Annotated in this window: 59 protein-coding genes and 5 pseudogenes; 28 read left to right on the top strand and 36 right to left on the bottom strand. The window is 45.3% G+C overall.

Features of this window, described 5'->3' with window-relative positions; translation table 11 throughout:
* Positions 1 to 205 precede the first annotated feature (205 nt).
* The 5 genes and pseudogenes from metK to psbZ all read right to left on the bottom strand — a co-directional run bounded on the left by metK (position 206) and on the right by psbZ (position 4761).
* Positions 206 to 1462 carry a methionine adenosyltransferase gene (gene metK, locus PJF56_RS00305; RefSeq protein ID WP_283760628.1) on the bottom strand — a complete coding sequence of 419 codons (1257 nt, stop codon included), beginning with the start codon at positions 1460 to 1462 and terminating at the stop codon, positions 206 to 208.
* Positions 1463 to 1616: 154 nt separating this feature from the next.
* Complete coding sequence (locus PJF56_RS00300) at positions 1617 to 2381, bottom strand: HAD family hydrolase (protein WP_283760627.1); 765 nt, start codon at positions 2379 to 2381, stop codon at positions 1617 to 1619.
* Positions 2382 to 2474: 93 nt separating this feature from the next.
* Positions 2475 to 3659 (bottom strand): 30S ribosomal protein S1, encoded by a 1185-nt coding sequence (locus PJF56_RS00295; RefSeq protein ID WP_283760626.1) that lies wholly within the window; start codon positions 3657 to 3659, stop codon positions 2475 to 2477.
* A 291-nt stretch (positions 3660 to 3950) separates the two neighbouring features.
* Positions 3951 to 4430: pseudogene (gene ribH / locus PJF56_RS00290) on the bottom strand (6,7-dimethyl-8-ribityllumazine synthase); the annotation flags it as partial.
* A 142-nt stretch (positions 4431 to 4572) separates the two neighbouring features.
* On the bottom strand, positions 4573 to 4761 hold the full coding sequence (gene psbZ / locus PJF56_RS00285; protein ID WP_283760624.1) for a photosystem II reaction center protein PsbZ: 189 nt from the start codon (positions 4759 to 4761) through the stop codon (positions 4573 to 4575).
* A 204-nt stretch (positions 4762 to 4965) separates the two neighbouring features.
* Here psbZ and PJF56_RS00280 point away from each other — a divergent pair, with 204 nt between their 5' ends.
* The 7 genes from PJF56_RS00280 (at position 4966) to PJF56_RS00250 (ending at position 10360) form a co-directional block, all read left to right on the top strand.
* Positions 4966 to 5502 (top strand): DUF3172 domain-containing protein, encoded by a 537-nt coding sequence (locus tag PJF56_RS00280; RefSeq protein ID WP_283760623.1) that lies wholly within the window; start codon positions 4966 to 4968, stop codon positions 5500 to 5502.
* A gap of 122 nt (positions 5503 to 5624) precedes the next feature.
* Positions 5625 to 6290: a TIGR00266 family protein gene (locus tag PJF56_RS00275; RefSeq protein ID WP_283760622.1), complete on the top strand. Its 666-nt coding sequence runs from the start codon at positions 5625 to 5627 to the stop codon at positions 6288 to 6290.
* A 5-nt stretch (positions 6291 to 6295) separates the two neighbouring features.
* Positions 6296 to 6976, top strand: a complete 681-nt coding sequence (locus tag PJF56_RS00270; protein WP_283760621.1) for a TIGR00266 family protein — start codon at positions 6296 to 6298, stop codon at positions 6974 to 6976.
* Positions 6977 to 7016: 40 nt separating this feature from the next.
* Positions 7017 to 7715 (top strand): TIGR00266 family protein, encoded by a 699-nt coding sequence (locus PJF56_RS00265; protein WP_283760620.1) that lies wholly within the window; start codon positions 7017 to 7019, stop codon positions 7713 to 7715.
* 12 nt (positions 7716 to 7727) lie between these two features.
* Positions 7728 to 8504, top strand: a complete 777-nt coding sequence (locus PJF56_RS00260; RefSeq protein WP_283760619.1) for a M48 family metallopeptidase — start codon at positions 7728 to 7730, stop codon at positions 8502 to 8504.
* An 81-nt stretch (positions 8505 to 8585) separates the two neighbouring features.
* Positions 8586 to 9575 carry an ABC transporter ATP-binding protein gene (locus PJF56_RS00255; protein WP_283760618.1) on the top strand — a complete coding sequence of 330 codons (990 nt, stop codon included), beginning with the start codon at positions 8586 to 8588 and terminating at the stop codon, positions 9573 to 9575.
* Positions 9572 to 10360: an ABC transporter permease gene (locus PJF56_RS00250; RefSeq protein WP_283760617.1), complete on the top strand. Its 789-nt coding sequence runs from the start codon at positions 9572 to 9574 to the stop codon at positions 10358 to 10360. The genes PJF56_RS00255 and PJF56_RS00250 overlap by 4 nt, the downstream gene beginning before the upstream one ends.
* A gap of 19 nt (positions 10361 to 10379) precedes the next feature.
* On the opposite strand, the gene PJF56_RS00245 is transcribed toward PJF56_RS00250, so the two are convergent.
* Genes PJF56_RS00245 through PJF56_RS00235 form a run of 3 tightly spaced genes read right to left on the bottom strand, consistent with a single transcriptional unit; the run spans position 10380 to position 12731 of the window.
* Positions 10380 to 11261: an ABC transporter permease gene (locus PJF56_RS00245; RefSeq protein ID WP_283760616.1), complete on the bottom strand. Its 882-nt coding sequence runs from the start codon at positions 11259 to 11261 to the stop codon at positions 10380 to 10382.
* Positions 11262 to 11264: 3 nt separating this feature from the next.
* Entirely contained in the window at positions 11265 to 11459 is a 195-nt protein-coding gene (locus tag PJF56_RS00240) for a heavy-metal-associated domain-containing protein (protein ID WP_283760615.1), read from the bottom strand.
* 21 nt (positions 11460 to 11480) lie between these two features.
* Entirely contained in the window at positions 11481 to 12731 is a 1251-nt protein-coding gene (locus PJF56_RS00235) for a DNA cytosine methyltransferase (protein WP_283760614.1), read from the bottom strand.
* A gap of 124 nt (positions 12732 to 12855) precedes the next feature.
* Between PJF56_RS00235 and PJF56_RS00230 the strand changes: the two genes are divergently transcribed.
* Positions 12856 to 13146 (top strand): 7(1) septoil knot domain-containing protein, encoded by a 291-nt coding sequence (locus tag PJF56_RS00230; protein ID WP_283760613.1) that lies wholly within the window; start codon positions 12856 to 12858, stop codon positions 13144 to 13146.
* On the opposite strand, the gene pbpC is transcribed toward PJF56_RS00230, so the two are convergent.
* Genes pbpC through PJF56_RS00215 form a run of 3 tightly spaced genes read right to left on the bottom strand, consistent with a single transcriptional unit; the run spans position 13143 to position 17893 of the window.
* Positions 13143 to 15500 carry a penicillin-binding protein 1C gene (gene pbpC, locus PJF56_RS00225; RefSeq protein WP_283760612.1) on the bottom strand — a complete coding sequence of 786 codons (2358 nt, stop codon included), beginning with the start codon at positions 15498 to 15500 and terminating at the stop codon, positions 13143 to 13145. The two genes, PJF56_RS00230 and pbpC, sit on opposite strands and share 4 nt — an antisense overlap.
* Positions 15497 to 16456, bottom strand: coding sequence for an AvaI/BsoBI family type II restriction endonuclease (locus tag PJF56_RS00220; RefSeq protein WP_283760611.1), 960 nt, complete (start codon positions 16454 to 16456; stop codon positions 15497 to 15499). The genes pbpC and PJF56_RS00220 overlap by 4 nt, the downstream gene beginning before the upstream one ends.
* A gap of 6 nt (positions 16457 to 16462) precedes the next feature.
* Positions 16463 to 17893 carry a hypothetical protein gene (locus PJF56_RS00215; protein WP_283760610.1) on the bottom strand — a complete coding sequence of 477 codons (1431 nt, stop codon included), beginning with the start codon at positions 17891 to 17893 and terminating at the stop codon, positions 16463 to 16465.
* Positions 17894 to 18219: 326 nt separating this feature from the next.
* On the opposite strand from PJF56_RS00215, the gene PJF56_RS00210 reads away from it, so the two are divergent.
* Positions 18220 to 18498, top strand: coding sequence for a hypothetical protein (locus tag PJF56_RS00210; RefSeq protein ID WP_283760609.1), 279 nt, complete (start codon positions 18220 to 18222; stop codon positions 18496 to 18498).
* 164 nt (positions 18499 to 18662) lie between these two features.
* On the opposite strand, the gene PJF56_RS00205 is transcribed toward PJF56_RS00210, so the two are convergent.
* From PJF56_RS00205 to PJF56_RS00175, 7 genes are all read right to left on the bottom strand, one after another.
* Positions 18663 to 18947, bottom strand: a complete 285-nt coding sequence (locus tag PJF56_RS00205; RefSeq protein ID WP_283760608.1) for a GIY-YIG nuclease family protein — start codon at positions 18945 to 18947, stop codon at positions 18663 to 18665.
* Positions 18948 to 19102: 155 nt separating this feature from the next.
* Positions 19103 to 20164, bottom strand: coding sequence for a Fe(3+) ABC transporter substrate-binding protein (locus PJF56_RS00200; protein ID WP_283760607.1), 1062 nt, complete (start codon positions 20162 to 20164; stop codon positions 19103 to 19105).
* Positions 20165 to 20479: 315 nt separating this feature from the next.
* Positions 20480 to 20878: a DNA sulfur modification protein DndE gene (gene dndE / locus PJF56_RS00195; RefSeq protein ID WP_283760606.1), complete on the bottom strand. Its 399-nt coding sequence runs from the start codon at positions 20876 to 20878 to the stop codon at positions 20480 to 20482.
* A gap of 17 nt (positions 20879 to 20895) precedes the next feature.
* Positions 20896 to 21486: a thioredoxin domain-containing protein gene (locus PJF56_RS00190; RefSeq protein ID WP_283760605.1), complete on the bottom strand. Its 591-nt coding sequence runs from the start codon at positions 21484 to 21486 to the stop codon at positions 20896 to 20898.
* 7 nt (positions 21487 to 21493) lie between these two features.
* The gene (locus tag PJF56_RS00185; protein WP_283760604.1) at positions 21494 to 22381 is read right to left on the bottom strand and encodes an isocitrate lyase/PEP mutase family protein; all 888 of its coding nucleotides are present in this window, start codon (positions 22379 to 22381) and stop codon (positions 21494 to 21496) included.
* A gap of 48 nt (positions 22382 to 22429) precedes the next feature.
* Positions 22430 to 22615: a hypothetical protein gene (locus PJF56_RS00180; protein WP_283760603.1), complete on the bottom strand. Its 186-nt coding sequence runs from the start codon at positions 22613 to 22615 to the stop codon at positions 22430 to 22432.
* A 213-nt stretch (positions 22616 to 22828) separates the two neighbouring features.
* Positions 22829 to 23044: a hypothetical protein gene (locus PJF56_RS00175; protein WP_283760602.1), complete on the bottom strand. Its 216-nt coding sequence runs from the start codon at positions 23042 to 23044 to the stop codon at positions 22829 to 22831.
* Between the two features lie 100 nt (positions 23045 to 23144).
* Between PJF56_RS00175 and recF the strand changes: the two genes are divergently transcribed.
* From recF to PJF56_RS22300, 9 genes and pseudogenes are all read left to right on the top strand, one after another.
* Positions 23145 to 24290, top strand: coding sequence for a DNA replication/repair protein RecF (gene recF, locus PJF56_RS00170; RefSeq protein WP_347179389.1), 1146 nt, complete (start codon positions 23145 to 23147; stop codon positions 24288 to 24290).
* Between the two features lie 129 nt (positions 24291 to 24419).
* A complete protein-coding gene (locus PJF56_RS00165; protein ID WP_283760600.1) occupies positions 24420 to 25016 on the top strand; it encodes a hypothetical protein in 597 nt (198 codons plus the stop codon).
* A 38-nt stretch (positions 25017 to 25054) separates the two neighbouring features.
* Positions 25055 to 27469 carry an OmpA family protein gene (locus tag PJF56_RS00160; RefSeq protein ID WP_283760599.1) on the top strand — a complete coding sequence of 805 codons (2415 nt, stop codon included), beginning with the start codon at positions 25055 to 25057 and terminating at the stop codon, positions 27467 to 27469.
* A 1-nt stretch (position 27470) separates the two neighbouring features.
* On the top strand, positions 27471 to 27992 hold the full coding sequence (locus tag PJF56_RS00155) for a Rab family GTPase (protein ID WP_283760598.1): 522 nt from the start codon (positions 27471 to 27473) through the stop codon (positions 27990 to 27992).
* 3 nt (positions 27993 to 27995) lie between these two features.
* Positions 27996 to 29222 carry a PP2C family protein-serine/threonine phosphatase gene (locus PJF56_RS00150; RefSeq protein ID WP_283760597.1) on the top strand — a complete coding sequence of 409 codons (1227 nt, stop codon included), beginning with the start codon at positions 27996 to 27998 and terminating at the stop codon, positions 29220 to 29222.
* A gap of 86 nt (positions 29223 to 29308) precedes the next feature.
* Positions 29309 to 29890: a slr1658 family protein gene (locus tag PJF56_RS00145; protein ID WP_283760596.1), complete on the top strand. Its 582-nt coding sequence runs from the start codon at positions 29309 to 29311 to the stop codon at positions 29888 to 29890.
* A 34-nt stretch (positions 29891 to 29924) separates the two neighbouring features.
* Entirely contained in the window at positions 29925 to 30278 is a 354-nt protein-coding gene (locus PJF56_RS00140; protein ID WP_283760595.1) for a slr1659 superfamily regulator, read from the top strand.
* A 34-nt stretch (positions 30279 to 30312) separates the two neighbouring features.
* Positions 30313 to 31077, top strand: a pseudogene (locus tag PJF56_RS22305) (PAS domain S-box protein); the annotation flags it as partial.
* 54 nt (positions 31078 to 31131) lie between these two features.
* Complete coding sequence (locus tag PJF56_RS22300) at positions 31132 to 32265, top strand: adenylate/guanylate cyclase domain-containing protein (protein ID WP_430540862.1); 1134 nt, start codon at positions 31132 to 31134, stop codon at positions 32263 to 32265.
* A gap of 22 nt (positions 32266 to 32287) precedes the next feature.
* Here PJF56_RS22300 and PJF56_RS00130 read toward each other — a convergent pair whose 3' ends face one another.
* Positions 32288 to 33208, bottom strand: a complete 921-nt coding sequence (locus PJF56_RS00130; protein WP_283760593.1) for an alpha/beta fold hydrolase — start codon at positions 33206 to 33208, stop codon at positions 32288 to 32290.
* A gap of 184 nt (positions 33209 to 33392) precedes the next feature.
* On the opposite strand from PJF56_RS00130, the gene PJF56_RS00125 reads away from it, so the two are divergent.
* From PJF56_RS00125 to PJF56_RS00115, 3 genes are all read left to right on the top strand, one after another.
* Entirely contained in the window at positions 33393 to 33968 is a 576-nt protein-coding gene (locus tag PJF56_RS00125; RefSeq protein WP_283760592.1) for a Uma2 family endonuclease, read from the top strand.
* 172 nt (positions 33969 to 34140) lie between these two features.
* Positions 34141 to 34326, top strand: coding sequence for a hypothetical protein (locus PJF56_RS00120; protein ID WP_283760591.1), 186 nt, complete (start codon positions 34141 to 34143; stop codon positions 34324 to 34326).
* Positions 34327 to 34330: 4 nt separating this feature from the next.
* Positions 34331 to 34687, top strand: coding sequence for a type II toxin-antitoxin system VapC family toxin (locus tag PJF56_RS00115; RefSeq protein WP_283760590.1), 357 nt, complete (start codon positions 34331 to 34333; stop codon positions 34685 to 34687).
* Here the strand turns inward: PJF56_RS00115 and PJF56_RS00110 are convergent.
* Positions 34671 to 34874, bottom strand: a complete 204-nt coding sequence (locus PJF56_RS00110; protein ID WP_283760589.1) for a hypothetical protein — start codon at positions 34872 to 34874, stop codon at positions 34671 to 34673. The two genes, PJF56_RS00115 and PJF56_RS00110, sit on opposite strands and share 17 nt — an antisense overlap.
* A 117-nt stretch (positions 34875 to 34991) precedes the next feature.
* Between PJF56_RS00110 and PJF56_RS00105 the strand changes: the two genes are divergently transcribed.
* Positions 34992 to 35363: a hypothetical protein gene (locus PJF56_RS00105; protein WP_283760588.1), complete on the top strand. Its 372-nt coding sequence runs from the start codon at positions 34992 to 34994 to the stop codon at positions 35361 to 35363.
* A 58-nt stretch (positions 35364 to 35421) separates the two neighbouring features.
* Here PJF56_RS00105 and clpB read toward each other — a convergent pair whose 3' ends face one another.
* Positions 35422 to 38040, bottom strand: coding sequence for an ATP-dependent chaperone ClpB (clpB, locus tag PJF56_RS00100; protein ID WP_347179391.1), 2619 nt, complete (start codon positions 38038 to 38040; stop codon positions 35422 to 35424).
* A gap of 185 nt (positions 38041 to 38225) precedes the next feature.
* On the opposite strand from clpB, the gene PJF56_RS00095 reads away from it, so the two are divergent.
* Together PJF56_RS00095 and PJF56_RS00090 are read left to right on the top strand one after the other, a co-directional pair.
* Positions 38226 to 38801: a Uma2 family endonuclease gene (locus PJF56_RS00095; protein WP_283760586.1), complete on the top strand. Its 576-nt coding sequence runs from the start codon at positions 38226 to 38228 to the stop codon at positions 38799 to 38801.
* A 201-nt stretch (positions 38802 to 39002) separates the two neighbouring features.
* Positions 39003 to 39581: a Uma2 family endonuclease gene (locus PJF56_RS00090; RefSeq protein WP_283760585.1), complete on the top strand. Its 579-nt coding sequence runs from the start codon at positions 39003 to 39005 to the stop codon at positions 39579 to 39581.
* Positions 39582 to 39650: 69 nt separating this feature from the next.
* On the opposite strand, the gene PJF56_RS00085 is transcribed toward PJF56_RS00090, so the two are convergent.
* From PJF56_RS00085 to psbH, 4 genes are all read right to left on the bottom strand, one after another.
* A complete protein-coding gene (locus PJF56_RS00085) occupies positions 39651 to 39914 on the bottom strand; it encodes a DUF3146 family protein (RefSeq protein ID WP_283760584.1) in 264 nt (87 codons plus the stop codon).
* A 55-nt stretch (positions 39915 to 39969) separates the two neighbouring features.
* On the bottom strand, positions 39970 to 40614 hold the full coding sequence (pth, locus tag PJF56_RS00080) for an aminoacyl-tRNA hydrolase (protein ID WP_283760583.1): 645 nt from the start codon (positions 40612 to 40614) through the stop codon (positions 39970 to 39972).
* A 9-nt stretch (positions 40615 to 40623) separates the two neighbouring features.
* Positions 40624 to 40917 carry a TatA/E family twin arginine-targeting protein translocase gene (locus PJF56_RS00075; protein WP_347179390.1) on the bottom strand — a complete coding sequence of 98 codons (294 nt, stop codon included), beginning with the start codon at positions 40915 to 40917 and terminating at the stop codon, positions 40624 to 40626.
* Positions 40918 to 41080: 163 nt separating this feature from the next.
* The gene (psbH, locus tag PJF56_RS00070; RefSeq protein WP_283760581.1) at positions 41081 to 41284 is read right to left on the bottom strand and encodes a photosystem II reaction center phosphoprotein PsbH; all 204 of its coding nucleotides are present in this window, start codon (positions 41282 to 41284) and stop codon (positions 41081 to 41083) included.
* A 155-nt stretch (positions 41285 to 41439) separates the two neighbouring features.
* On the opposite strand from psbH, the gene psbN reads away from it, so the two are divergent.
* A complete protein-coding gene (gene psbN / locus PJF56_RS00065) occupies positions 41440 to 41571 on the top strand; it encodes a photosystem II reaction center protein PsbN (protein WP_283760580.1) in 132 nt (43 codons plus the stop codon).
* Positions 41572 to 41649: 78 nt separating this feature from the next.
* On the opposite strand, the gene PJF56_RS00060 is transcribed toward psbN, so the two are convergent.
* From PJF56_RS00060 to PJF56_RS00050, 3 genes are read right to left on the bottom strand one after another with little or no spacing between them, the layout of a single operon-like run.
* Positions 41650 to 44604 carry an RNaseH domain-containing protein gene (locus PJF56_RS00060; RefSeq protein ID WP_283760579.1) on the bottom strand — a complete coding sequence of 985 codons (2955 nt, stop codon included), beginning with the start codon at positions 44602 to 44604 and terminating at the stop codon, positions 41650 to 41652.
* A gap of 30 nt (positions 44605 to 44634) precedes the next feature.
* Positions 44635 to 48225: a pPIWI_RE_Z domain-containing protein gene (locus tag PJF56_RS00055; RefSeq protein ID WP_283760578.1), complete on the bottom strand. Its 3591-nt coding sequence runs from the start codon at positions 48223 to 48225 to the stop codon at positions 44635 to 44637.
* Positions 48222 to 49391, bottom strand: a complete 1170-nt coding sequence (locus PJF56_RS00050) for a restriction endonuclease-related protein (protein WP_283760577.1) — start codon at positions 49389 to 49391, stop codon at positions 48222 to 48224. The genes PJF56_RS00055 and PJF56_RS00050 overlap by 4 nt, the downstream gene beginning before the upstream one ends.
* A gap of 189 nt (positions 49392 to 49580) precedes the next feature.
* Between PJF56_RS00050 and PJF56_RS00045 the strand changes: the two genes are divergently transcribed.
* Both PJF56_RS00045 and PJF56_RS00040 read left to right on the top strand, forming a co-directional pair.
* Positions 49581 to 49958 (top strand): helix-turn-helix domain-containing protein, encoded by a 378-nt coding sequence (locus tag PJF56_RS00045; protein WP_283760576.1) that lies wholly within the window; start codon positions 49581 to 49583, stop codon positions 49956 to 49958.
* Positions 49959 to 49961: 3 nt separating this feature from the next.
* Positions 49962 to 50507: an ImmA/IrrE family metallo-endopeptidase gene (locus tag PJF56_RS00040; RefSeq protein ID WP_283760575.1), complete on the top strand. Its 546-nt coding sequence runs from the start codon at positions 49962 to 49964 to the stop codon at positions 50505 to 50507.
* 11 nt (positions 50508 to 50518) lie between these two features.
* On the opposite strand, the pseudogene PJF56_RS00035 reads toward PJF56_RS00040, so the two are convergent.
* The 7 genes and pseudogenes from PJF56_RS00035 to PJF56_RS00010 form a co-directional block, all read right to left on the bottom strand.
* Positions 50519 to 50674 (bottom strand): annotated as a pseudogene (locus PJF56_RS00035) (Uma2 family endonuclease); the annotation flags it as partial.
* A gap of 76 nt (positions 50675 to 50750) precedes the next feature.
* Positions 50751 to 51323, bottom strand: coding sequence for a Uma2 family endonuclease (locus tag PJF56_RS00030; protein ID WP_283760573.1), 573 nt, complete (start codon positions 51321 to 51323; stop codon positions 50751 to 50753).
* Between the two features lie 50 nt (positions 51324 to 51373).
* The gene (gshB, locus tag PJF56_RS00025) at positions 51374 to 52348 is read right to left on the bottom strand and encodes a glutathione synthase (protein WP_283760572.1); all 975 of its coding nucleotides are present in this window, start codon (positions 52346 to 52348) and stop codon (positions 51374 to 51376) included.
* Between the two features lie 68 nt (positions 52349 to 52416).
* Positions 52417 to 53130, bottom strand: a complete 714-nt coding sequence (gene plsY, locus PJF56_RS00020; protein ID WP_283760571.1) for a glycerol-3-phosphate 1-O-acyltransferase PlsY — start codon at positions 53128 to 53130, stop codon at positions 52417 to 52419.
* Between the two features lie 140 nt (positions 53131 to 53270).
* On the bottom strand, positions 53271 to 54596 hold the full coding sequence (locus tag PJF56_RS00015; protein ID WP_283760570.1) for a DUF3086 domain-containing protein: 1326 nt from the start codon (positions 54594 to 54596) through the stop codon (positions 53271 to 53273).
* Between the two features lie 32 nt (positions 54597 to 54628).
* Positions 54629 to 54814 (bottom strand): annotated as a pseudogene (locus tag PJF56_RS21940) (RNA-guided endonuclease TnpB family protein); the annotation flags it as partial.
* Positions 54815 to 55219, bottom strand: coding sequence for a DUF3119 family protein (locus PJF56_RS00010; RefSeq protein WP_283760569.1), 405 nt, complete (start codon positions 55217 to 55219; stop codon positions 54815 to 54817).
* Between the two features lie 118 nt (positions 55220 to 55337).
* Here PJF56_RS00010 and PJF56_RS00005 point away from each other — a divergent pair, with 118 nt between their 5' ends.
* Positions 55338 to 55892 (top strand): Uma2 family endonuclease, encoded by a 555-nt coding sequence (locus PJF56_RS00005; RefSeq protein WP_283760568.1) that lies wholly within the window; start codon positions 55338 to 55340, stop codon positions 55890 to 55892.
* Between the two features lie 114 nt (positions 55893 to 56006).
* Here the strand turns inward: PJF56_RS00005 and PJF56_RS21935 are convergent.
* Positions 56007 to 56107, bottom strand: a pseudogene (locus tag PJF56_RS21935) (RNA-guided endonuclease InsQ/TnpB family protein); the annotation flags it as partial.

Here is a 56107-nt window from a genome sequence, read left to right as displayed (position 1 = left end):
TATCATTAGTTGCAGTTGCAGTCAAGCTGATGCCAATTTAGTTTTTCTGATGAGCCTTGCAACTTGGACTTGTCCAAGTCCTCACATCTAGCGGTAATTCCGATATTTGGTAATGGCAATTAGAGCAGAGCATCGTCGCAGCCCGCCTTATATCCCGCCACTGATTCGGAGTACCGAATTCAGTGGGGGACTTACGGCGAATTAGTTAACTTGCGGTAGTTGCTGTGCCTAAAGCTTCCTTGAGTAATTCCACTTTATCAGTTTTTTCCCAAGGGAGATCTAAGTCATTGCGTCCGAAATGACCATAGGCAGCGACTTCCTGATAGAAGCGGCCTCCCCGTTCTTTCGGTAGTGTCCGCAAGCCAAAAGTTTCAATAATTCCAGCCGGACGAAATTCAAAGACTTTCTGAGCTGCTTCTAGCAACTGGTCATCATCCACTTTACCTGTACCAAAGGTTTCAATCATGATGCTCACGGGACGAGCAACCCCAATGGCATACCCCAATTGCACTTCGCATTTTTCTGCCAGTCCTGCCGCCACAATATTTTTGGCTGCATATCGGCAAGCGTAGGCAGCAGAACGGTCTACCTTAGTGGGGTCTTTACCGGAGAATGCGCCACCACCATGACGAGAATAGCCACCATAAGTATCAACAATTATTTTACGTCCAGTTAGACCGGCATCCCCTTGGGGGCCACCAACGACAAATTTACCGGTAGGATTAACAAAATATTTGGTTGCACTGTCGGGTTTTATCTCTAAATCAGTAAATGAGGGAAGCACCACGGCATCCCAGAGATCGGCTTTGATTTTTTTCTGAATTTCCGCGTTGTCAGTCAGCTCGCCAATGCTGGAGGCATGTTGGGTGGAAATCAAGACCGTATCAATGGCAACGGGTTTCCCATCTTCATAGGCAACGGTTACCTGGGTTTTACCATCGGGACGCAGATAGGAGAGTTGCCCGGTTTTGCGGACTGCGGCTAACCGACGAGAGATGCGGTGGGCCAAACTAATGGGCAGGGGCATTAATTCGGGGGTTTCGTTGCAAGCAAACCCAAACATTAAGCCTTGGTCTCCAGCACCTGTGGAGTCAAAGCGCTCTTCAGAGGACATTTCGCGCTGTTCGGCGGCAGCATCAACCCCTTGGGCGATGTCGGGGGATTGGGTATCGAGGGCAACGAGGACGGAGCAACTATTGCTGGTGAAGCCGCCTTCACTATGCACATAGCCAATTTCAGCAATTTTTTTCCGCGCCAAATCGATGTAATTGACGTGGGCTTGGGAGGTGATTTCACCGGTGATCAGGACTAATCCGGTGTTGACGGCGACTTCGGCAGCGACACGGCTGCTGGGGTCTTCGGCTAGAAGAGCATCGATGATAGTATCTGAGATTTGATCGCAGATTTTATCGGGATGTCCTTCAGTTACGGATTCTGAGGTAAATAAATAACGACGAACCAAGGAAAAATCTCCTTTTGTTTAATGAGGGTGAACTCGAATCAAGTGATTCTATCTCTTGTTGTAAGAGAGGCTACAGAAACCAGTTTCTGGTTTCCATAAAGTTGATTCAATTGTGTAGAGTCGGAAAATCCTTAACTCTAGCTAACATTCCAATTTAACTGATTACTTGTATTTCGTCTAATTTGGCGATCGCCACATCCGCTTGTTTAAGGTTGGGCGATCGGCTCCATCCCCAGGCTACACCAATGCTTCCGGCGGCTTGGGCACTGCGAGCCATGGTGAAATCTCCCGGAGAATCTCCCACCATTAGAGTTTGTTGGGGCGACACTCCTAACTGGTCGCAGGCTGACCAAAATACCTGGGGATTGGGCTTGGTTAGGTGGGGTTCTGCCCCTTGGATCGCTTCAATATACTCTCTCAGGTGATAAAAATCGAGAAATTTTTCTATATTCTCACGGATATCGGAGGAAACAACCCCTAATATTAAGCCAGATTGCCTCAAACGGTCGAACACTTGAGCCACTCCAGGCAATACCACGGTTTCCTGGGCCTTATTTTGCATGACCTGGTCAGCTTCCTGGAAGGCTTGAGCCACAATTTCTAAGGCTTCGAGCCAACTGCGCCCGGTTTCGGCCACATAGGCTGCTGCCGCGATTTTATTTTCTTGGCGACTCCCTACGGCGGTTAATCCGGCGGGGTTAAAGCCTTGCTCATCGACCCCAAAAGCCATCAATAGGGGTTCGCCCACTCCAGGGATTTGGGCATCTATTAGGCGCGATCGCCGTTGGGCCATATGGCGTAAATAGGGTTCTGAATGGGCCAGGGTTCCATCCTTATCGAATAGGATGGCCCTAATGTTCTCAAACTGGCGATCGTCACAGACCACACTCACCCCACTTCGACTTTGCTCAGTAACCAAACCGGCAACTTCCCCCTGTCATAATTTTACCAATAAAAAGCTGGGTGGGACTGGCCCACCCACACCAGGGTTTCATATCTCCTCCCTTGGCTTTTATTCAGCAGCAGCCAACTCTTCCTCTGGGGTTTCTTCTGATGAAGTCTCTTCCGTCTCTTCCGTCTCTTCCGTCTCTTCCGGTTCTGCGGAAGATTCGGCTTCTGAGGCTTCTGAGGCTTCTGAGGTTGTGTCCTGGGATTCTGCTGGCGCTTCTTCCACCGCTTCAGCCGGGGCTTCTGATTCCTCTACAGTCTCCGAGGCCTCCGGTTCGGCTGCGGTCTCTTCCGCTACAGGAGCTTCCTCCGTTGCAGTCGCGCCTTCTTCCGGTAGTTCAATCCCTTCAGCCTGAGCGCGGAGTTTCTGACGATAGCGCTCTGCCATTTCTTCGGCTTTATCGTAAACCAAATCAGGATTCTTCACCATGTCGCCCGGTTCCGGCTCCAGTTGCTTGGTAGACAGGGAAATCCGGCCCCGTTCAGCATCCAAGTCAATAATCATCACTTTGATCTCGTCATTGACATTGAACACGCTGTGGGGGGTGTCGATGTGGTCGTGGGAAATTTCGGAAATGTGCAGTAGACCACTGACTCCACCAATATCGATGAAGGCCCCGTAAGGCTTGAGACCGCGTACCATACCCAAGACCACTTCGCCCACTTCGAGGCGGTTCATCTTCCGTTCTACCAGCGCTCTTCTATGGCTGAGAACCAGACGATTGCGGTCTTCATCCACTTCCAAGAATTTTAAGGGCAACTCTTCACCCATTAAATCTTCTTTGGGTTTGCGGGTGCTGATGTGGGAGCCGGGAATAAAGCCCCGTAGCCCTTCAATTCTGACTAAGGCTCCGCCCCGGTTTGTAGCGAATACCTGGGCCCTGACTGTAGCATCTTCTGCTTGCAGTTGCCGCACTCGTTCCCAAGCCCTCATATATTCTATGCGGCGAATGGAGAGGGTTAGTTGTCCATCTTCATTTTCATCGGTGAGGATGAAGAACTCACGGGTTTCGTTGGACTGTAAGACTTCATCGGGGGTATCGATGCGATTAATGGACATTTCCTGAATGGGAATGTACGCTGCGGTTTTCGCGCCGATGTCAATCAGAGCGCCCCTTGGCTCCAGACTGAACACCGTACCTGCTACGGTATCGCCGGGGCTAAAATGATAATCGTACTTATCGAGCAGTGCCGCAAAATCTTCGTGGGTAAAACCAATGTCTGTAGCCGTTAATTCCTGATTGACCATGCGAATGATTTCCTAGTAGTTATCTCCGTATCTTTATGCTGGGGTTTACAGTGGGGACACGCATTTTCGCAGCCTCCAAACCTCTACAGGGTTGTTTTCCAAGTTGGCTTGGAAATTACCCCATCTGCTTATAACACAGACATTCTATAATACCCTATTTTTGTACTTCTATACCAGTCCCCTACTCTAAAAATGAGTTGAGGGGGAGTCTGAGAAAAAGACACGGGGACAGGGGGACACGGGGACGCGGAGATGATCTTGGGAAGACGATCCGGTCTACTAGGAGGGTTGAGAGGAGGGGATTTGACGCATGAGAGTCGCCATTTCTAGGGCATTCATGGCATAATTCCAACCTAGGTTACTTTTAATTCCGGCCCGTTCTAAGGCTTGTTGTAGGGTATCGGTAGTGAGGATACCAAAGATGACCGGGACTCCGGTTTGAAATCCAGCCGCAGCAATGCCTTTGGCGACTTCAGCCGATACATAGTCAAAGTGGGGGGTATCGCCTCGGATCACGGCTCCTAAACAAATGATGGCATCATATTGATTAGCGATCGCCATTTGTCGAGCCATTAGGGGGATCTCAAAACTCCCCGGAACCCAGATATAATCGACTTGAGTCCCATTGGGGTCGATGTCTACCCCATGTCTTTTTAAGCAATCTTGACACCCAGCGAGCAGTTTTCCCGTTACCAGGTCGTTAAACCGACCAATGATAATGGCAAACCGCAGTCCCTCGGTCTGGGTAAATGTTCCCTCAAAAACTGTCATAGTTATAGCGCTTCGCGCGGTAAATCGGCACAAGGGAAAATTTTTTTCCCTTAAAAGTCCCCATTTCTAAGGCTTGTCCTCTACGGTGGGGGGACAATCATTGGTCTTAAAGGTAGCCAAAGATTGCCCCAGACTCAGAACCTTAGACCACAAAAAAATTCAAGATGCCAACCACGATCACCAGAATCGCCCAGAAGCCAGAGCCAACATACAACAAGGGTTTAGATTGTTCCCAGTTTTGGGGCAGAGCATAGGCGACGGGAACAGCCACCACTAAAACGAAGGATAAAAGAACTAAGGCAAATAGGGATAATTGAAATAGAATTGACATGATGTGTTCTCCTAACACGAGCAAGCAAATGGGTTTAGCCAGGTATGGCCTTTGTTTTACTATAGTGCTTCGTGGCACGAAGCAAAAGAGTCTTGGAGGCTCTGGCGATCGCATCGGTAGGCAATCGATTGCCAAACTCGTCATACTAGACTGGAGAGGGGATCAATCTCACTTCTCCCGTTCCTCTGTGCTAACCTAAAATCTATGACTCGAACCAGCTCAAGACGCAAATCAACCGGTAATTTTGGCCCGAAATCTTCTCCCTTTAACTATACGTTGGTGGCTCTGATGGGGGGGATCTTTGTTTTGGGGATCGGGATTGGGATCGCGTTTAGCTCCACCACTACCCTATCGCCAGAAAATGTGGCTTCCCGTGATTTTATCGATCGCAGCGCTCCCGATCCAGAATTGTGTGTCAAATATGGAGCGAGTGCGATGGTGATGGATACTCGGCTCTATGTTACCTTAAACCCGTTTAGTGTCTATGTGTCTCAACCCGCGATGCAACCGGGATGTGTACTGAGGCGCAATAACTGGGTGATTTTAGAACAGCGCAATCTTCTGCCCCGTGATAAGTTTAATGATTGCAAGAATCGTATGAATACCTTTGGTTACACGGGCAGCATTGACGGGAATCCCAAGGTGAACTGTGTGTATCAAAATGATAGTGCGGAAAATTTCTTCCTGACTCAGCCAGGGTTTAATCCTGGAGGGACTGCCCCAGAGAGCGATCGCTTTTAAGGACTCTTTATAATTACGGCGAGCAACGGAAGCTTAAAACAAAGCTAAAAAATCCCATGCAACCCAGAAAACCATGCTACCCCTGTCGGTAACTCAAGATATCCCACAGGGGGTTAAACATTGTGCCCTATGAAATTCGCTATAAACCCGCATTTTCGGCTATTTTTGTCACCCTGAACCCTGGAGAACAAATCATCGCTGAAGCAGGAGCGATGACGAGCATGGATGGGGGGTTATCCATGAAAACCGAGTTTTCTGGGGGCTTTTTCTCGGCTTTAATGAAGAAGTTTTTTGGAGGCGAATCCCTATTTGTGAATCGCTTTCAAAATAACACCCAAAAACCCTTAACGGTAGTCTTCACCCAATCCTTAATTGGCGATATTGAATGTGTTGACTTAAGCGGTAATGCCCTGTGTTTACAACCGGGGGCTTATATTGCCAGCACTGCCAACGTCAAATTAGGGGTACGCTGGGCAGGTTTGGCGAGTTGGTTCGCTGGAGAAGGATTATTTAAACTCAAAGCAAGCGGTAAAGGAAAAGTATTTTTTGGAGCTTATGGTGGTATCAGCCAACAGAGTGTATCTGGAGAATTTATCGTTGATAATAGCCATTTAGTCGCCTATAGTCCCAATATTAAAATGAGTATTGGTTTATCGGGGGGGCTGATTAGCTCGATTACGTCGGGTGAAGGATTTGTCAATCGTCTGAAAGGTAAAGGCGTGATTTATCTACAGTCGAGAAGTGTTAGTGGTTTAGTTGGTTTTTTACGTCCCAAGGTACGCAATTAAAGATTATGGATATTGAACTGCTGAAACAGCCCGATAGTGCGATCGCCAAAGTCACCCTCAACAGTGGCGAAGAAGTCGTTGCACAAGCTGGGGCAATGGTTGCCATGAGTGGCTTTATCAACTCCAGCACCACCCTCCGTCAAGGAAAAGGGGGCGGCATTATGGGAGGACTTAAACGCATGTTAGGGGGGGAATCTCTCTTTTTAAGTGTGTTTCGCTGCCCCACGCCCAACGGGGAAATTTTCCTGGCTCCTCAACTGATGGGAGATGTCATGGTTTACGAGATGACGGGGCAAGAATTAGTGGTACAAGCAGCTTCCTATTTAGCTTGTGCCTCTGATGTGGTTCTTGATTTGGGCTTTGAAGGCTTCAAATCTTTCTTTTCTGGTGAATCAATTTTTTGGCTGAAAATGTCAGGATTTGGCCCTGTCATTCTCACTTCATTTGGTGGTATTTATGAAATTGAGGTTAATGGTGAATATATCGTCGATACCGGGCATATTGTTGCCTTTGAACGCAGTTTGAATTTTGAAATTGATAAGGCTAATTCCAGTTGGTTGGGTGCATTCTTTGGTGGTGAAGGCTTTATTTGTCGATTCAAAGGCAATGGCAAAGTATACTGCCAAACCCATAATCCAGGTAGCTTTGGATTTACCGTTGGCTCTCAACTCCCTGAGCGCCAATAATTGCCAATTCCCCATTACCGATTACCTATTACCCATGATCATGTCACAATTTACTTATCAAATCGATCATTCCCCGGCTTATGCCTCCCTGGTGCTAAATTTACGGCCCCAACAGAAGGTATTAGTGGAAGCGTCCGCCATGGCTGCTATGGATACGAGCATTACCATGCAGTCAAAAATGAAGGGCGGTATGCTCAAGAGTGTGGGTAGAATGTTCGGCGGTGAATCCCTGTTTATTAACGAGTTTACTGCCGAAAAACAAGGCGGATCGTTATATGTTTCTCCGGGAGTGCCAGGGGATATTGAATATTATGCCCTTGATGGTAGCAAGGGATTAATGGTGCAATCTTCTGGGTTTGTAGCTTGCAGTGATACGGTCGATATTGATACGAAATTTCAAGGTGTAAAAGGATTTTTTAGTGGTGAGTCTTTGTTTCTATTACGAGCTAGTGGAACGGGGGATTTTTGGTTTAGTTCCTACGGAGCGATTATCGAAATACCGGTAGAAGGGGATTATGTGGTTGATACGGGTTATGTGGTTGCTTTTGAAGAGACTTTAAACTATAATGTAGAGATGATTGGTGGATTAAGCTTTAAGAGTTTGAAAACGGGAATTTTAGGCGGAGAGGGTCTGGTTTGTCGCTTTAGTGGCCAAGGGCGGTTGTGGATTCAAACTCGTGGAATTTATCCCTTACTCAATTTTTTATATCCGTTCCGTCCTGTTAAAAGTAATGATTAAGAAGAGTTGACGATGAGCGATCGCAATCCTCCCACGAGCAACCGTCAGTTACTGATTCTCGCCGGTTTGTTTGTGCTGGCGATCGCCCTCACCATTTGGGGGGGATTGGCGATCGCCGATTTGGCCATTACCCGCATTCCCGTCAGTGTGGAGCAAAAGCTAGGCGCTCTCATTGTGCCGGTATATGAGCAGCAAGCGGAAGACTCCGTAGAGCAAGAAACCCTGAACCAACTGCTCGATCGCTTAGAAAGCCATTTAGACGACGGCGATCGGGACTATCGGGTATTGTATGTGAATCAACCCACGGTGAATGCGATCGCCATTCCCGGAGATGTCGTCGTGATCTTCCAAGGACTCCTGGAAAACGTCGAATCCGAAAACGAACTGATGATGATTCTCGGCCATGAATTAGGCCATTTTGCCCATCGAGATCACTTAAGACGATTAGGACGCACCTTAGTCGTCCGTTTAGCCATTTCCACCCTATTTGGTAATCTCGATTGGCTCAGTGATGCCAGCACTGTACTCGTCGCCATTAGCAACTCTCGCTATTCCCAATCCCAGGAAACCCAAGCCGATCGATTTGGTCTCACCCTACTCTATCAAACCTATGGTCATGTCGCTGGCGCGATCGACTTTTTCAGCCGTTTGAGCCAAGATTCCAGTCGCAATTGGGATTTTCTCGCCAGCCATCCTGCACCGCAAAAACGAGTCAGAGCCTTACAACAAGAGATTCAACAACAGGGTTATCCTCTCAAAGACAAGCAACCCTTACCCGTAGTATTGTAGATTGCACAACCCCGATTGATTAACGATCGGGCAACAAGTTTAGCTACCATAAGAAATGTTCACTTTTACCAGGCAAGGGAGATGGGTCATCCTCTGATTGGCGTGTATCACCTGAGTAAAACCTATCCCGTCGCCATTAAGGAACCGGGACTTCAGGGCACATTACGGCACTTCTGGAAACGGAAGTACCGCCAAGTCGAAGCAGTTAAAAAGATTTCTTTTGAGATTGAATCGGGTGAAGTGGTGGGATTTTTAGGCGCAAATGGAGCAGGAAAAACCACAACCTTAAAAATGTTAACCGGTTTAGTCCACCCCTCTGGCGGCCAGGTGCAGGTGGGGGGATATGTGCCCTTTAAGCGGCAAACCGAATTTTTACGCAATATTACCTTAGTCATGGGGCAAAAACAACAGTTGTTGTGGGATTTGCCGGCCCTGGATTCTTTGCGAATTAATGCGGCAGTCTATGAGTTGTCAACCTCAGAGTTTCGGGAGCGGTTAGGGGAACTCACAGAAATGCTCTTGTTACAGGAGAAATTAACCCAACCGGTGCGTAAGCTGTCCCTAGGGGAGCGCATGAAGGCGGAACTTTTAGCCGCTTTGTTGCACCGGCCGCAAGTGCTATTTTTAGATGAGCCGACGTTGGGATTAGATGTGAATGCTCAGGAAAATGTGCGGGAGTTCCTGCGCGAATACAATCAGCGCTATGGGGCGACGATTTTGTTAACCAGTCACTATATGGCTGATATTACTGCATTGTGCGATCGCGTCCTCTTAATCCACAAAGGAGGATTGATTTATGATGGTTCCTTGCAAACCCTGCTCGATCGCTTTGCGCCCTATCGAGAGGTGCAAGTAGACTTAGCCCAAGAGTATTCAAGCACAGAATTAGAACCCTATGGAGAAATTGAGGCGATCGCCGGTCACCAAGTCCGCTTTTTAGTCCAACGGGAAGCCTTAACGACCACCATTGCTCGTATTCTCGCTGACTTAGAAATCCTCGATCTCAAAATTACCGACCCTCCCATTGAAGAAATTATTGGCCGAGTCTTTCGCACGGGAATCACAACATGAAATTTTTCCTGAAAAAAACCCAAATCTTTCTCGATACCTATTATGCCCATATGGTTGAATATCGGGCAGAACTCTTTTTATGGGCTATCTCGAATTGCTTACCCTTTATTCTCATGGGCGTTTGGATTGAAGCAGCCGATAATGCTGATTTTGGTTTAAGTTCTCTCGAATTTGGCCGCTATTTTTTAAGCGTCTTTCTCGTGCGTCAATTAGCTCTTGTCTGGGTCATTTGGGAATTTGAAGAGGAAGTCGTCAAAGGTAAACTTTCACCCCGATTATTGCAACCTATCGATCCCGTTTCCCATTACCTCGCGCGTCATCTTGCGGAACGACTCGCGAGAATTCCCTTTAGCATCGGCTTAGTCGTCTTATTTTTTGTTCTCTATCCTCAAGCCTTTTGGATACCGAGCTGGCAGGCGATCGCCCTGTTTCTGCTTATTACTCAAATCGTCTTTTTTGTCCGCTTTAGCATTCAATATACCTTCGCTATTTTTGCCTTTTGGACAGAACGAGCCAGCGCCCTAGAGCAACTCTGGTCTTTATTATATGTCTTTTTATCCGGAATTATTGCCCCTTTACAGATCTTTCCCCCCGTCATCCAAGAAATACTTTGGTGGACTCCCTTTCCCTACCTCGTGAATTTTCCGGCATCAGTTCTGGTGGGTTTACCAGTCAATTGGGGTCGCGCCCTTTGTACGCTGATTGGATGGGGACTAATTTTTTATGCTGCTAATCGTTGGTTATGGCGTAAAGGATTAAAGCATTATTCCGGAATGGGAGCTTAAGCATAATTCAAGTCTTTGATTACGTCTGATTGCGTAACTTCGGGTTTACCCACTCATTCAACCCTTCACCCACCAAGGATAATCCGACAATCATCAATGTCATCGCCATGCCAGGAAAAAGGGCAGTCCACCAAATCCCCGTGGGTAGGACTTCTAGGGCTAATCTGAGATCGTGTCCCCATTCCGGGATTTCTTCCGGTAACCCTAAACCGAGAAACCCTAAACCCCCTAGAGTCATGATGGCATCGGCTCCATTGAGGGTAAATAATACGGGTACACTTTGAATCACATTCAGGAATAAATAGCGGGTGAGAATACGCCAAGTGGAGGCTCCCATGGCTTGGGCGGCTTCCACGTAGAGTTCTGTTTTAACGCTGATCGTGTGGTTGCGAACAACCCGATAATATTGGGGCACATAGGCGATACTAATGGCGATCGCCGCGTTGAAGATCCCTCTGCCCACCACAAATGCCAATGTAATCGACAGCAATAAGCCCGGTAGCGTATAAAGGGTATCCATGGCAAATAAGACGACGCGATCGAATTTCCCGCCCTTATAGCCACTCACCAAGCCCAGGGGAACGCCCACCAGAATACTCAGGAGCGTGGCTAAAATCACCACTTTCCAGGCTACTTGCGCCCCAAACAGGGTACGAGAAAGCACATCATAGCCCAACCGGGTTGTACCCAACCAATATTGGGCAGATGGGGGTGCTTGGGGCGGGTTCATCAGCGCTTCCCTGGGATCTTGCAGCCATCCCCAAGCCTGGAAAACCGGGGCAAATAAGGCGACAATGAGGAAGAATAGGGTAATGGCAATGCCGATCGCCATTAACCGCATCGACAGATTCGGCGATCGCCCCACCAACCGAGAAAACCATCCAGATTTAACTGAAGCCATAATTTAAGCTACCGTATGGCCAGCCGCCGTAATTGCTTGATGGATCTCTTGCTCTGACGATCCCGTTTCCACCGTCACCGCCTTAGTTTCTAGGACAATATTGACTTGGGCGCTACTATCTGCTTTGGCGATCGCCTTCTTCACCGCATCCACACAGCCCTCACACACCATCGACGGCACTTCAAACTCCAACTTCATAACTCAACCCTTACAACATTACTAAACCTTACCACGCAAACCGCTATATCGGGCGGCTGTGGCACTATCCCATACTAATAAATCCGTGCGATCGAGTTGAATCATTTTCCGAGGACGCACGGGAGAATACTCTAAAGCTTTACCAATTTCCGCAGCGACTGCTTTAGCTAAAAATGGCGGTACTGAATTCCCCACTTGTCGAAACCCATGCCATTTGGTGCGGTGAAACCGGAACCAGTCGGGGTAAGAATGGAGCCTGGCTGCTTCCCGAACGGTAATACATCTCGGTTCAAAGGGATGGATGGGACGGGGAGAAGTGTACGCACCGCGATCGCCAGGTGTCCCTGCTCTTAACGTATTACACAGTCCCTGCGGATGAAGTCTCAAAAAACGACTAATGGGTTCCATTTTTCCCGGTTGAGTTGCCTTAAATCTCTGGATCGATTCAGGAGTATGACGAGTTTTAAGACTAGAAGTTAACAGGGTTTTATCATATTGGCGAGGGTAGGAATAATCATCAACTAATTTCAAGATTCCATGTAAAATCTTACCATAGTGACTATGATTTCTAAACGGAGCTTTTACCCAATCTTGGATTTCGAGTTCTGGATATCGATAAATTTTAGGGAGTCCTTCAATGGCATCTTTAACGGTGGGATGGGGATCGAAGTAGGGTTCAGGGTTACTAATCTGAGTTGAGGTAAACTGGCTTAAGGGTTGGGGATACTGGGGAAGGAGCAAATCTTGATGACATCCGAGTAAAAAGAGTCGTTCTCGGTTTTGAGGTACGCCATAATGACGAGCGTTGAGGATTTTGTAATTACGGTCTACTTGATAACCATGGTAAGCAAACTTGTCAATAATTTCTTCAATAAATAAACGATGCTCCCCCATCGCCATTCCTTTAACATTTTCAATCACAAAAAATTTTGGTTTTAGTTCAGAGACTAAGCGAATAAAATGATAAACTAAGCGATTGCGGGGATCGTCTAGAGCGCGTTTGCCGATCACGGAGAACCCTTGACAGGGAGGGCCACCAAAAACGACATCAATAGTTTTCTTGCCAATGGCTGATTTTTTCCGAATTTCTGCTGCTGTAATTTGGGAGATATCGGCGCAAAGAGTCGTCCAATGGGGGAAATTATAGTGATGCACTCCGCAGTGAATGGGGTCAATTTCTACAGAGGCTAAAACATCAAATCCCGCTTGCTCAAAACCTAGGCTCATCCCTCCTGCACCGGCAAATAAGTCTACAGCGATCGGTCTAGACACGGTTTTGAAACACTTCTGGAAATAACGCTATATTATAGCATAATTGGGTGAAATGAAAAGAGGTAAAATCATGGGGCGATCGCTCCCAACAATAAGCATTTTCAGTCTAAGTCTTTTTCTGGCCATGATTTTAGCAGCTCTGCCAGGAAAAACAGAGGATGGAATAAATGCAGATAATTGCAGTTTTAATGGCATCCAGCTTTATGGCAAGGTGCAAGTGGTGGAACAGTTTCCCGATATTCAGGTGCAGGTGGTTGAGTCATTTCCCGATTTAAAGGTCAAATGGGTTGAACAGTTTCCCGATGCTTGTGGAAAATGGAAGCAAGTCGATCATTTTCCGGATTTTAAGATTCAATATGTCAACAGTTTCCCGGATATTAAAATCAAAGTGGTTGATTCTTTTCCGGGAGTCTAATCGGCGATGGAAAAGCCGCGACGGGTTCGTTTTTGCGGCGCTTCTTGGACTTGAAAAATAATCTGACTTTTGGGTTCTCCTCCGGCGGTTTTTACTTCCAGTTCCCAACTGCCTAGTTTCATATTCCAAAATAGGGAATTAGATTGAGTTGTGGCGATTTTTTCACCATTTAACCACCATTCTAGCGGGTCTTCAATTTTACCCGCTAGTTTGAATTCTAGGCGATTTTCCTGTTCTGCTTGGGGCGAGAGCAAGAAATAATCATCATTTTCAGGAAAGACAATTCTCGGTTCTCCTTGCCACTGGTTTTCTGGCTGTTGGGAAAGCCATTCATTATATTCTGGGGGCAGTTCTAGGGGCTGGTTTTGAGTATTGGATTGTTGGATGTCTTGGGGATAGAGGTATTCTAAAACAATGGCAGAAGGACAAGTAGGGGCGGGTTTGAAACCCGCCCCTACACCAGATTCAAATTGAGATTGATCCCCAAGAATTTGTCCGGTAACGGCACAAATGGGGTGCTGAACTAAACCGGATGGAGGCGCAAAATCGGCCGGTTCTCTAGTTTCATGTAACTGTTGCATAATTCGATGCCAGAGGGGAGCTGCTCCCATGACTCCGGAGACTTGCTGCATGGCGGTTCCGTCAAAGTTACCCACCCAGGTGGCAACAGTATAATCTGCGCTAAAGCCGACTGTCCAGGTATCGCGATAGTCGGAGGATGTGCCGGTTTTGACGGCCGCAGGAAAGGGCAAGTTTAATACTGAGTCTACCCCAAAACTGGTAGCACGGGCATGGCGATCGCCAAGCATATCTCGTATCAGTTCCCAAGAAGTCGTCTCTGTGGGCGTTTCTGCTGCTTCTGTTTCTTCCCCAAAATAGGTAACTAAAGGCACGGGTTTACCGTCATGTGCCAATCTCAGATACGCCCTCCCTAACTCCCATAAACTCACCTCGCCACTGCCCAAAGTTAAGCCTAATCCATAGTATTCTGGCTCATGGCTCAGATGGGTAAATCCCAGTTCCCGCAAGTGATTGAGAAACACCGGAACTCCCACTTCTTCTAACACGCGCACGGCGGGCACATTCAGAGAATTAGCCAGAGCCAAACGTACCCGCACCGGCCCTAAAAAGGTTTCGCTATAGTCCACCGGTTTGTATAGTTTCGCGCCAGGAATAGCATAAGTAGTGGGCACGTCCGCCAAGATGGTTTGGGGACGGATAACCTGTTGTTCCAGCGCCAGTTGGTAGAGGAAAGGTTTCAGGGTGGAACCGGGTTGGCGCAAGGCTTGCACCCCATCATTTTGCCCCTGTTGGCTGTCGTTGAAGTAGTTGGGAGAACCAACATAGGCCAAGACTTCCCCGGTATGATTATCGATAACCAGGGCGGCTGCATGGTGGACTTGTTGGGGGGCAAGAGCGTCCACCACTTGCTGCACTTGGGTGGCGACAAACTGCTGGAGGGAGCTATCTAGGGTGGTGCGGATGGTTCCTCCGTCGGGGGTGGGGAGCTGCTGGGCAACCCAGAAGAGGAAATGGGGGGCGGCAAGGATTCCCTGTTGTCGCGATCGCAGATAAACTTGTTCACTATACGCCCGTTCTGCCTCCATAGCCGTAACCATCTTATCCGCCACCATCCGGTCTAAAACATAACGCTGCCGAATTTTCAACGCTTGCCAATGGTGGTAGGGGTCGAGGTCGATAGGGTCATTGGGAAGCGATGCCAGCAACGTCGCTTGAGCCAAATTCAAGTCCGCAGCCGGAAGACCAAAATAAGTACGAGCCGCAGCTTCCACGCCATAAAGATTACTTCCCATAGGTAAGCGGTTAATATATGCAGCTAGGACAGTATCCTTATCCATACCCGCACTTAAGCGCCAGGATGTCCAAATTTCACCCACTTTATTCGGGAGAGTACGGTGAGTCGGATAGAGCATCCGCGCCAGTTGCATCGTAATGGTTGAAGCTCCGCTCACAATTTCTCTAGCTTGAAAAGCCTCTAAAATCGCACGAGAAACCGCAATAAAATCCACCGAACCATGCTCATAATAACGCTTATCTTCCGCCGCAATAATCGCTTGAATAAAATAGGGCGAAATATCATCCAGAGAAACCACCATCGTATGATCTTGGTCGCGGGTGAGCAAGGTTCCCAGGGGCACTCCATGACGGTCTTCAAACGTGATTGCACCGTCCGTTTGCGCGATATCTTGGGCGCGAATGGGGATAAGATAGGGTACAGAGCGAACGATTAAGCCGAGTAAAATCACACCAAATAAGATTCGGAAGGGGAGTTTATATTTTCCATGCCAGAGTTTAAGGAAGTATTGCATAAAGCTTAAGTAGAAGCTCTTCATAGGTTTAATAGCCAATCACATAACGAAACAACTTGCTCTTCATTCGTTAAATTTGCGGCATTGGTTAAACGGCGATCGTTCAGTTGCTGATAGATTTCTTGAGCCATATGATCGGCGATCGCTGCACCAATAAAAAACATTTTAGGATAGCAATTTTGATCTGAGAAAGCTTTTCTGATCCGTCCAAGTGCTGAGTTTGCGGTTTTCCAATGCTCATCTGCTCCTGCTGGATCAATTCCTCCTTTAAGTTCTCCCAGAGCAAGATAGTTTTCCGATTGATAATGTGCTGAATCCTTATTTTTACCCAAAGTAATGTCGTGGGGGGAAGCATTCAATAGGCAAATATCTACATTCTTCTTCACAGTTGGAACAGTTAAGTTATAGATTAAAGTTCGTTCATGATGATCTGATATCCAATGTAAACCTTTAACCTGTTTCTCAATTTCTGGCTCAAAATTGTAAGCCATCCAATGTTGACTTTTGATATCCAGATACTGTAAATTGAGTCCACGGACTGAGCAAGTAGATATAAAAACTCTCGTAAATCCCCACAGACCTAATGCACCCGCTAAATTCCGAATTCTACCCCCAAGAGCATCCCCTCTAGTCAGCAGAAAGCGATACACTAATTCATCAATAAATGAATTGCCTGATGGCTCCAAAAAATTTTCTAGCAAATTTCTAATCGCTTCTTGTTTATCCGATTCTCGTAAGTGATTTTTAGCCTTGCCAGAAATACCGGCTGCTGTAAGTAATGCATCATTTATGTTATTTATCGTTAATAACTCCTTGGGATCTTTAGCTCTTGATGCCAAGACCTTAAGTGCTTTTGCTTCTTCAATAAAAGGGGTGGCTTTTTTATTTTTCTCTAATGCTAAAGAAATGAATCCCGATCGGATCTGATCGTAAGGAGTAATCAAGTCCTCATAAATTCTTAAATGTTTATGAAATGACATTTAAATTTACTTTTCCCAAACATAAATACATTTTCTTAAAGGTTGTCGTCCATGTCTACCCATTTGTTGAGAACTATTCCCTTTTCCTTGAGGAAGAACCATAATATTTTTAATCGTAAAGCCAAGCTCTTCGGCTATTTTTGAGAGGATTAGATCTACTGATATAGATATTCCCGCATATCTAACATTATCATTAACCATAAACATCTTCCCATTTCTTTGTAAAACACGATAGCATTCTTGGATTGTACAAGCCATCTCATAAAAATACCCTTTTACCATACGCACAATTCCTGGATTATTCAACTGCTTGGTCTGTTTTTGATGATCGAGGTCATTAAAAATTTGTTGTAATAACGGCATCTGGTTACAAATATTAATAGCAGTTTTCCATGATTGATTGAAAGTAATTAGATCTTTAAACTTGTTTTCTACCGTACAAGTTAACATAGCCTGGCGCAAACGCACTAATTCAATTTCATTGACTCCCAGCACTGCATGTTCTAAGGCATAAGTTCGTGTATAGTCATAACGGTTGCAGTAAGGGGGGGAAGTCATAATTCCTGAATAATGTTCAGATTTTAATTCAGGTAAAATATCTAAACAAGACCCTTTGAGTAAATTGATCTGTCCTTTATTCAAATCTCCTTGAAGCAATGAGAATAAATCCTGGGGTCGATCGTGATGTATTAAATCTTCCCTAATTTGATTGATCTGCCGATCGATAGCTTCATCGAATGATAATATTTTACCCTTGTTAAATGTATTAGCACTTTGGTTACGATCAGCCCTGTAATCCCATCGCAAATATTGCCCATCTTTTCTGGTATAACTGATCGATTCTAAGATAGATAATAAGGCAAATAATAAGAGTTCTTTAGTCTCTATATCTTCATTCTGAATATCATAAATATAACGTCCTATTTTATTTTGAGTTGTTTGGGGATATGCACCATGGGTAATTCGTAATGTATTCAACTCTTGGCATTTTCCTTCTCTATTCCAAGGTTGTTGAACCAACCAATATTCTAGCCTTGATAAAATCCGGTTTTTGTTCCCCTCCCTAGCAATTAAGTTGGCCTCTATAATTTTTTGCCCCACGGGTAATAGTTCAATCCCATCAGCATCGTAACCTAAAGAGGAGCAGGCAAATAGAGCTGTCCCAGAACCAGCGAAAGGATCGAGAATTTTCCCTTCTAGAACTGGATATTGCTGGAATAAATATTCTACTAAGTCCGCAGAAAAAGCTTCTTTATACTTGTAGAGTCTATAATATGAGCGGTCTTTATTTCCTTGAAAACTAATATGCTTTCTTTTTAGGACTGAGTTAATTATAATTACCGAATAAAAATACTCATATAGTTCTCGATCCAGTAATTCAATTTTGGACAAGCAATCACTAACATTAACTTTGGAATTGAGATTATCTGGAGGCATATGGAAGGGTATATTTAAGTTGCTTGACTTCAGAGGATGATAGCTTATTCTACTGGGTCGGCGATCGAATGTTGTATAATTGACTTATAAATGGTTGACTTTCAGAGGAAGAAAATCATCATGATTAACTATAGAGTGGCAGAGCTAACTGATTTAGAGATCATTTTACAACTTTATCACAGAGTCGGCTATCAACGCTATAATCGTTTTTTTAATGACAAAACAGTTAAATGACTAGATCGGGTGCAGTTCACAATCTAAGCTGTGTTACTCTACGAAGTAGAATTATAGTATAACATTGAAAGCAATCTAGAGGTTAATTATTTATGGCACGACAGGTTGAACAAGCAGTACGCCTAGCGAAAGCTTACTTTGAAAAACTTTTGCCTCAGTTGGGGGAAGAGATTGAAGACTTACGACTTGAAGAAGTTGAGTTTTCTGAAGATAAATGGCTGATTACTTTGGGATATACCCGCCCCACTAAAATCAAGCAAAATCCTCTATTGCCCGTTGCCGATAACCGGCAATATGAACGAGTCTATAAGATATTTACAATCAACTCAAGAACAAATGAAGTTGAGTCGATGAAAATTCGAGAATTATGATAGATGAAATTCAAGATATTTATAAAAAATATCGACACAAAGGAATTTTGATTGATACTAATATTCTAATTCTGTGGGTTGTAGGGACAGTTAACCGCGAACGCATTTCTCAGTTTAACCGCACGAAAACGTTGGGTTGATTTTACCAGTAATAGGTACTGATATTATATTTTTAATTCGATAGTCCTAAATTGACCTGAAAAAAACAGAGGAAGGTTTACTTTTTGGCTACTTTTTCTCGTTGAAAGGTTAATGTCATTGCGATGATGGGTTTTGCCTTTCCAGCGTTTACAGATGTTTTTGGCTTGGCCGATGTACCACACTTTGTGGGATTTATCGAGAACGTAATAGATTCCAGAAGATTCTGGAAGCAGTTCTTTGGTTTGTAGGGGGATATGGGGGAGTTGGAGAAGATGGCGATCGCCTTTCATGGGTCTGTTTTGTATCAATTATAACTCTATTCTCCGATTCTATCAAGTCCGATTAAATACCCTAATTAAAAATCCAGGGAGCAAGATGCTCCCACTCCAGCTATATCAAAGAATTCCAGGAGTGCGGGCATCTTGCCCGCTTTTTAACCCATTAACTGGCTAGAGCTTGTGGCTTATTTCCAACCGGCTCGATCCATAATTTTTAAGGCTTCTGCATTATTTTTACCGAAGACATCTGGGTTGAGCGGATCGGCCTTAAAACTGCCAAAACTTTGCAAAACGGGATCGAGGGGAACACCAGAGACAACGGGATACTCGTTATTGCCTTCAGCGAAAAACTGTTGAGCTTGACGCTCGGCCAGATGTTCTAAAAACTCGATCGCCGCCTGTTTGTTTTTCGCGTGCTTAACGACACCACCCCCACTGATGTTGACATGGGTTCCGCGACCGTTGGGGCCGGTTTGGTTGGGGAAAAAGATGCCTACAGTATTGAATACTTGTTGATCTTCCCGTTGGCTAGATTTACCCAGACGAGCTAGATAGTAGCTATTGGCAATGGCGATATCCCCAACTCCCGCAGCACAAGCTTTAATTTGGGCCGTATCGTTGCCTTCTGGCGATCGCGCAAAATTAGAAACCACCCCTCTAGCCCACGCTAGGGTCTTCTCTGCACCATGGGCCGCTAAGAGGGAACCCAGGAGGGATTGGTTGTAAATATTACTCGAACTTCTAATCAAGATTTTCCCTTTCCATTTGGGATCGGCTAAATCTTCATAGGTGGAGAGTTGGGATTTACTCACCTTATTCTTATTGTACATAATCACCCTGGCCCGCTTGGAGAAGGCAAACCAATGGCCTTGGGGGTCTCGGAGGTTACTGGGGATTTTCTGATTCAGGGTGGAAGAGCTAATCGGTTGTAGGATGCCATCTTGTTTGGCTCGCCACAGGTTACCCCCATCAACGGTTAGTAAAATATCTGCCCTGGTATTGGCTCCTTCACTTTTGACCCGTTCGATCAGTTGTTCGGCATCCCCTTCGATCAGGTTCACTCTCACCCCTGTCGCTCGCGAGAAGCTGTCGTAGAGTTCATCATCGGTGTCGTAGTGACGGGAAGAGTAGAGGTTTACAGCCGTTCGTTGGGCGATCGCCGGCCCCCTACTGATAAGATTCTTGCTGGCAACGGCTACGATTCCTGTTCCCGCAGCCAGAATAAAGTGTCGTCGATTCAATCTCATGGTTGTCCTGTCGTTTTCTTTGAGAAAAGTTACTAAAAATTCATCCACCAGACATTGTACAACTAATGAGAGGAATTCCTAATTAAATTTCATCTTAAGTTTTGTGAATCTTGCTATCTAACCTAGATAGAAAGCCTTATAAACGATCGTCTTTCTTTTGTCAACCTACCTTTAATCAGAATCTTCTTTTAATCTCTGGGACTAGATAACCTAAATTAATCCAGAAGAATTATCAATAAGCTGGCTCAAAAGCCGTTGTACTTTATTGCCTCATTTTTGCAATAGTAAAGCATAGACACCATGACCGATTACCGATTACCGATTACCAGAGACGCGATCGCACAACCGGATTAAAGCCTCAATCTTCTTCAGATTCGGATCGCCTGCCAAATAGCCAATTCCGCGATGGATATGGCGGCGACATTGAAGCGCCAGAGTTTCCGGATCGCTGCCGAGTCCATCATTAACGCAACGTTGCTTGAGGGCGATCGCCAAAACATCCGCCAGCTCCCCCCCAAACACCCGCCAAGACAACTCCACATTACTATCACGAGGAATCGGAACCGGAGAAGGGATTGACGGTTCCGCCAAAGAACGGCAAAACGCCCAACGACAGAGAATATTCCACTGTTCAATTTTCGTATACCGTTTCAACTTCGTCAGTTGATCCTTCGCCGTCTGCGACAGTTGAATTCGTTCTAGAGGTGCATCCATTACTCACAATAGAATTGTTAATTATTAATAATTACCTGGGAGCCGTGGCTGCGGGGATCGGAAACCCTAGGGACTTCGCTGCCTGAACCCGATTCTAGGCTCGATACGTTGCCCATATTGCCAGCATCGGGAATGGGGACACCAGCCACTAGAGCGTCTAATTTATCTTGCAGGATCGGTTTAGGCAGTTCGCCAATAGTTTCGGCGATCGCCTCTCCCTGACGATCCAAAAACACAAAATGGGGAATACCATCCACTCGATAAGTATCCATTTCTGGCAACCACTTAGTATTATCCACATTCAACATCACAAAATTGACCTGTTCCCCATAGCTCTCTCGCAACGCCACCATATCGGGAACCATGGACTGACAGCTTAAACACCAATTGGCATAAAATTCCATAAACGTCGGCTTCTCATTCTCTAGTGCCACCTCTAGCGGTATCGAAGTTTCAGCCAACTCAGACAACGAGGTAGACGGATTTTGGGTTTGCAAGCCTAAAAATAACGCTACACTTAAGGCGATCGCCGCTAACACCACCACCAGATTACGGATGCGCGTCGCCATAGAAGATTGGGTATTCAGATCGGCAGAAGGTTCAGTCATGGGTAATTTAATTTTGAATGGATTGGTCAGGTATTGTAAACTGCTTTTCCAACTGTCGATATCGATCCACCTCAATAATTTGCTCAAATTCCGGGAACGAGAGATCCTCTGGTGTCCTTCCCGTCGTCCCTTCTGCTCTCAACCTCTGGAAACACTCGCGCATCGCCTGAGTTGCCGCAAACAAACCCGACAGGGCATACACTCCAACCTTAAACCCCAACTCCTCCAACTGAGAGCGACTCAAACAAGGCGTTTTACCTCCCTCAATCAAATTAGCAAACAAATAGACTCCCGTCCCCGCAAACGCCTCAGAAATACTCACCAACTCTTGCCAAGACTGGGGCGCTTCAATAAACACAATATCCGCTCCTGCTTCGGCATATAATCGCCCCCGACGAATCGCCTCATCTAAGCCTAACGGCGCTCTCGCATCTGTGCGCCCCACAATCACCAAACCACTCTCCCCCCTCCCATGAACTGCCGCCTTAATTTTCTCCACCTGTTCGGCTGCTGAAATCACCTGTTTTCCTTCAAAATGACCGCACTTTTTCGGCCAAACCTGATCTTCGAGAATAATGCCAGACACCCCCCACCGGAGCGCCTCAGTCACCGTGCGAATCACATTGAGGGGATTGCCATAACCCGTATCGAGATCCGCCACCAGAGGAATAGAAATCGATTGGGCCATTTTTCCCACACTCTGGAGCGTTTCTGTCGCCGTTAGTAACCCATAATCGGGTAATCCCAGAGTAGAGGCAGAAATGCCAAACCCACTGGTAAACACCGCTTCAAAGCCCACTTGGGCGGCCAACTTCGCTCCCAGACAGTCATAGACTCCAGGCAAAATAAGGGTTCCGGGTTGGTCAAGAAGGTGGCGTAACTGATGCCCTGACATAAGACAATCGATGAAGTTTCAATAGGTCTAGCCTACCATTACCAGACCTCAAGAATGCTTTGACAAGAGAGTTTGCAGTTCTAGGGATTGGGGCGGGACGGAAAAGGTCGATTGAGGTACAGAATCTTGAGCTTGCAGAATATGGACGGCTACAAAGAGCAGGATCGGAAAGCTTAACCAGTTAATCCAATTCCAAATTGGGTGGATGTTAGAGGAGTTTTTCTTAGTCTTCATGGGAGTTGCCTCGCACGATCTCGCTAGATTTGAAAGGGGTGATTGTCCTTAGAATGCCACAGATGGGATGAGAAAACAGTGGGGATCAAGGCCAATTTTACAAATGGTTAGGGTAGATGTCGAACAACTGAGGGGATTGAGTGCCAGTTGAGGTCAGTAATTGGAGTGCGGTTGATAAACTGGACTAGGGGCGCTTGAGAGGAGATGCAGGGGTTAATTGGAGATCCAATTGAGGACGATTTGGGGTAAGTTAATGATTTGTTGCCAAAGTTGGTTAGGGTTGATGCCAAAGAGCAGTTGCAGGATGAGGATAATTCCGGCAAGGGTGAGGGCTGTGCCCACGGTGAGTTTAACAATTTTCACGAGCCAGGTAAATATGAGCCAGGAGACGATCAGGGCAGCAATAAGCAGAATCAGGTCTGTGGGCATGGGTTTACAGCGCTTGGTGTTGTTAAGGAATGAGTAACAAATAATAAGGCATAGGTAAGATGTTCAAAATTCAGCTCTAGTGGATTGTCATGTCGTCAGGATGTATTTGAAGCACCTCTATCTTAAGCAATTTCGCAATTATGTGGAGCAGGCGGTGAGTTTTCTAGCTCCAAAGGTTATTTTGGTGGGGGATAATGCCCAGGGGAAGTCGAATTTATTGGAGGCGGTGGAGCTATTGTCTACGTTACGATCGCATCGAGCCAAGAGCGATCGCGATTTAGTTTGGCAATCTCCGGATCGTTCGGCTTCCATGGGGCAAGTGAGCGCCCTAGTGGAACGGCAAACGGGGGAGCTTAACCTCAAAGTGGTGTTGCGCTCTAGTGGTAAGCGGACATTATTGCTCAACCATGAAGCCCAGCGACGACGGCGGGATTTTTTAGGGGCGCTCAATGTGGTACAGTTTTCCAGTTTGGATCTGGATTTGGTGCGCGGATCTCCGGAAAATCGCCGCTTGTGGCTCGATACGCTTCTAACCCAATTGGAACCCGTCTACGATCCGATGTTGCGTCAATATCAGCAGATTTTACGGCAACGTAATGCCCTATTGCGGCAATTTCAAGAGGTTGGGGGGCGGGAAAAGCCTCAACAGTTAGCCCTCTGGGATGCCCAATTGGTGTCGGTGGGAGTGCGTCTGATTCGCCGACGCTCTAGGGTGTTAGAGCTACTTGCCCCCATTGCCCAAGCCTGGCATGACAGTATTAGTGGATCGAGGGAAAAATTAGCGATCGCCTATAATCCCAGTGTGGTTTGGGATGGAGATTCTCGATCGCCGGTAGAAGCCATTGAAGGGGCATTTTTCCAGAAACTAACCGATCGAGCGATCGCCGAATCGGCTCAAGGCACGACTTTGGTCGGCCCCCATCGAGATGAGGTAGACTTTCATATCAATGGGACTCCCGCCCGTCAATATGGCTCCCAAGGACAACAACGAACCCTCGTGTTAGCCTTAAAGTTAGCGGAATTAAAATTAATTTCTGAAGTCGTCGGAGAATCCCCCTTGCTCTTATTGGATGATGTCTTAGCCGAATTGGACTTAACCCGGCAAAATCAGCTTTTAGAAGCGATCGCCGACCGGTTTCAAACCCTGATTACCACAACACACTTAAGTGCCTTCGAGCAAAACTGGTTACACTCCTCCCAGATTCTGCGGGTTCAAGATGGCCACATTTGTTCTCAGGGAGATTAAAATTTGTAGTTTAAGCTTGTATCGGCGAAAAATTCCAGTAAAATCAAGGGGATTTGTTGAAGCAGCAAATTATGAGTTTGAAGCGCTCATAAAGTATCTATTTCACGCGAGTGTGAGAGGAAAACGATAATGAACGATCCAGGACAACAGAAGGATATGCGCGATCGCCTGGGAAATGTCGAGCAGATCCGCGATTTACTCTTTGGAGAACAGCAACGGGAACTCGATACCCGACTTGAAACCCTAGAGAGTATGATCAAGGATCTCAAACAAGAGATGGGCGATCGTCTCAATAAACTCAATGAACAGTTCTCCAATGAACTGCGATCCAATTCCTATGCCCTAGAGAAAAAAATTCAGTATGTGACCGTAACCCATACGGAAGACTTCACCGAATTTAAACAAGACCTAGAACGGACTCAGAAAAACTTTAATGAACAAGTCAAAGGTTTAGATAAAACCTTACATAACCAGACGGAAAGTTTAGAGCAAAACATTCGCCATACCAAAGAATCTTTGCAAAAAGAGCTACATGCTATCACCGGGCAAATCCAAACCGAAGTCGATAAATATGTCAATGGACTCGAAGACAACAAGATTTCCCGTGATGAATTCGCAGAAGTCTTATTTGACCTGTGCATGAAAGTCAAAAAAACGGATTTCGTTCGCGAAATTGAAGGATCGGAAGTAAAGGCGGATTTGTTGTTGCCTGAACAACACTCTTAAGTTAAGTGTGAACGAGAAATCAGCGATCGGGGTGCATCATGGTTTTATCAGATCGACATTCACAAGAAAAGCGTTCTCAATCCTCCTCTGAGCCTAGATTAGAATCGACTCTGGAGGAAGAGAACCTCTTTAATTGGTTGAATCCAGATCGCTCAACCCTAGAAGTGGAACGCCCAAGAAAACCAAGGGCTTCCGTTTCATCTCAACCCCCCGATACCCCCCAGGGGTTGGATCGTACCCTGGATTTATTGTCCGATCTGCTCCTCGATCCGCAACCTGAATCGAGATCTTCGTCTGAAATTTCAGAAGAACATTTACCTCCTTTAGTCTTACAAGCAGAATTGGAGGAAGACAGAGCAACCTCCAATTCTGTAATTTCTGCCGATTCCCCTCAAACGCCAATTTCTCCAAGCCAAGCCACATCTGAACCGGCAGATCGACTAGATCAACCGCAACAAGAAACGGCTCCAGAGCTAGATCGGTCTCTCAATGCTCTGCAAAATTTACTATTGCCCTCAGAAGCTCCAGATTCTAGCTCCTCTTTAACCCAATCTTCCCCCTCGGATCGAGCCTCGAATCTATCACCCTTCAAGAGTTCATCAGATTTGAGTCTGGAAGAGCGCTTAAGCCAACTCGAACAACAAACGGCCCTGATTAATCCCCTCATGCCATTAGTGTCTGAACTGTTAGGATTTGATTTAACCGTTTCTCACGAGCAAAGTATTCGGGTACTCACTCCCATCATTGACAAAATTATTCAAAATCGCGCCCAAGAGGATGCGGAAGCCATGAGTGGGGTATTGGCAGATTTGATACCCGCCGCCATTGCCGAAGAAATCCGGCGATCGCCCCGGAAAATCGCCAAAGCCTTAGCCCCAGAGGTGAGTCTAGCCATTGAAGAGCAAATTCGGATTGACCGCCATGCGATCGCCAAAGCTATCGGCCCGGAAATGGGCCCCGCCATCAAAGAGCAAATCGAATGCGAACGGGACTCCATGGTTGACGCGCTCTATCCCGTCATTGGCAACACCATTGCCAAATACATGAATGATGTCATTCAATCCATCAACCAAAAAGTTGAAAGCACCTTCACCCTAAAAGGCATTCAACGCAAAATCAAAGCCAGAGTCCAGGGCGTTTCCGAGGCCGAGCTGATCTTTCAAGAATCCATGCCCTATAGCGTCCGGGCCATTTTCCTGATTCACAAAGCCTCCGGTCTAGTCATCAGTGAATACCAACCCTCAGAAGTAGACCGCCTAGAATCAGACATGCTGGCCGGAATGCTCACCGCCATCCGCAGTTTCGTCAATGACTGTATCTCCTCCGATCAAGCCGCCTCAGAACTCAATGAAATTGAATATGATGACTGTAAAATTCTTCTCGAAGTAGCCGGTTACTCCTATATGGCCGTCGTCATCAAAGGCGAACCCTCAAAAGCCTTCTTGCAAGAGATCCAAACCACCTACTCCTTCCTCCTACAAAAATTTGGCGAACCCATCAGTGAATTTGATGGCGACTCCGATACCGTCCCCGAACCCATCCCAGAAGCCTTAGAAAAACTCTTTACCGAGAGCGAGAAGAAACACGATGATGAGTTTCCCTGGGCCTTAATCCTCCTCATTCTAGCCGTGATGGGAGCGATCGCTATCCCGTGGATTTGGAGTTCTCATCAATGGCACAAAGAATATCGTCTAGAAGTTCAAACTCGTCAAGCCCTCCTCGCCTCTCCCGAACTCTCCGTTTATGCCATTCGACCGGATGTCGATCGGGAAACCATCCAATTAGAAGGACGAGTACCCAACGAATATTTGCGCTCAAAAGCTGGGGAAATTGTTTCAGAAATCGCCCCGCAATTAACCCTAGATAACGACATTGTAGCGGTAAATTTACCTCCCGATTTAGATGCAGCCGCCACAGAAGTTAATCGGATCGTCAATGTGCTAAACCAACTCGATGGAGTGAACATTAAAGCAACCTATAACCAAGGGAACGTAACGGTTTCCGGAACGGTGGTCGAAGGCGCAGATTTAGCGAAAATATTAGATTCTTTAGAAGGAATTACTGGAGTGAGCAGTGTCTTTAGTCGGATTCAACTTCAATCTTCACCCTTAGAAATGAAGTTTTATTTTGAATCCGGCTCCGATCGACTGCATCCGGCCGATCTGGCTGAAGGGATTCCCAAAATTGCCCAATTTTTAAACCAGTATCCAGAATTTAATTTAATGATTACCGGGCATAGTGATAAAGTAGGAGCCTGGGGTGAAAATCAAAAACTCTCTTGGGAACGAGCAGAAGCGGTGAAAGTAGCCTTACAACAGCAAGGCATTGCGTCCGATCGCCTTAAAATCCGAGGAACCACTGAACCCCCACCAGGGATCAACTCTACGGATGCCCTAGCTTTAAGTCGCTGTGTTCGATTTGAGTTGTTTCGTCCGATTAATGTAGGAAATTAACATGGGTAAAGTTTCTAAGAAAATTTGTATGGTTGGAGACTTCAGCGTAGGTAAAACCAGCCTGATCCGTCGGTTTGTGGATGGTCAGTTTGATGATAAATATTTATCTACGGTGGGGGTAAAAATTTCCCGAAAAGATGTGGCGCTTCCTGAAGGATCGGAGTTACAATTATTGATCTGGGATATTGAAGGACAAACCAAATTTAAGGCGATCGCCCCCAGTTACCTGCAAGGAGCCAAAGGAGCAATCATTGTCGGGGATGTCAGTCGGGAAGAAACCTTAAACAACTTGACCGATCATCTCAATCTGTTCAGTAAAGTGAATCCCAAGGGTAAAATGGTAGTTGCCCTCAACAAAGCAGACTTGGTAGACGACCAAAAGCTAGAGGCACTCTTGAAACACCATCACTATTTAGACTCAGATTACCCCGTCATTAAAACCTATGGTACTTCCGCCAAAAGTGGAGACAACGTTAATCAGCTCTTCCAAGATTTAGCCCAGGAAATTATGGCGATCAAGTAATTCATGTGGCAACTGATTGTCCCCAATCATATTGAATATTTGATTTTAGACCCGGATTTGATCATCCAGGACTATTCTGTGGGGGCACAACGGCTGACGGGAGACGAGATTCCCTTAAAGACAGGGGAAAGGTTAGATCAGTATTTTCCCGAAACATTCGGTCTAGAAGATATCTTAGGGTCTGTCATAATCGGAGAACTCGATAGCTTCGATCTCAAGGCGATCGCCCGTTCTCCGAATCCAGATACCCACTTGTATATCGACCTCTATTTTATCCCCGATCCCGACCCTAGGGAGCCGCAACCCCATCTGATTTTGTTCCTCGAAGACGTGACTTCCCAGATGGAGTTAGAGCAGAGGTTAGTGCAGGCGACCAATGAAAACGCGATCGTCATCCATCGCTTACAAGAGAGAACCAGAGAATTAGCGGCTGCCAACCAAAAAATCGATCGCCTCAATCAACAACTTCAGTCAGAAAACATACGCCTGTCCGCAGAGCTAGAAATTCTCAGGGAAATGCAGCAATTAATTCTTCCCAAACCCGAAGATTTAGCCAAAATTGAAGAACTTGATATTACTGGCTATATGCAACCAGCCGACGAAGTGGGGGGCGATTATTATGATGTCATTTCCATGGATGGAGTGATTACGATTGGTATTGGTGATGTGACCGGTCATGGACTAGAAAGTGGTATTCTAATGCTCATGACTCAAACTGCCGTTCGTACCCTGAAGGAGATCAAAGAACATGACCCCATTCACTTTTTAGACATTCTGAACCGCACCATTTATAAAAATGTAAAAAATATGGGAATAGATAAAAATTTAACTTTATCTATCTTGAATTATGCGGAGGGTCAATTAACGGTCAGCGGCCAACATGAAGAAATCATTGTTGTACGTCAAGGGGGAACAATTGAACGCATTGATACCCTAGATTTAGGCTTACCCATTGGTTTAGATGACAACATTTCCGAGTTTATTAGTTATACTAGAATAGATTTGAATCCAGGTGACGGTGTGGTACTCTATACGGATGGGATTACAGAAGCGAGAAATGGGAGGAACCAGCGCTATGGTATAGAACAATTATGTCAAATCATTAGCCAGAACTGGCAAAAGACTTCTGAGCCAATCAAAAAAGCGATTATAGAGGATTTACAGCAGTTTATCGGCACTGAAAAAATATTGGATGATATCACTTTAGTGGTGTTGAAGCAAAATTATTAACATAAACCCTTACATGAACCTTCCCGTTTATTTTATAGTTATTGATTACACAAAATATAGAACTCTATAATATATTTTATTAGCATATGGAAAAAATTTTAGGCAATTTTATTAAAGAATTTCCTCCGGAACATGACTCCTTGGAGTTGACCTTTACCCCCACGTCACAACCGTTAAAAAAACGCTGGAAAAACAATCGACTATCTGCTTACTTTCTAGCAGAATATTTTTGTAGTTTTTTACCTTTAGATGACGATCATCGTCGAGTAGAAGAAAGTAAGGCATCGGTCAGTTATATTGCTAACGAACTGCTAGAAAATGCGATCAAGTTTCATGATGCATCGGTGAGTGCTAAAGTTGGTTTTGGCATTCATTTTCTACGACAGGAGAATGATAGTATTATTGCTGCTATTTTTGCCACCAATACAGTGATAGCTCAAAAACTGAAGCCTTTGGAAGCGTTTATCGATCAGTTACTCAATGAAGACTTAGAGGATTTATATGTCGATCAAGTGGAAAAGAGTCTAGAAGAGGATAGCAATGCATCTGGATTAGGTTTAATTAGTATGATTAAAGATTATGGAGCTGTTTTAGGGTGGAAAATTGCTGATTCTAAAGCAGGTCGTGATTTTGTTACGATTACAACCATGGCTAAAGTCAAGGTTTGATTGTTGGTTGATTACCCGATGGAGAGAGATAAACATGGATGATCAGAGCATAGAAACAAAAGATTATAAGATTGATTACGATCCCGAATCAACAACGATTCAGTTTACGGGTGAACTCAGTCTTAATGGAGCATCTGAGTACGATCCGATCAAGAAGTTTCTCGATCGCATTGCGGAGTCCGAGCCTTCCCATTTAACTTTAAACTTAAGAGAGTTAAGTTTTTTAAATAGTTCCGGGATTAGCTTAATTACAAAATTTGTAATTGGCTTGCGAAAAAAACCGAATATTCAGTTGACAGTAGAAGGTTCGGTTGATGTGCCTTGGCAAAGTAAATCATTGAAGAACTTAAAAAAGTTTTTGCCGAATTTGGAGTTGATTGTGGAATGAAAGCTAGGATTGATTTGACCCCCAATTTAAGGATATGTCAGACATGATTGTTCCTAAGCATCTTGAATATGTAATCTTAGATCGAGAACTAATGATTTTAGAGTTCTCTGACGATGCAGATCGATTGGTGGGTGGTGAAGAAGCACTCAGAGTTGGGGAGTCATTTCAATTTTATTTTCCGGAAACTTATGGCATAGAAGAGATTTTAGAGTTGATTTTTTTAGGGGAAGAAGAGAGCTTTGATATTAAGGCAATTTCTCGTTCATCTGATGGGAACAGTTCCCTATATGTGGATTTGTATTTTTTGGCTAATCTTGAGGGTTCTGAGTCTGAGAAGCTAATGGTATTTCTGGAAGATGTAACGGAACGGATGAACTTAGAACAAAGTTTAGTCCAAGCCACGAATGAAAATACGATTGCTATTAATGCTTTAGCCAAATCAGAAAATTATATCCAACAACTCATTCACTCGATGGCGGAAGCGCTAATTGTAACGAATCATTTGGGAGAAATTAGGACGATTAATCCGGCAGTTTATGATTTACTGAACTATAGCAAGGAAGAGCTGATTGGTCAACCGATTAGTTTTCTTTTGGGCGATCATCCCTTAAGTCATGAGTGGGTTGCAGATGAAGCTTTTTTGCAGGGAAAAGTTTTAACAGATATTGAGGTTGTTATTGCCAATAAACAGGGAGAAAAACTATCGATCGCCTTTTCTTGTGCCGCCTTAGAGACGGATGTGCCCAGCTTAAAGGATGTGTTGTATGTGGGACGGGATATCACTAAAACGAAACAGGCGCAGAAACAGCTCTATATTCAGTATAGTGTGGCGCGGGTGTTGTCGCGATCGCTGATGCTCGATGAAGCCTTACCCAATATTCTGCGGGTATTGGTGGAAAATTTAGAGTGGGATATGGGGGTTTATTGGATTCCCAAACAGATTAAAGACCACAATGATAACTTGATCTCCACCAATAAACTGTTGCGCCAAACCCTGTGGAAAATGCCTGAAGCTCAATTTCCCAAGGTATCGAAACTCAGAGAAGTGAAGCTCATTCCAGGGGAGGGATGGTTAGGGAAAATTCATCGGGATAATCAACCGAGATGGATTACCCATGTAGAATCGGAGAGAGAAACGCTACAGAAGGAATTAGGGTTAATTGAGAACGTTAGGGCGATCGTGGGTTTTTCGGTGTCTAGTGATGAGGATAAGTTAGGCATGATTACCCTGTTTAGCCAAACTCCCCAACCGATGGATGAAGAGTTGGTACAAATGCTGGCGGGAATTGGGAATCAACTGTGCCAATTTATTAAGCGCAAGAAAATTGAGATTTCCTTGTTTTATCAGAAGAAACAAACGGAAAAGCTGCTGCATAATATTCTGCCCGCGAGAATTGCGGAGCTGCTCAAGCAAACATCGGGGGCGATCGCCGAATATTTTGAGGAAGTGACGGTTCTGTTTGCCGATATTGTGGGCTTTACCAAGCTCTCCGAAGAAAAATCCGCCTCCGAATTAGTCTCCTTACTGAACCTGATTTTCTCTAAATTCGACCAATTGACTGAAGACTATCGCCTAGAGAAAATCAAAACCATTGGCGATGCGTATATGGTAGTGGGGGGACTACCGACACCGCGCCCAGATCATGCGAAGGCGATCGCCAATATGGCCTTAAGTATGCAAGCAACCATGGCCGAACTCAACCAAGAAATGAACACCGACTTCCAGATCCGCATCGGTGTAAATAGCGGCCCCGTCGTCGCTGGAGTAATCGGCAAAAAGAAATTCAGCTACGATCTATGGGGCGATACCGTCAACACCGCCAGTCGCATGGAGTCCCACGGCATTCCCGGCCAAATCCAAGTCACCCAAAGCACTTATGAGAAGCTGAAGTTAAACTACTATTTGCAACATCGCGGCAAGATTACCATTAAAGGCAAAGGAGAAATGAACACTTATATGCTCACCGGAAAGCGAGCGAAACCCTGATGGGGGGATAGGCTGTAACGGTTTAATCGGACATGATATGACTCAACTTTTGGGCAACCACAGAAACAAAAGTTTCTGTAGATTCATAGGGTAAAACATTGCGCCCTGGGATTTTTTTTCCTTCTCCATTGGGAAGATGGCCCAGGTATTTGGTCAGCCATTGATCGGCCTTTTCTTCCTTCCCTTCTTTGCTGATGCTCGACGCTTTTTCACCAACACAAACTAACGTCGGTTGAGTTATTTGGCTAATGGCTTCTTGATAGTCTCTGCGCCAAAACCCGGCGAGAAAAGAAAACACAGCATGACGACTCGCGGGGTCTTGAGCGCCGACTTTCAGGGTGTCTAACCATTCATCATCCACTCGATCGGGTTCACCAAAAAGGTTGCGTATGGAAAAGGATTCTAAAAATTGGCGACGACGGGCATACCGATAAAAGGCATTACCTAGGGGGGAGTCAAATCCATTCCACAGTAGACGGTTCTGCCAGTCAGGAACGGTTTTAGTCATAATTGGCCAAGCGGGTGGCCCGGATAAGACGAGTGCTTTAAGCAATGAGTCACTATTTTGACGTTGGGTTAAGGCGATCGCCACGGGAAATAAAGCCCCCTGAACCACCAAAATCACCGGTTTTTGAATCACCGTCTCGATAAAATAATGGAGTTGATCCGCCCAATCTTCTGGGGTATAGGCAACTCGCGGCATATCGCTTTCACCGCATCCGAGTAAATCGGGATTATAGATGGGTTGGTGATAGCCTTGGGTGCGCCATTCGGTAATAAAGCGATCCCAGAACCTCCGGGATAATCCCACACCAATCGGATGGAGCAGGAGTAGAGGGGTTGCTTGGGGATCGGACTCTGGTGGGGAACTGACTTCATAGGCGCAGCGATAGGTTTGCCAGGTATAGTATTGAGTTGCTGAAATGCTGTCGTGTTTGATCATTGGCTTGTTCCTCTGTTTCCTCAAAAATAATCATAGACTTCTTGCACAAATCAGACAATAGGTACTCTAGCAATAGGCAAAAGAATACCAGCTTAGAGTATCCTTGAATTCGAGGAATTGTATGAGTTATCATTTAAGGGTAATTTAGAATATTTTTCTTAAGAGCGCAAAGCGCTGTAACACCATGCTCACAACTCACCCTCGCTTTCAAACTTTTGAAGACTACCTAAACTACAACGATAACTCAGAAAAACTCTATGAACTCTTTAACGGTGAACTAATAGAAATTCCTCCTGAATCCGGTCTTAATTTTCAAATTGCTAATCGCCTTTTTTTCTCCTTTGCCTCCATCCTAGGAACTGACCGAGTTCGAGGAAATGGCTTAGAACTCGAAGTCAGAGGTGAACCCAAAAACCGCTATCCTGACCTCACCATTATTCGCCAAGAACACATTGAACAACTCTCGAAACGAAATACCCTACGACTTTCCATGTCTCCCCCCCTGTTAGTCATCGAAGTTGTCAGTCCTGGAGAAATTCAAAGAGAACGAGACTACATTGCTAAACGAACTCAATATCAAGACTGTGGCATTCCCGAATACTGGATTGTTGACCCCCAAACCGAAACCATTCTCATTTTAGAATTAATCAACAATACTTACACGGAAGTCGGAACATTTCGCCAAAACGATTTACTCCCCTCTGCCAACTGCCCCGAACTTAAACTAACCGTTAGTCAAATCCTCAATCCTACCCCATAGTGGACTGTTTAAGATGATTTCAGGCGATCCGCAATTAATCGATATGCAGATACGCCGTTTTTGGAGAATTGGTTAAAAATAAACTATGATAGAATCGTAGAATGACGTAAACCAGTTGAGAAAATTTATGATCGTTAGAGCGAAAGGAATTAAGCGAGGACAAACTATTATTTTGACTGAAGCGCTTTCTCTCCCGGATCAAGAAGTTGAAATCATGGTCATGCCTATTTCCAAGCCACAGAGTGAAACCCGCAAAAAAAGTACACTAGCTGATTTTGTGGGAGTCCTAAAAGATTCACCCAATTTTCAAGATGATCCGGTGGTAATTCAGCGTCAGATGCGTGATGATTGGGATTAAGTTCTTGTTAGATACTAATGTCGCGATCGGCCTTCTCAAGGCCTATCCATCAGCCCTGGCATTGCTGACAACTGAGCAGTTGGACTTCAATAACTTTGCCATTAGCCAAATCACCCGTATGGAATTACTCAGTTATCCTAACTTAGAGGCAGAAGAGGAGCAGAAGATTCAGAATTTATTAGCAAATTCATTAGTTTTAAACTTAGATGAAAAAATTGAACAGGAGGCGATCTCCTTTCGACGCAACCATAATGTGAAGTTACCCGATGCGATTATTGGGGCAACTGCTAAGGTTTATGGGTTACGCTTGCTAACGCTGGATCGGCAATTAGAAGCTAAGTTTATCACCTATCTAAACTGATCGTTAACAAGATGAATAAATGTAACAGATTGCCGTAGGGTGAGAGTTGGGGCTGATAAGAGTAGAGAGAATTTCTGGAGTCAGTCAGATGAGTAGGAGCGATCGCCGTCGGTGAACTTGGGGTTTGATTGTGCGCTATGGTATAGTGGCGATCGCCATTACAACCACCGGAACTGTTTCCGCTCATACTGTTTAGTCTCGGTATCCTCCAATTCTGGCATTTAGTTCAACAGATTGAACGCTCAACTTCTCCCTAAGATTGATACAATACAGGTACTGCTTAAATCAAACCCAATCAGGGAGAATGACTCAATCCCCACTTTGTAAATACCTCTCTCAATGGGCGAAACTCGAACCCCAACGGTGTCGCCAACGCAACAGCCGCAGTTTTGAAGTCATTTACCAAGGAGATTGGTACTCAGTTGCCGATTATCCCGGTAGTCATGGCATGATCATTGCGGCGGTTTTAGATAGTTGTCAACAACGACAAATTTCTTGTTCCTTTGAATATGTGCCCAAACCTTTAGATACACCGGATCAACTGCAAATCGCCTGTCAACCCAACCAGGTTTTGCAACATGAAGATCATTATCTAGTTACTCAGATTCCGGCCTTTTTCCTGGAACAGTATTTACTTGCCTTGGAAAAAAATCAGACGGTTGCCCAATGTTCATAAGCTACGCCAGAAACCCGGTTTTTTCAAAAAACCGGGTTTCTTGACCTCTTGAGAGAATTTAAGTTTTCACTAAACTAGCGGGCAAGCGCTTTAAGGTTAGGCGCTCATTTTCTTCATCCACAAAGATGGTATCCCCTTCGCTAAAGTCACTCCGCAAAATTCCTTTAGCAATGGTAGTTTCTAACTCCCGTTGAATCGCTCGTTTTAAGGGCCGTGCCCCATAAACCGGATCGTAACCCACGGCAGCGAGGAAATCTAGGGCCGCATCGGATAACTTGAGGGCGATTTTGCGATCGGCTAACCGAGATTCTAACTGTAGGGTTTGCAGTTGCACAATTTTTCTCAGTTCCTCTTTTTTCAAGGAGTGGAAAATAATCGTTTCGTCAATCCGGTTGAGAAATTCTGGACGGAAGGTGGAGCGCAAAGCCTCCATAACTCTAGTTTGCATCTCTTCATAATTATCATCATTGCCAGCGAGATCTAAGATGTATTGGGAACCGATATTAGAGGTCATAATAATGATCGTATTTTTGAAGTCTACGGTATGACCTTGGGAGTCGGTAACCCTGCCATCATCAAGGATTTGCAGCATAATGTTGAAGACATCCACATGGGCTTTTTCAATCTCATCAAAGAGAATGACAGAGTAAGGACGGCGGCGAATGGCTTCCGTTAATTGTCCCCCTTCATCGTAGCCGACATAACCGGGAGGCGCACCAATTAAGCGGGAAACGGCATGTTTTTCCATATATTCGGACATATCAATCCGAACTAAGGCTTCTTCAGTATCAAATAGGTAAGCAGCGAGGGCTTTAGCCAGTTCGGTTTTGCCGACTCCTGTGGGGCCGAGAAAGATAAAACTGGCAACGGGTCGATTGGGGTCAGATAGACCCGCGCGAGACCGTTGAATGGCATCAGAAACGGCGGTTACGGCTTCATTTTGACCGACGACGCGCTGGTGTAATTCGTCCTCTAAATTGAGGAGTTTTTGCATTTCGGATTCTACGAGTTTACTGATGGGAATGCCTGTCCATTTGGAGATGATTTCGGCGATGTCTGATTCGGTAACTTCTTCGCGCAATAGGGATTTACCGGTGGTTTGGGATTCAGTCAGATGGGTTTCTGCTTCGGTGAGTCGCTTTTGCAGGGTGGTGAGTTTGCCATATTTTAATTCAGCCGCGCGGTTGAGGTCGTAATTGCGTTCGGCTTGCTGAATTTCAATGTTGACGCGATCGATTTCTTCTTTGATTTCCTGAAGATTGTCAATCATGTCTTTTTCTAATTGCCATTGGGAATTGAGAGCATGTTGCTGTTCTTTTAGGTTGGCGAGGTCTTTTTCTAGGCGCTCTAGTCGTTCTAAAGATAGGGGATCGTTTTCTTTTTGTAAGGAGAGACGCTCCATTTCGAGTTGCAAAATTTTGCGGTCAATTTCGTCGAGTTCTTCGGGTTTGGAGGTGATTTCCATTTTTAACCGGGCGGCGGCTTCATCGACTAAATCAATGGCTTTATCGGGAAGGAAGCGATCGCTAATATACCGAGTCGATAAGGTAGCGGCTGCAACTAGGGCACTATCGGAAATCTTCACCCCATGATGGACTTCATAGCGTTCTTTAAGTCCCCGTAAAATCGATACCGTATCCTCAACGCTGGGTTGATCCACATACACCTGTTGAAAACGGCGCTCTAGGGCGGCATCCTTTTCAATATACTTGCGATATTCATCTAGCGTGGTTGCCCCAATACAGCGCAATTCTCCCCGCGCTAACATGGGTTTGAGCAGGTTACCGGCATCCATGGCTCCCTGGGTTGCCCCTGCACCGACGACGGTATGAATCTCATCAATAAAGAGAATAATATGACCTTGGGAGTCCGTAACTTCTTTGAGTACAGCTTTGAGTCGTTCTTCAAATTCGCCCCGATATTTGGCTCCGGCAATGAGTGCGCCTAAGTCCAGAGCGATTAAGGCGCGGTCTTTGAGGGACTGGGGCACATCTCCCGCAACGATGCGCTGTGCTAACCCTTCGGCGATCGCCGTTTTGCCCACTCCCGGTTCCCCAATTAACACCGGATTATTTTTGGTGCGTCGGGAGAGAATTTGAATGGTGCGGCGAATCTCGTCATCCCGACCAATCACGGGGTCTAGTTTACCTTGCCGGGCTGCCTCGGTCAAATCTCGCCCATATTTCTCTAGGGCTTCATATTTACCTTCAGGATTTTGATCGGTCACTTTGTGGGTTCCTCGAATGTCGCGAATGGTTTGCTGGAGTTTGGCTTCATCTAGTTTAAAATCTTTGCACAAACGTTTACCAAAGCGGTCATCCTGGAGGAAAGCCAGTAGGAGGTGTTCGATGGAAATGTAACTATCTTCATACTGATTTTGATAGGTTTGGGCGCGATCGAGCAAGGTATCTAAGGAACGACCCAGATATATCGATCCACCCCCTCCCTGCACTTTCGGTTGTTTCTGGAGAAAGGCTTCGGTTTGCTCCCGAAAGGCAGGTAGATTCACCTGGCTTTTAGATAAGATATTAGTCGCTAACCCCTCCTGTTCCAGGAGCGCTTTCATCAGATGTTCGCTTTCGAGTTGCTGGTGCTGATAGCTTTTGGCAATATCGGGAGTTTGGGCGATCGCCTGCCATGCTTTTTCTGTAAATTGATTCGGATTATTCGGTTGCATAGTCTCTTCAGATACTAAATTTAACGCTTTGAGACTATTGTAGAAAAGACTGGAGTGGCTAGAGATTCGGAATTTACGGCGTTTCAGATAGGTATTTCCCACCCCTGTTGCCACAGGACAATAAGTTGAGTCAATCTAGACTAGGATGTATTCTACTACTCACAATCCTTTATACCCATAACTTCATGCTAACCACCCACCCTCGCTTTCAAACATTTGAAGACTACCTAAACTACAACGACAACTCCGAAAAACTCTATGAACTCTTCAACGGTGAACTTATAGAAATGCCTCCCGAATCCGGTTTTAATTTTGAAATTGCCACCTTTCTGCTGATTCAATTTGCTTCATTAGTCGGACATCGTAGAGTTCGAGGAAATGGCTTAGAACTCGAAGTCAGAGGAGAACCCAAAAACCGCTACCCTGACCTCACTATTATTCGCCAAGAACACATCGAACAACTCTCAAAACGAAATACCCTGCGCCTTTCCATGTCTCCCCCAATATTAGTCATCGAAGTCGTCAGTCCTGGAGAAATTCAAAGAGAACGAGACTACATCGCCAAACGCACTCAATATCAAGACTGTGGCATTCCCGAATACTGGATCGTTGATCCCCAAACCCAAACCATTTTAATCTTAGAATTAACTAACCAAACCTATACAGAAATTGGCACATTTAGGAATAATGACTTCCTTCCCTCTCCCAACTTCCCCCAACTCAATCTAACCGTCAATCAAATCCTCAATCCTACCCCGTAGTGCATTGACACAGCTTCAGACGATCTTGCTCGATCTTGTTCCGTCTTTGAGCGCTCGTAATCTGCAACCATTAAGGTATTGCGGTTAACAAATCGTGCAATCCCATCCATAGCAACCGATGATGTAGATCATTGTATAGCCTAGGGTGCGATCGCTTTGAACAATGTTATAATTCATAACTACTCTATATCTCTATAACTTATGATTGCAGCTAAAGACAATTCCCCCCATCTAACTCCTGAAGAGTATTTCGCTTGGGAAGAAACCCAACTCGAAAAATATGAATATATAGAGGGTCATGTGTATGCCATGGGCGGCGGTAGCGTCAATCATGGGCGCATTGCTATCCGGTTAACAGCTCTGTTTGAGGCTCATTTAGAGGGGAGTGGCTGCATTCCCGGTAACTCTGATATTAAAATTAATATGCTTGAAACCGAGAATTATACTTATCCGGATGCTAGTGTTACCTGCGACGATCGCGACAAAAATACCCCCAACTTTTTTACCTATCCCTGCTTAATTGTAGAAGTTTTATCTAAAAGTACGGAAGCCTACGATCGCGGCGGCAAGTTTAGAATCTATCGCCAAAATCCCGCCTTAATCGACTATTTACTGGTTAGCTCGACTCAGATAGCCATGGATTTGTATCACAAAAATGATGCTGGAGAATGGATAATCATCAACTATCAGGAAGGGGATACCATAGAACTCAAAAGTATTAACCTCAGTTTCCCGATTGAACAAGTTTATCGCGGTCTGAATTTAACGCCAGAAGATTGAGCGATCTGGTAAACCCAATGCCTTAAAAGACATATTAAAATGGGCAGAAGGATAATGGGTAAATTCAAGTTAAAATTGGGCGCGGACGGTAAAGGTGTAATCACCGCCGGGTTCTAGTTGATAATCCCGTTGTTCTAGAAACCGGCCTAGGGGTTCTTGAATGAGAGCGCGTCCTAGGGAGGGTTTGACGAGCAGTTGTCCATGGCGAAAGAGCCATTGAAATTCCCATTGATATTCGTCGGCTAAGACTTCTCCTTCAAGTTTTCCCTGTTGCCAAGAGTGGCGCAATACGCGGACGTAAACGGTAGTTTCGGGTAGGCGCTGAGAACTCATATCAATGAACAATTAACAATGAACAATTAAAAATTTGAGATCGCGATCGCCGTTCCTATGCTGCAAAGAGTCGGTTGTTGTACAGGTTCATGGCTTTTTCTACCCCTTGTTTGAGGCTGATTTCCACCGCATCGGTTGCCCCTGGAAGTACATCATTGATGATTTGGGCTTCCGATGGGGAAAATTTGCCTAAAACATGGGATACGGTGTCTTTGCTGCCGGTATCTGGCGATTTGGAGGAGCCGATACCCACTCGCAGACGGGGGAAGTCTTGGGTTCCTAAGTGGGCGATCGCACTTTTCATGCCATTATGACCTCCAGCCGAACCCGATAAGCGCAGGCGTATTCGTCCCACGGGTAGATCCATATCATCATAGATAATCAGGACAGAATTTGGCGGCAGTTTATACCAATCAAGAACAGCGCGAATCGATTGCCCGGAGCGGTTCATATAGGTGGATGGTTTGAGTAGGCGCAGTTTCTGCCCATTGACAAAGGGCGCTTCGGCAAACCATCCGTGAAATTTTTTGTTGGCACTTCCGGACGCATTCCAGCGCCGGGCAAGTTCATCAACAATATCAAAGCCGATGTTATGGCGAGTGCCCTCATATTGACTGCCAGGGTTACCTAAACCGACAATCAGTTGGGGGATGACAAGAGCGGGTTGCTCTTTGGGATTCGGCGATCGCTCGCTATTCATGGTTATGCGTTAGCTGGTAGGAGTCGAATTGTTACTTGTGGTTTGGGTTTCTTGGGGTTCGCTTTCGGGGGGTTTGCTAACTTCAACACTTGGTTGAATCGTAGGTTGCTCTTTGACCGAGGCTTCGAGTTGAGACGCTTCTCGCTTAAATTCCTGTTCAAATTCTTTCGAGGCTTGTTGGAAACTACGGATAGTTTTGGCGATCGCCTTGCCCATCTCCGGTAATTTCTTCGGCCCAAAGATCAACAGAGCCACAATCATGATCACAGCCATCTCCGGTAAACCAATGCCAAAAATATTCATGCTCTTCTGTTCTCCTAAATCAACTAGGGTGAAAAATGGTTGTCCCATTACCCATTACCTATTACCCTTCTGCCGCGCGGAGCGCTGTAAAAAAACCCGGTTTATCGACTAAACCGAGTTTTCAGGAATCACTAAACGTTTTCAGTAATCTGATTGCCGTATCCTACCGACCGAGAGTCGTCCAGTCTACGTCTAATCCTTCCAGCAGGAGGGAGGAGTTGTAGATTTGGAGAATAATCAGCAGGAAGACTAAGAACAGTAGCATAAACACTCCCATTAAGGGGGTGGTTCCCCAACCGGGGGCTACCTTACCATATTCCGAGTTCAGGGGTCTGAGGATGTCTCCTAAACGGGTACGTTGTGCCATGGGTCTCCTATATTCCGTTTCAATTTTCTGATTTTACACTGGTCTGGCTCTGGCAGAACTGCGAATCCTGAAGGAATCGGGATTACCAGATCGCCCCCAAATGTAAATTTTTGTAATACTATATTTAAGGATAGTATATCTTAGTTCAAAAACCTATGGAAACTGCAACGGTTCTTAATATCGGCATTGTGGCGATCGTCCTGGCTTTAACTGGGGTATCTTTATATACCTCCTTTGGCCCCCCCTCGGAAGTCCTTGACGATCCCTTTGAAGATCATGAAGATTAGAACAATTATAGTCATTTGACATAAAGATGAGACCTGATGTAGGGGCTTTCTGGCATTCGCCCCTACATTTTTTCAAAACTACTCCGTAACTCCAAGAATACACAGTCGATCTTGAATTAATTGTTCCCCTAAGTGCATGGGATAAGGTAAGACAATATTACCCATTGTCCATGCAGGAGAGAAGCGTAAATAATGGGGAACACGGCAAAGTGTCTTGAGATTTTCTTCCGTTTGAAAATCTGGACGAACGAAGAAAGGGAGCATTTCAATTGCTTGTGAATGTTTAAAAGGAACTCCACCCGCATCTTCAATTTTGTAAGGGTCTTCGCGACCTTTAATGTGTTGATATCCTTTAATCGTGCTTGGAAGTCTTCCAATCGAGAAGTAATGAAAAACTTCATTATCCGATCGCTCAACAAACCCAGAAAGTTCGTATAAATCGCGAGAGAGGCGATCGCCATCTTTCTGCCATGTTTCTCGATTGGTAATATATTGGGGAGTTTCATCCCCAGTCCGAAGTCGAACCACTGCAAGAAGATTATTCAGCTCAGAATCATCTCGTTTGTATACTTCCCGCAGTTCCAGTCGATCTAAGGCTTGAGATAATCGATCATTTTTCAATTGTTCCCACGCGCCTTGATTGCGCCAGTTTTCTGCTTCAATAATTGCAATCGTTGGACGCTCTAACTTCTGAATCAATGTATCTTCAACAAATTTGACCAGCGTATTAGATTTTAGACTAACGGGACTTTCGTTTCGCATCTTCCCATTGTTAAAATACGGTCTGGCATCAGCAAATATCTGTCCTAATTTATATCCCGCTTCAGGATAAGGCATCCATTCTGTTTTTTCCGGGAGTAAGACATCAACTTCTCCAGATGCTCGCAGACGAACGGCTAGTGCGTATGTAACGCCAATTTGTTTTTTAATTAAAGCAAAAGCAACTACATCTAGTTCTCGTGCCTGTTGTTCTGGAATCCCGATTTGTTGATAAATTGTATTCGGGGGATCGTATAATACACCGAGTTGACGAATAATTAGGTCTTGCACCGCATTGTGAGTGCGACCTTTATCGGCTGGTCTTAAGATTCGTTCTTTATCTTTAGTCTCTTCATCTGTTTTCCATTGTACACCGCGTATCATTTGAGAGAGGATACCTTCGCGATCGCAGGCTTCCCGAATGCTTTTTTTAATTCCTTGATCTTCATGAAACTCTTCCCTAGAAGTGGGTTCTTCCGATCGCTCAATAAAAGCTACACAACAAGAGTCTTGTATAATCTTCTCTTCAATTTTAATTGTTTGCAAGAAACCTCGCCAAGCGTCTCTTTTTTCACGATGTCCTTTCTGAATTGCCTTATGCCATTGATCGTCAAAACCATCAGGTCTAGATGAGGGAGATTTATATCGAAAGGCCGGATTGAGGTCTCCAACATCTAAATGCTGACAAAGTTGAAGATCGAGGATTGGTTTTCTGATAATGGTAATCCGATCGGGAAAAGAATCTTCCTCATTTAACAAAAATGTTTCTCGCAACTGTTGGTAAATTGCATCACAAGTATCCTGTTCTTGATAAATGATCAAAATCGTTAGCGACTTTCCTCGTAATACTCTTTCTACAGCTTTCGCAGGAATACATTGCTGTTGTCGCCTCTTTTGATGAGTTTCGCGATCGCGCACTTCATAGCGTTGCTCGTTTGTCAATCCTTGTTTTTTAGCCTTTTGTGCGTTCATTAAGGGTGGACTTTCAGAAAGATTCTCAAATGTCCATAGAGCAGGAGGAAGAGACTTTAGAGAACGATCGGGTTCAAAAGGGCGATCGGGTTCCAAAACACCTTGGAGCAGATCGCAACAAGTGCGATCGATGACTTCACTCTGTTCCGCTAAACCAAAACCTGTTTGTACTTTATGCGTACTGCGACCATATTTATATCCTTCTGTATGAATAACATAATATTCATCATCCAAATTCTTATTCTTCCAAAAATTTTGAGGATTTGCGTAAATTTCAACAGGAGAAACCAGAGAACGCGCTCCAAACTCTTCTAGTAAAACAGGAAGTTGCTCTAACCAGTCTCCTTGAGTGATAGAGCGTTTTGCTTTCAAGCGCACTAAAGTTGAATCAATTTCCCATCCATCCATTCTTTGCCGATTCATTCCCAGCAAAATCGTAATATCGTTCCATCTTTGATTGTGCGTTAATTTTTTCTCTGCATAGCGCTGACAATGTAGAAAAGCATAAATCCAAGGTTTATCGCGTCCCGCTTGTGTTTGAACTTGGAACTCTAGTTTATAAGAAAAGAAGCCTTCTTCTGCTGATTCCTTAAAACCGCTCTTTCGCATAAAAGATATGGGGAGAGGCTGGCTCACTACGCAAAGTCTATTCGAGCTATTTTGTGCCTTACGCCACTTCACTTCTCTATCGGCGATTGTGAAGGTTTTATCGTGTAGTAAAGTTGATAATAAACTGGGAACTGCATTAAAAGCTAAACCTTTCTCTGCATAAAGATCGTTAAGAAAAGTTGTTGGGCTAATCTTATACCACTGGGTTTGAGGCTTATCCTCTAAACCTGTTAACAACTCATCCCAAATCATTTTTCCTTTTCCTGTAATGATTTTTTTCAGCCACTTTTGTTGTCCCCAGATTTGAACCCAAATTAGAATAAGTTCGGTGATTTGCTGCTCACTAGGATATTGTAATGATGAACCAATCACTTGTCCTCGATCGTCACGAATAATTTTGCCAATCGCTAACATTCGGCGAATTGGATCTTTCTTCGAGCCATATTTTTCAAACCCATGTACGACAGTTGGAGAACAGGCAACGATAGCATGATTCAACAATCGATAAGGTGGATATTTCCACCACTCTAATCTTTTTTTATTTAATAAACCTTTAAGTTGGTGTGTAAAACGATCGATCGCATCCTGAAAGGGAAAATCAAAAACAGCAATCTCTAGATCGTCAAATGCGTTTTCAGTTAAACTCATGCGAGCAGGTAAAACTACCGGTAAAGGCTTGGATCGTCCAGGCATTTTTTCTGTCTCCTAAATTTCAAAAATGAGTTACCAATTTAACTCCATATTTTCCAATGCATCAATTAATGGTTTATACAGTGCAGAACCGACTGTATTTTCGTCGCAAGCATAGTCGTCTAAGCAAAGAATCATGGCAACGAGCAAACTTGTTTTCTCCGTATCTGGTTTTTCGGAATCTGGATTGGCGTTATTGGGGGCCCATGCAGAATCGACAAAATAAGCATGAAAAGGAACTCCTCCTCTAAGTAATCGCCCGACGGCTTGAATGATGTATCCGGCTGTTGTTGCGGCTAAATCTCGGCGAGGACGAGCGCGTAATTTTTGATCGTCGCGTAATGTACTATAGTACGATCTTTGCTCGACCGATCGCCAATACTCAGCAGCCAGTTTTCTCACTTCTCGGGCCCTTTGCAATATCCCGTCACCTTGCAGCCAGGCGATAAAATCGGGATCGTTTGCCCAGTCTAGCGCACGACGGTTGATTTCTTGGGCGATCGCCTGCGTATCGTGGGGATGGGGATAGGGACGAGTGAGAAAATACACTGCACCAAAAGCCGCTTTTCCTCGATCATTGAGAATATTAAACCCCCGTCCTATGGCGTGCATGGGAGCAACGAGAATTTTTCCTCCAGTTTGAGCAAAGGTTTCGATATCGGCTCGCGCTAACCCACCCGCCTCATCTCTTTCCTTAAAATAAGAACCCAGTTCGCTATCATCGGTAACGCCACCGCGTCGGAGATGATAAATTGGAGTTTGGTCACCCTCACTTGGCCATTTTTGGCGAATTTGTTCGGCGACCCATTTTGATTGCTCGTAGGAGTTGACTAAAATGAGCAAGCGATCGCGATCCTTCCATTTTTCATCGTTTTCTCCAAGAGCCTTTAACTCCTCAATCTCTTCACTCAATAATCCCGTTCCTCGATTGCCAGCCAGTTTTTTAGCAAGTTGCTTAAACGCACTCATTTTTTTATGTTCTGGCACTCCAGAAATACGGATCGGCTTACCATCAGGATCGTACTGAGGGAGAAAAGAAAAACGACTTTCTGCGATCGCATTTCGTGCCGTTTCCTCTGGCATTAATACTCCTTGAGGATCGCCAACGTGAAACTTGGTTGAATCTGGCAAATAGGATGTTCCTGAAAGTGCCAGAACATTCGGGCCGCGCCGACCATCTAGATCGGTTAGCAAGCGGTGGAAATTCAACACATAGCAGCGACCGATATTGGTGTAGGCAAATATCGATAAATTCTGGTTGCGACTGTTGTCATTATCCTCATTTTTTCGCGAATAGTATGTCCCAAATTGCCTTCCCGTAGGAGGTAAGGGAAGAATATTCAACATTGCACTTGGCATCCTGCGGTGAGGTTGTTCTCCTTCGATGGAATTTGGACGACTGTACCATTCATAAAAAACAATATGAGTATGGCGATCTAACAATGCCACAGTTAGAGCAAATTGCAATCGACGCGCTAAAGTTTCTAGGGTGTCTGCGCGATCGCCATCCTCATTATTTTTGCGTTTGCGTCCTCTCTTTTTGGGTTGTTGAGCGTTACGTGCATCGATCGCCTTTTGCAAACGTGCTAATTTTTGTTCGATATCAGGGAAAAACTCCAGAATCCATGCTTGACAATTGTCCAAAATATCGTCATCCAAAGCACTCTCTCCCATACTATTAATCTCTTGCATTAGTAGAGCGAGTCGATAGGTACAATAGTCAGCATCATCGGGTCGTCGGGGAGTTTGGGGTCGCAGAGGATCGCTTCTTAAGAGGCGATCGAAAACTCCTACAGTCTCTGTGGTTAAGCGATCGTTTTCTTTACAAGACTCTTCGGGAGTATCGTCAGGATCGAACTCTTCTAACCCAGAAAGGCGACGAGATAGCTTGTAAAACAAAGTATTGGGTGTAAAATAACTTCTCCTAACCCATTGTTGGAGAATTTCATTTTCTGACAATAACGTTAACGTTACTGTGATAGCTTGTTGCGCTGCTCGTTGCGCTCCCACCCATCGTTGCGTTATTTGTTGATTGGGAGTTCGATCCTGTATCATGTGGCGTTCTGTAGCCAAGCCAACGGTATCAAAAACCCCATCTTTTCCATTGGTTAGTAATACCTCTTCGGCATAGACATCATCAAACCACTTCACAATCGTATCGGCTTCATCGAAAATTACGATATTGGATTGTTCGTAAACCAATTCACCGACTCTAATGGATCGAGATTCAAGCTGACGGGGTATTCTTCCCATTGCCATTGCACCAGGAGTTGTAATCCAGATTTGTGCTTCGGGTAAATCTCGATAGAGTTGATGAGACGGACAAATATGAAACAAAGGACAGAGATAAGAATAACTGCGAGCATTTTGTTGGGATTGGGATGGAACTTGTTTGAGAGAGTGACAAGGTTCTTTTCCGGGAATAATGGGTTTATTGCTTAACTGTTGACCCATATCGGGAATTAAAGCTTGCACCGGGCATTCAACGCGCAACCAACGTTCTCCCCAGTGAGTTTGTCCGCGTTCTTGATGTTCTAAATAATCGCGAGAGCCGTGAAATTCTCGCAGGTGGCGATCGCGCCGACTGTGACCCAATAAGGGGACGGCAACGGGGTTATCGCATTCTGGATCGTCACAAAACCACCAGTTAATCAAATTGGTTAATTTGAGAGCAGATTGTACGTCACCTACGACCAAAGTTATGCGGCGATCGCTCTCTTCTTTGACTAAATAAGCTGCAAGGAGAAGGGATAAGGTCGATTTTCCCGAAGCCACCATCCCAGCAATATGGGTAAAACCATCAAGTTCTAATTCAGGTGCATCATCGGCACTTAATTGACCCTTTACGACTGGGTGAAAGTGAATTTTTTGATAACGCTTGAGCCAATTTCCTTTCTGCTCGTTTTGCCAATTATATTGAAGGGCGAGGCAATTTTCGCGATCGTCAATAAATTGGGCAATTTCCTCCAATTCGATAAGATTCAGAGAGAAAGGAGTACGATTCCGAGCGCGATCGAACCAGTCACGGCGAAACTGCGAGCCGATCTCTAGATGTTCGTTCTCAAATTTTACTTGTACATTGACAATTTCATCGACAGTATGAGCATCAAACTGATACGATTGATCGGGTTCTTCACTTGGTTCTATGTTTCTTTGCTGGATCTCTCGAAAACGCAATGTTTCACCCAAGCAGGTTCTGCATAAATGCTGATGATTTTGATGTCGAATCTCTTTTCGTTTGCAAGCATCGATAATGATTTCATCGAAATTCACTGGATTTTTTACAGTATAATTTCGCTCGTGTTCGGGAATGTCTCGAAAGTAAACTCGCAAGGCATTTTCCCAAGCCGAACGACTGGATAAGGGAATAATTTGACGAGCATTGGCGATCGCCCTTAGTTGCTCTGAAGTCAAGCTTTTTAAGGTAGGATAGCGCAAAGGCATCCCGCTTAAAATTGCCCAAACTGCCGTCACGGGTTCATCATCAAGGTTTAAGAATTCCATCAAGGCAAAACCGAGTTCGACGTTAAGTAATATGGCCGCATTCTCGTTCAATCTTTCTCTGAGTGCTGACAGACGCTCTTGATAGGATTGAGGTGGAGCGAATAAACTACTATGTCTCATTTCCTTTTCTCCTTGGTTAAAGATTGAATTTTTTCTTCGATACGTTCCTGAAAGCTGGGAATACTCAGAAGATGGGTTTCTTGAGATAAATTTGTGGCGCGATCGCGAACGATTTGGATATAATTTTCTCGCCATTTCAAGCGACGACTGGGGAAAACATAGAAGGCTTCTGTATAACGTAAATCTTCAGTGATTCCCTGAATAGTTGTCAGTTTTTTACCCAATCGATGAGGATTGCGATAGTCTTTCACATCCACAGCCCAAACTGAATTATCGCTAAAACGAAGTTGCATATCGTAGCTATCGAGTCCCGGCCACAAATGAGTGGAAACGAGTTGTTTGGGATATTTTTCTTGCAATTTTTGCAGCGATCGCCAAAGATTCATTTCTGGAATTCCGGGCAAACAAACGCGGCTGTGAATACCAGGCTTGAGATAGCGCAAGTCCTGTTCCCAGGGGATTTCTCGAACGTAATCGAGTTCTTGACGATGATCTCGGCAAGCTTCGGGTTTAATCCCTTGCAGTCGTCCATGTTTCTCAAATAAAGGCCCGCAGCGATCGCAATTCCAGTACGTGCGTCCTCGATCGCAATCCTCGTACAGATCGCCTACTTCTTTGTTAGAAATACAGCGAGTTCCTGTGAATTCTTTCCGTAACTCCGTGGCTGTCGTGTAAGGGCGATCGATGAGGAATGAACGCAATTTAATGTATTCTTCTTGAGCGCGATCGCTATCTCCACTGATATATTCTTCGTTTAACCGTAGAAATAAATCCCGAAACTGTTTATTTTCGACAATAATTTGGATATTTACTGAATTGGGAATCTTGTCTACATCAAATTCTCCCTCAAACAGGGTATAAAGATAATCAAAGGTTTCTTCGCTTGGTTTGCCATCATACAATAAGCCGGAACTGCGATCGAAATCTTCAGGGATCTTCAACCCATCCGGCCACCAATTTTCGACCGGTTGCTCGAATAATTTTAAAAGACCTGTTTGAGTGCGTGGATAGGTTCCGTAGGGCATTTTTAGAGCCAATTCATTGCAGGCAATGCGAAACATATCTGGATAAGGATATTTGGACTTCTGTTTACCAGGTTTTTGCTCTTTTTGGCAAAATTCATGCAAACTGATGATCAGATAACTAAAGGTTTCAAGCTTCGGCATAGTTCCCCCTCTAACTTCTAAATTACTGAAGTCAACATCGCCCGAACTGTTCTGCTGTGTTCGACATGAGATACAATTGATTTATTGATAAAACTATAGCGCACTTTTTTGAATCGTGTCAAGTGAGAAACGATTTTTTCTTGTGAGCAACACTGGCACAGTGAATCTGTCGAGGTAGAGGAAACAGTTATGGGTAGCTCTCTGAACATGAGTCGGTTAGCAACGCTTGTGCGGACAAAGCGCGGTAGTAAAGGACTGCGAGAAACGGCTCGCGAAATTGGGAAGGTCAGTCCTTCGACCCTTTCTCGTGTGGAGAACGGCAAAATGCCCGATATGGAGACCTTTTTGTTATTGTGTGATTGGCTGCAAGTACCGCCAGCCGAACTGATCGAGAATAGTGAAGAACCACAAGCCTCTAGGGATATGGATGCATCCGAGGCGATCGCCATCCAACTTCGAGCTGATAAAAACCTCGATCCGGCAACAGCAAATGCTTTAGCAGCTTTGGTCAAAGCAGCTTATCGAGATCTGGCACAAAGCCATCCCCAAGAAGAGGAGTCTGAATAAAGGATGTCGAGTTTAGAAAGTTTATCGCCTGAATTCCGGCAACGATGTGAAGCGATCGCCACTGAACAGCGCAGTTTATTGGGTTTGCGGGCATTCGAGCCACTTCCTGCACGAACTTTAGCCGATAAATTAGGCGCAACGCTATGGACTCCAGAAACCGTTCCCAATGCCGATCCCGAACAAGTCAGACATCTCTTATCTCAAGGTCAATGGTCGGCTGCTATCATCTGCATCGATCCCTTATGTATTGTTCACAATTCTCAACATTCACCCCCTAGACAAGAATCTGATTTGATGCATGAATGCGCTCATATTCTCCTCAAACATCCGATGGTGTGTTTCAATCCTGAAACGGGTTTGCCCCAACGAGAGCAACAATTTGAAGAAGAAGCCACATATTTAGGCAGTTGTTTACAAATTCCCCGTCGGGGTTTACTGTGGGCGACTCAGAAAAAGATAAATTTGGCTCAAATTGGAGAGCATTTTGTCGCAAGTGAAGACATGGTTCGTTATCGGAGCAACTTAACTGGAGTGGCGATTCGACTATAATATGCAAAGTTTTAAGCTGGCATAATATCGTCAAGTTTGAGTTCTAACTCTGGAAACAGGTAAGAACGAATCGAGTCTCCCAAACGATATGGTTGCTGCTGATAAACGCCGTTGACCAATTGGCAAATCGTCAAAGTCGGTTGTTTGGGATTGCTGATAAATTGGAGTGATAAATTCCTCAAAGCTGAGGAGTTTTGGTTGGGTGTAAGTCATGGGTTTATATTAATAAAAAATTAAAAAAGCTCACCAAATTGACTCCAGATGTAACAGAAATTCCGGTAAAACATCCTCCCCAGACACCCGCTCTGGAGCGTCTAAAACTTCAACTTCTTGATGAGGACGATAAATTTCCACTTTCCGCGACGCAGGAATAATGAGCCATCCTAGACGAGTGCCATTATCCAGATATTCCTGCATTTTCTGTTGTGTCACTTTTAAGCTGTCACTCGGAGAGAGCAATTCGATCGCAAAATCTGGACACAAGGGGAGAAACTTCTGCCGTTCTGCGGCGGTTAATTGCTGCCAACGCTCTAAGGGTATCCATGCAGCATCTGGAGCGCGTTCTGAACCATTGGGTAACTTAAACCCACCACAAGAGTCAAAAACCATACCTAGTTTAGTTTGCTCATTCCAGCCCCAAAGTTGTGCTGTTATTCCTGCATTACGATTACTGGTTTCTCCTCCTGTTGGTGGCATGATAATTAAATCTCCATTGGCATTGCGCTCAAATTGCAAGTTCTTATTGTCCTGACAGAGTTGGAAAAATTGCTCGTCAGTCATTTTAATTGCGTCCAAGTTTACTGTGAAAGCAGTCATAGTGTGTTAGCAATGAGTAATGGGTGAACATTTTTTATCTTTTCTAATCGTTATAAACTAAACTTCACATAATCGCTCAACCAGGCAATCACTTCTTCTCCTAAACGGACATTATTTAAGCGGTCAATTTCTCGAATACCGGTGGGACTGGTGACATTAATTTCAGTCAGATAGCCACCTATGACATCTAAGCCAACAAAATAGAGACCATTATTGCGTAAAATTGGGGCTAAGTGGGCGCAAATTTCCTGTTCTCGGTCAGTAATTTCTGCTTTTTCCACTTCTCCACCAACGGCCATATTGTTGCGAAATTCCTCGGTTCTGGAAACCCGATTCACTGCGCCAATGGCTTCCCCATTGAGGACAATAATTCGTTTATCTCCATCTTTAGCGGCGGGTAAAAATTGCTGTACCATGACGGGGAGTTTGCCATTTTGGGTACTGAGTTCGATTAAAGAATTAAAATTGCGATCGCCAGCCTCCAAGATCAGAATCCCTTCCCCCGCTTTGCCTCCCAAGGGTTTCATGATCGCTTTTCCTTGGCTGTCCACAAACTCCCGAATTACAGTTTTATCCGTCGTTACCCTGGTTTCGGGGATGAATTGGGGAAACTGAAGCGCATACATTTTCTCATTGGCATTGCGTAACCCTTTCGGATTATTCAGCACCAATGTTTTTTGCGGATCAACATAATCCAAAATATAGGTGGCATACAAATAGGAAATGGTCACTGGGGGATCGGTACGCATCAACACTGCGCCCATCTCCTCTAGGGGACGAAACACCGGTTTTTTTACTTCAAACCAAGGATTTGCCGCCACCCAATGGTCTGCTTTTAACTCGACTGGGGTTAAGCGAACGGGGGATAATTTAGCCCAAGCTTTGCCCGATCTGACTTCTAATTCTTGAGTTTCAGCGATCCAAACTTGATGACCCAATTTTTGGGCGGCTTCCATCATGGCTACACTGGTATCATGGCAGGGATCGAGGCGGTGAATGGGGTCGATGATAAAGGCTAAATCCATGGTTTCAATTAACAATTAATAATTAACAATTAACAATTTTCATGTCGGCGACAGTCGAAACAATTGGCTTAGTTGGAGGGTTTGGACATTTTAGGGTCGAGCGGAGCCGAAGTGCCGATTTTGGGTTCGGTTCCGGCGAGGAGGCGTTCAATATTGCTGCGGTGTCGCCAAATGACGTATAAGCCGCCCATGATGCCGAAAATTTCGTAGGCTAGGGGTTGATGGAAAGCTGCCATCAGTGCAGAAACGGCGATCGCCGCCGTCATCGAGCCGAGTGATACAATTCGCGTAATCCCAATGACGCTACCAAACAGAGCAAACGTGAGTAAACCCACGGGCCAATATAGAGCTAACAATACCCCTAAACTGGTTGCGGCTGATTTGCCCCCTTTACTCAAGGATTTTCCTTCCGGTTGATTCCAGATTAACCAAATCGATAAACTATGGCCAAACAGGGCTAAAAATCCGGCTAAAACCACCATCCAATCTTGCAACTGCTCACTGAGCGGAGTCGAAGTGAGCGGAGTCGAAGTGAGCCAATTCCCTTGATAGGCAAAGCGCACCAGAAAAACAGCCGCTACCCCTTTCAGGATATCCACCAAAAGCACCGTTAATGCTGCACCTTTGCCCACCGTCCGCAACACATTAGTTGCCCCTGTCGAACCGGAACCGGATTCGCGAATATCGATCCCTTTCAGGGCTTTGGTTAACCAATATCCAGTCGGAATAGAACCCAACAAATAAGCCCCAATCAACACACCAACAGCGATCGCCCCTTGCATACTTTTACCTCTAAATTCTCAACTATATCAATCCCTCTCCCACGGGAGAGGGATATAGGGAGAGGGCATTCCAAGTTTACATCCCCCCATGCCCCCACTGTTCCCTTCGACTCCGCTCAGGGAACGGGAAACAGGAAACCTTACCAATTATCAATCATCGGCGGTGCTTCTGGATTCGGTGCAAACGCCAACCATAAGGGAAACTGCAACATCGACACACTCACCTTATCCTCAGACTCATCAATAATAATCAGAGGTAGTTGCTTCTGTTGCGTAATCCGGTCTGCTTTCAGGGCTAACGGTTCCGGCGCTTCAAACATGGTAATCCCTCTCTCCGAGCTAAAATCCATGCGCGAGATACCCAAACAATCCTGTAAACCCCGTCGCCATTCCCCTAGGCGCTCTGGAGTATTGACTAAAATCAACGGTCGCAGGCGATCGCCATATAAACTATAGACCACCGAAATCACCGCCGAAGACACCAAAATATTTTGTAGACGAGATCCCATGCTCCGTACTGCACCTCGTCCCCCTTGGCTAAAGAACCACTGGGATACCCGCTCCGCATGGATCGGTTCAAATGTGCGTCGCAATTGCCAAGCAGGGCCATAATAATCCGGACGGGTGCGATACCGATCCAACAGATGGCGAATTTGCCGCACTCGATCGGCAAATTTGGATTTCGTGAATTGGGGATTATCCAAATCTGGGGCGCGTTCCGGTTCTCGACGCGATAAGGCTTCGCCTCGCTCACGCGATCGCATCTTTTGCACTTCTGGAGGAACGACTGGCTCGCGATCGTCTGCTCCTAACTCGATATTTTCCGCCGCACTGGCCAAATCTTGCAAGCTGCCGACCAAATAATCCTTAAATCCCTGAACCCGGATAGCCAGATCCTGGGAAACCCCAGCAAAGCTTGTCCGCATTTCTGCCCGGATGCGCTCGGCTCGTCTTTCCAGCTTTTCGATGGTAATTTCTAGCTTATGTTTGCGATGCTCCAGCTCACTTAATCCCGCTTGCACCAATTGTCCCATGGCAGCTTGCTGGCTTTCCAGTTGCTCTTGCAGGGTTGTCGCTTCCTGTCGCAGTTCCTCCACCTGATTTTGCAACGCTTGCTCTATAAATCGCAGATCTTCAATCCGTGCTTGCCATGCATCCACCTCTTCATCCCTGGGGGGTTCCGAGTCTCGATCTTCCAATCCTTCCCCCCGATCTCGTCCCTCATCTGTGGCGGCAATTTCTTCACGGGGTTCCGGATGATCGGGGGTTTTGGTATCAAGCTGAAGCGGGAGTAAGGTATTCCCGGTTTCAGGATTGGGATTTTCTACTGTTTCATCTGCTGGGTTATCCTCCTGGCGATCGCCACTTTCCTCCGTCTTCTCAGAGACAGAGGCTTCAGATTCAGGAACAGGGGTTTCAGGGGTTTCGGGATTGGAGTCCCAAGGATTCAATGGATCGGTATTCATCAGTTATTCATCAGTTCGACAGCAGGAGTGAACTACCCACACTGTACCGTCAGGTCAGTGTAGGCTTCCAACTTCACAGAAGATTGCCTCATCTTGGATTTACGTCCGCGAATGGGTCTTACATCCTCTCCATTGGCGTTTGCCTCCCCCGTCCCAGAGGAGGACACTATTCTGATACCTTCTGCTCTAATATTTATTGCTGCATTACCATCTCTATCTTAACGAGAGCGGGGACAGCGTTCTTCCAGACAGCGCTTCAGGGTTGAATAGTCAAAGATAATGGGTAGAAAATGGATACTCTTGACTTCTTTGAAATAGAACAAGATGGGCAATTTGTCCCAAAAGATTTCCCAATTTTCCCACTCTTGGTACGGAAATTGGCGAATTGGTTTACCCGAACGGTAGACATCTAGGGCTGTTTCGGTAAAGGTTAGGCGGATCGTGGTCGTTTGTAGGGTTAAGAATAACCCAAAGAGGGCGATCGCCACACTTAATCCAATTTGAACGGCTCCCAGAGGAATGGACAACAGCACCAGCACCAAGGGTATCCGGTAGCTGGGTTTGAGGGTAACCGTTTCTAGGGTAGGACTTGAGGTTGAAGATGAAAAGGGAGTTGAGGTCATCACGAAGTTCTAAATTGCCTACGGTTGACTATTTTATCGTGCTGCGGGTAGTAATGCCCCATCTCCCCATCTCCCTATCCCCAGTAAAATAGGGCATGGGTTTAACTAGGATGGAGCCATGTCAGTTTTATTGAAGCGGTTATTTACGGTAGACGAGTACCAGAAAATGGGTACAACTGGGATTTTACCCGAAGGCGATCGCACAGAATTAATCCGAGGAGAAATTATCCAAATGTCCCCTATTGGCCCAATTCATGCCTCTTACGTCAATCGCCTGAATCAGTTATTTATCTTGCAATTCGGCAAACGAGTATTGGTGAGAGTACAAGATCCAGTCGTATTAGATAGTACTTCTGAGCCAGAACCAGATTTATGCCTGGCGCGTCCCCGTGCTGATTTTTATCAGGGTGGACATCCGCAACCGGAGGATATATTTTTACTGGTAGAAGTGGCAGATACAACGCTTCAGGGCGATCGCGACATCAAAATTCCCCTGTATGCACAAGCCCAAATTCCGGAGGTTTGGCTGCTCAATATTCCCGAACGGTGTTTAGAAGTCTATCGACAACCGACTCCAGAAGGCTATCAGCAGGTGCAACGCTTAGAAGAAGGAGACATTGCGGTGCAATTATTTCCCGATATCGAGTTTGCGGTTGCAGAAATTTTGGCATGATTAGAGCGCTTCTGTAGCCTCATCGTCTAACCCCACCCACCAACTCCTATGGTAAGCCTTTTCCTATGTCTGGATTGACATACTCCCCAGCCTAAAGGCGTGGGGATTCTCCGCTCAAACAGCAATAGCAGTCTGGGACTGTCTGACATCGCCTAACGAATCAGTTGATGCCCCAACTGATTTTATATTTCTAGCCGCGTTTAAGTCTCTATCAT

It is taken from the genome of Roseofilum halophilum BLCC-M91, assembly GCF_030068445.1.
GTDB lineage: Bacteria > Cyanobacteriota > Cyanobacteriia > Cyanobacteriales > Desertifilaceae > Roseofilum > Roseofilum halophilum.
Note: the sequence above shows the minus strand (reverse complement) of the source record. Positions and strands in the feature narration are given on the sequence as shown.

What these genes read in the sequence shown, in the direction of transcription:
- PJF56_RS00295 (WP_283760626.1), bottom strand. Translation starts at nt 3,659, where the DNA reads ATGGTCAATCAGGAATTAACGGCTACAGACATTGGTTTTACCCACGAA.
- psbZ (WP_283760624.1), bottom strand. Translation starts at nt 4,761, where the DNA reads ATGTCAATTCTATTTCAATTATCCCTATTTGCCTTAGTTCTTTTATCC.
- PJF56_RS00280 (WP_283760623.1), top strand. Translation starts at nt 4,966, where the DNA reads ATGACTCGAACCAGCTCAAGACGCAAATCAACCGGTAATTTTGGCCCG.
- PJF56_RS00270 (WP_283760621.1), top strand. Translation starts at nt 6,296, where the DNA reads ATGGATATTGAACTGCTGAAACAGCCCGATAGTGCGATCGCCAAAGTC.
- PJF56_RS00265 (WP_283760620.1), top strand. Translation starts at nt 7,017, where the DNA reads ATGTCACAATTTACTTATCAAATCGATCATTCCCCGGCTTATGCCTCC.
- PJF56_RS00260 (WP_283760619.1), top strand. Translation starts at nt 7,728, where the DNA reads ATGAGCGATCGCAATCCTCCCACGAGCAACCGTCAGTTACTGATTCTC.
- PJF56_RS00255 (WP_283760618.1), top strand. Translation starts at nt 8,586, where the DNA reads ATGGGTCATCCTCTGATTGGCGTGTATCACCTGAGTAAAACCTATCCC.
- PJF56_RS00250 (WP_283760617.1), top strand. Translation starts at nt 9,572, where the DNA reads ATGAAATTTTTCCTGAAAAAAACCCAAATCTTTCTCGATACCTATTAT.
- PJF56_RS00245 (WP_283760616.1), bottom strand. Translation starts at nt 11,261, where the DNA reads ATGGCTTCAGTTAAATCTGGATGGTTTTCTCGGTTGGTGGGGCGATCG.
- PJF56_RS00240 (WP_283760615.1), bottom strand. Translation starts at nt 11,459, where the DNA reads ATGAAGTTGGAGTTTGAAGTGCCGTCGATGGTGTGTGAGGGCTGTGTG.
- PJF56_RS00230 (WP_283760613.1), top strand. Translation starts at nt 12,856, where the DNA reads ATGATTTTAGCAGCTCTGCCAGGAAAAACAGAGGATGGAATAAATGCA.
- pbpC (WP_283760612.1), bottom strand. Translation starts at nt 15,500, where the DNA reads ATGAAGAGCTTCTACTTAAGCTTTATGCAATACTTCCTTAAACTCTGG.
- PJF56_RS00220 (WP_283760611.1), bottom strand. Translation starts at nt 16,456, where the DNA reads ATGTCATTTCATAAACATTTAAGAATTTATGAGGACTTGATTACTCCT.
- PJF56_RS00215 (WP_283760610.1), bottom strand. Translation starts at nt 17,893, where the DNA reads ATGCCTCCAGATAATCTCAATTCCAAAGTTAATGTTAGTGATTGCTTG.
- PJF56_RS00210 (WP_283760609.1), top strand. Translation starts at nt 18,220, where the DNA reads ATGGCACGACAGGTTGAACAAGCAGTACGCCTAGCGAAAGCTTACTTT.
- PJF56_RS00200 (WP_283760607.1), bottom strand. Translation starts at nt 20,164, where the DNA reads ATGAGATTGAATCGACGACACTTTATTCTGGCTGCGGGAACAGGAATC.
- dndE (WP_283760606.1), bottom strand. Translation starts at nt 20,878, where the DNA reads ATGGATGCACCTCTAGAACGAATTCAACTGTCGCAGACGGCGAAGGAT.
- PJF56_RS00190 (WP_283760605.1), bottom strand. Translation starts at nt 21,486, where the DNA reads ATGACTGAACCTTCTGCCGATCTGAATACCCAATCTTCTATGGCGACG.
- PJF56_RS00185 (WP_283760604.1), bottom strand. Translation starts at nt 22,381, where the DNA reads ATGTCAGGGCATCAGTTACGCCACCTTCTTGACCAACCCGGAACCCTT.
- PJF56_RS00180 (WP_283760603.1), bottom strand. Translation starts at nt 22,615, where the DNA reads ATGAAGACTAAGAAAAACTCCTCTAACATCCACCCAATTTGGAATTGG.
- PJF56_RS00175 (WP_283760602.1), bottom strand. Translation starts at nt 23,044, where the DNA reads ATGCCCACAGACCTGATTCTGCTTATTGCTGCCCTGATCGTCTCCTGG.
- recF (WP_347179389.1), top strand. Translation starts at nt 23,145, where the DNA reads ATGTATTTGAAGCACCTCTATCTTAAGCAATTTCGCAATTATGTGGAG.
- PJF56_RS00165 (WP_283760600.1), top strand. Translation starts at nt 24,420, where the DNA reads ATGAACGATCCAGGACAACAGAAGGATATGCGCGATCGCCTGGGAAAT.
- PJF56_RS00160 (WP_283760599.1), top strand. Translation starts at nt 25,055, where the DNA reads ATGGTTTTATCAGATCGACATTCACAAGAAAAGCGTTCTCAATCCTCC.
- PJF56_RS00155 (WP_283760598.1), top strand. Translation starts at nt 27,471, where the DNA reads ATGGGTAAAGTTTCTAAGAAAATTTGTATGGTTGGAGACTTCAGCGTA.
- PJF56_RS00150 (WP_283760597.1), top strand. Translation starts at nt 27,996, where the DNA reads ATGTGGCAACTGATTGTCCCCAATCATATTGAATATTTGATTTTAGAC.
- PJF56_RS00145 (WP_283760596.1), top strand. Translation starts at nt 29,309, where the DNA reads ATGGAAAAAATTTTAGGCAATTTTATTAAAGAATTTCCTCCGGAACAT.
- PJF56_RS00140 (WP_283760595.1), top strand. Translation starts at nt 29,925, where the DNA reads ATGGATGATCAGAGCATAGAAACAAAAGATTATAAGATTGATTACGAT.
- PJF56_RS22300 (WP_430540862.1), top strand. Translation starts at nt 31,132, where the DNA reads ATGCTCGATGAAGCCTTACCCAATATTCTGCGGGTATTGGTGGAAAAT.
- PJF56_RS00130 (WP_283760593.1), bottom strand. Translation starts at nt 33,208, where the DNA reads ATGATCAAACACGACAGCATTTCAGCAACTCAATACTATACCTGGCAA.
- PJF56_RS00125 (WP_283760592.1), top strand. Translation starts at nt 33,393, where the DNA reads ATGCTCACAACTCACCCTCGCTTTCAAACTTTTGAAGACTACCTAAAC.
- PJF56_RS00110 (WP_283760589.1), bottom strand. Translation starts at nt 34,874, where the DNA reads ATGAGCGGAAACAGTTCCGGTGGTTGTAATGGCGATCGCCACTATACC.
- PJF56_RS00105 (WP_283760588.1), top strand. Translation starts at nt 34,992, where the DNA reads ATGACTCAATCCCCACTTTGTAAATACCTCTCTCAATGGGCGAAACTC.
- clpB (WP_347179391.1), bottom strand. Translation starts at nt 38,040, where the DNA reads ATGCAACCGAATAATCCGAATCAATTTACAGAAAAAGCATGGCAGGCG.
- PJF56_RS00095 (WP_283760586.1), top strand. Translation starts at nt 38,226, where the DNA reads ATGCTAACCACCCACCCTCGCTTTCAAACATTTGAAGACTACCTAAAC.
- PJF56_RS00090 (WP_283760585.1), top strand. Translation starts at nt 39,003, where the DNA reads ATGATTGCAGCTAAAGACAATTCCCCCCATCTAACTCCTGAAGAGTAT.
- PJF56_RS00085 (WP_283760584.1), bottom strand. Translation starts at nt 39,914, where the DNA reads ATGAGTTCTCAGCGCCTACCCGAAACTACCGTTTACGTCCGCGTATTG.
- pth (WP_283760583.1), bottom strand. Translation starts at nt 40,614, where the DNA reads ATGAATAGCGAGCGATCGCCGAATCCCAAAGAGCAACCCGCTCTTGTC.
- PJF56_RS00075 (WP_347179390.1), bottom strand. Translation starts at nt 40,917, where the DNA reads ATGAATATTTTTGGCATTGGTTTACCGGAGATGGCTGTGATCATGATT.
- psbH (WP_283760581.1), bottom strand. Translation starts at nt 41,284, where the DNA reads ATGGCACAACGTACCCGTTTAGGAGACATCCTCAGACCCCTGAACTCG.
- psbN (WP_283760580.1), top strand. Translation starts at nt 41,440, where the DNA reads ATGGAAACTGCAACGGTTCTTAATATCGGCATTGTGGCGATCGTCCTG.
- PJF56_RS00060 (WP_283760579.1), bottom strand. Translation starts at nt 44,604, where the DNA reads ATGCCTGGACGATCCAAGCCTTTACCGGTAGTTTTACCTGCTCGCATG.
- PJF56_RS00055 (WP_283760578.1), bottom strand. Translation starts at nt 48,225, where the DNA reads ATGAGACATAGTAGTTTATTCGCTCCACCTCAATCCTATCAAGAGCGT.
- PJF56_RS00050 (WP_283760577.1), bottom strand. Translation starts at nt 49,391, where the DNA reads ATGCCGAAGCTTGAAACCTTTAGTTATCTGATCATCAGTTTGCATGAA.
- PJF56_RS00045 (WP_283760576.1), top strand. Translation starts at nt 49,581, where the DNA reads ATGGGTAGCTCTCTGAACATGAGTCGGTTAGCAACGCTTGTGCGGACA.
- PJF56_RS00040 (WP_283760575.1), top strand. Translation starts at nt 49,962, where the DNA reads ATGTCGAGTTTAGAAAGTTTATCGCCTGAATTCCGGCAACGATGTGAA.
- PJF56_RS00030 (WP_283760573.1), bottom strand. Translation starts at nt 51,323, where the DNA reads ATGACTGCTTTCACAGTAAACTTGGACGCAATTAAAATGACTGACGAG.
- gshB (WP_283760572.1), bottom strand. Translation starts at nt 52,348, where the DNA reads ATGGATTTAGCCTTTATCATCGACCCCATTCACCGCCTCGATCCCTGC.
- plsY (WP_283760571.1), bottom strand. Translation starts at nt 53,130, where the DNA reads ATGCAAGGGGCGATCGCTGTTGGTGTGTTGATTGGGGCTTATTTGTTG.
- PJF56_RS00015 (WP_283760570.1), bottom strand. Translation starts at nt 54,596, where the DNA reads ATGAATACCGATCCATTGAATCCTTGGGACTCCAATCCCGAAACCCCT.
- PJF56_RS00010 (WP_283760569.1), bottom strand. Translation starts at nt 55,219, where the DNA reads ATGACCTCAACTCCCTTTTCATCTTCAACCTCAAGTCCTACCCTAGAA.
- PJF56_RS00005 (WP_283760568.1), top strand. Translation starts at nt 55,338, where the DNA reads ATGTCAGTTTTATTGAAGCGGTTATTTACGGTAGACGAGTACCAGAAA.